This window comes from Polyangiaceae bacterium (assembly GCA_020633205.1).
GTDB lineage: Bacteria > Myxococcota_A > Polyangia > Polyangiales > Polyangiaceae > JAHBVY01.
Map to the genome: position 1 here is coordinate 1 of JACKEB010000020.1, position 57,671 is coordinate 57,671.

At 64.8% G+C, this 57,671-nt stretch carries 50 protein-coding genes and 1 pseudogene (1 of these 51 running past the window's edge); 33 read left to right on the plus strand and 18 right to left on the minus strand.

Translation table 11 applies throughout. The features are described from left to right. Positions 1 to 116: 116 nt before the first annotated feature. The 6 genes from sucC (at position 117) to H6718_31270 (ending at position 6,610) form a co-directional block, all read left to right on the plus strand. On the plus strand, positions 117 to 1,316 hold the full coding sequence (gene sucC, locus H6718_31245) for an ADP-forming succinate--CoA ligase subunit beta (GenBank protein ID MCB9589932.1): 1,200 nt from the start codon (positions 117 to 119) through the stop codon (positions 1,314 to 1,316). A gap of 20 nt (positions 1,317 to 1,336) precedes the next feature. Further along, entirely contained in the window at positions 1,337 to 2,230 is an 894-nt protein-coding gene (sucD, locus tag H6718_31250) for a succinate--CoA ligase subunit alpha (protein ID MCB9589933.1), read from the plus strand. Between the two features lie 568 nt (positions 2,231 to 2,798). Next, entirely contained in the window at positions 2,799 to 3,755 is a 957-nt protein-coding gene (locus tag H6718_31255; GenBank protein MCB9589934.1) for a sigma-70 family RNA polymerase sigma factor, read from the plus strand. 52 nt (positions 3,756 to 3,807) lie between these two features. Beyond that, positions 3,808 to 4,440 (plus strand): RNA polymerase sigma factor, encoded by a 633-nt coding sequence (locus H6718_31260; GenBank protein ID MCB9589935.1) that lies wholly within the window; start codon positions 3,808 to 3,810, stop codon positions 4,438 to 4,440. After that, positions 4,437 to 5,489 carry a tetratricopeptide repeat protein gene (locus H6718_31265; protein MCB9589936.1) on the plus strand — a complete coding sequence of 351 codons (1,053 nt, stop codon included), beginning with the start codon at positions 4,437 to 4,439 and terminating at the stop codon, positions 5,487 to 5,489. The genes H6718_31260 and H6718_31265 overlap by 4 nt, the downstream gene beginning before the upstream one ends. Next, positions 5,486 to 6,610, plus strand: coding sequence for a hypothetical protein (locus H6718_31270; GenBank protein ID MCB9589937.1), 1,125 nt, complete (start codon positions 5,486 to 5,488; stop codon positions 6,608 to 6,610). Before H6718_31265 ends, H6718_31270 begins: the two co-directional genes overlap by 4 nt. 28 nt (positions 6,611 to 6,638) lie before the next feature. On the opposite strand, the gene H6718_31275 is transcribed toward H6718_31270, so the two are convergent. Further along, a complete protein-coding gene (locus H6718_31275; GenBank protein MCB9589938.1) occupies positions 6,639 to 7,397 on the minus strand; it encodes an SDR family NAD(P)-dependent oxidoreductase in 759 nt (252 codons plus the stop codon). A 127-nt stretch (positions 7,398 to 7,524) separates the two neighbouring features. On the opposite strand from H6718_31275, the gene H6718_31280 reads away from it, so the two are divergent. After that, a complete protein-coding gene (locus H6718_31280; GenBank protein MCB9589939.1) occupies positions 7,525 to 8,529 on the plus strand; it encodes a serine/threonine protein kinase in 1,005 nt (334 codons plus the stop codon). A gap of 38 nt (positions 8,530 to 8,567) precedes the next feature. On the opposite strand, the gene H6718_31285 is transcribed toward H6718_31280, so the two are convergent. Genes H6718_31285 through H6718_31300 form a run of 4 tightly spaced genes read right to left on the minus strand, consistent with a single transcriptional unit; the run spans position 8,568 to position 13,411 of the window. Next, the gene (locus H6718_31285) at positions 8,568 to 9,440 is read right to left on the minus strand and encodes a hypothetical protein (protein MCB9589940.1); all 873 of its coding nucleotides are present in this window, start codon (positions 9,438 to 9,440) and stop codon (positions 8,568 to 8,570) included. After that, positions 9,437 to 10,492, minus strand: a complete 1,056-nt coding sequence (locus tag H6718_31290) for a hypothetical protein (GenBank protein ID MCB9589941.1) — start codon at positions 10,490 to 10,492, stop codon at positions 9,437 to 9,439. Before H6718_31290 ends, H6718_31285 begins: the two co-directional genes overlap by 4 nt. 59 nt (positions 10,493 to 10,551) lie before the next feature. Continuing rightward, positions 10,552 to 11,982 (minus strand): serine/threonine protein kinase, encoded by a 1,431-nt coding sequence (locus H6718_31295; GenBank protein MCB9589942.1) that lies wholly within the window; start codon positions 11,980 to 11,982, stop codon positions 10,552 to 10,554. A 52-nt stretch (positions 11,983 to 12,034) separates the two neighbouring features. Continuing rightward, on the minus strand, positions 12,035 to 13,411 hold the full coding sequence (locus H6718_31300) for a cystathionine beta-synthase (protein MCB9589943.1): 1,377 nt from the start codon (positions 13,409 to 13,411) through the stop codon (positions 12,035 to 12,037). 280 nt (positions 13,412 to 13,691) lie between these two features. Here H6718_31300 and H6718_31305 point away from each other — a divergent pair, with 280 nt between their 5' ends. The 4 genes from H6718_31305 to H6718_31320 all read left to right on the plus strand — a co-directional run bounded on the left by H6718_31305 (position 13,692) and on the right by H6718_31320 (position 17,546). Next, complete coding sequence (locus tag H6718_31305; protein MCB9589944.1) at positions 13,692 to 14,276, plus strand: CoA pyrophosphatase; 585 nt, start codon at positions 13,692 to 13,694, stop codon at positions 14,274 to 14,276. Positions 14,277 to 14,358: 82 nt separating this feature from the next. After that, a complete protein-coding gene (locus H6718_31310) occupies positions 14,359 to 15,348 on the plus strand; it encodes a quinone oxidoreductase (GenBank protein MCB9589945.1) in 990 nt (329 codons plus the stop codon). After that, positions 15,345 to 16,220, plus strand: coding sequence for a hypothetical protein (locus H6718_31315; protein MCB9589946.1), 876 nt, complete (start codon positions 15,345 to 15,347; stop codon positions 16,218 to 16,220). Before H6718_31310 ends, H6718_31315 begins: the two co-directional genes overlap by 4 nt. Before the next feature lie 102 nt (positions 16,221 to 16,322). Further along, on the plus strand, positions 16,323 to 17,546 hold the full coding sequence (locus tag H6718_31320) for a Stp1/IreP family PP2C-type Ser/Thr phosphatase (protein MCB9589947.1): 1,224 nt from the start codon (positions 16,323 to 16,325) through the stop codon (positions 17,544 to 17,546). Here H6718_31320 and H6718_31325 read toward each other — a convergent pair. Continuing rightward, positions 17,543 to 18,460, minus strand: coding sequence for a hypothetical protein (locus H6718_31325; protein ID MCB9589948.1), 918 nt, complete (start codon positions 18,458 to 18,460; stop codon positions 17,543 to 17,545). The two genes, H6718_31320 and H6718_31325, sit on opposite strands and share 4 nt — an antisense overlap. A 112-nt stretch (positions 18,461 to 18,572) precedes the next feature. Between H6718_31325 and H6718_31330 the strand changes: the two genes are divergently transcribed. Then, a complete protein-coding gene (locus H6718_31330; GenBank protein MCB9589949.1) occupies positions 18,573 to 19,361 on the plus strand; it encodes a class I SAM-dependent methyltransferase in 789 nt (262 codons plus the stop codon). On the opposite strand, the gene H6718_31335 is transcribed toward H6718_31330, so the two are convergent. Next, on the minus strand, positions 19,283 to 20,302 hold the full coding sequence (locus H6718_31335; GenBank protein ID MCB9589950.1) for a phosphotransferase: 1,020 nt from the start codon (positions 20,300 to 20,302) through the stop codon (positions 19,283 to 19,285). The genes H6718_31330 and H6718_31335 overlap by 79 nt on opposite strands. Before the next feature lie 339 nt (positions 20,303 to 20,641). Between H6718_31335 and ndk the strand changes: the two genes are divergently transcribed. The 9 genes from ndk to H6718_31380 all read left to right on the plus strand — a co-directional run bounded on the left by ndk (position 20,642) and on the right by H6718_31380 (position 30,095). Beyond that, a complete protein-coding gene (ndk, locus tag H6718_31340; GenBank protein ID MCB9589951.1) occupies positions 20,642 to 21,061 on the plus strand; it encodes a nucleoside-diphosphate kinase in 420 nt (139 codons plus the stop codon). 142 nt (positions 21,062 to 21,203) lie between these two features. Next, positions 21,204 to 22,049, plus strand: coding sequence for a hypothetical protein (locus H6718_31345; GenBank protein MCB9589952.1), 846 nt, complete (start codon positions 21,204 to 21,206; stop codon positions 22,047 to 22,049). Positions 22,050 to 22,102: 53 nt separating this feature from the next. Continuing rightward, positions 22,103 to 22,945, plus strand: a complete 843-nt coding sequence (locus H6718_31350; GenBank protein MCB9589953.1) for a 2,3,4,5-tetrahydropyridine-2,6-dicarboxylate N-succinyltransferase — start codon at positions 22,103 to 22,105, stop codon at positions 22,943 to 22,945. A gap of 118 nt (positions 22,946 to 23,063) precedes the next feature. After that, entirely contained in the window at positions 23,064 to 23,642 is a 579-nt protein-coding gene (locus H6718_31355; protein MCB9589954.1) for a hypothetical protein, read from the plus strand. Positions 23,643 to 23,749: 107 nt separating this feature from the next. Continuing rightward, complete coding sequence (locus tag H6718_31360) at positions 23,750 to 25,969, plus strand: FdhF/YdeP family oxidoreductase (protein ID MCB9589955.1); 2,220 nt, start codon at positions 23,750 to 23,752, stop codon at positions 25,967 to 25,969. A gap of 317 nt (positions 25,970 to 26,286) precedes the next feature. After that, positions 26,287 to 27,012, plus strand: coding sequence for a hypothetical protein (locus H6718_31365; GenBank protein MCB9589956.1), 726 nt, complete (start codon positions 26,287 to 26,289; stop codon positions 27,010 to 27,012). Positions 27,013 to 27,117: 105 nt separating this feature from the next. Further along, the gene (locus H6718_31370; protein ID MCB9589957.1) at positions 27,118 to 27,975 is read left to right on the plus strand and encodes a formate dehydrogenase accessory sulfurtransferase FdhD; all 858 of its coding nucleotides are present in this window, start codon (positions 27,118 to 27,120) and stop codon (positions 27,973 to 27,975) included. Positions 27,976 to 28,106: 131 nt separating this feature from the next. After that, the gene (locus H6718_31375; protein MCB9589958.1) at positions 28,107 to 29,048 is read left to right on the plus strand and encodes a hypothetical protein; all 942 of its coding nucleotides are present in this window, start codon (positions 28,107 to 28,109) and stop codon (positions 29,046 to 29,048) included. A gap of 150 nt (positions 29,049 to 29,198) precedes the next feature. After that, the gene (locus H6718_31380; protein MCB9589959.1) at positions 29,199 to 30,095 is read left to right on the plus strand and encodes a hypothetical protein; all 897 of its coding nucleotides are present in this window, start codon (positions 29,199 to 29,201) and stop codon (positions 30,093 to 30,095) included. Positions 30,096 to 30,280: 185 nt separating this feature from the next. Here the strand turns inward: H6718_31380 and H6718_31385 are convergent, their stop codons facing one another. Then, a complete protein-coding gene (locus tag H6718_31385; protein ID MCB9589960.1) occupies positions 30,281 to 30,862 on the minus strand; it encodes a DUF4202 domain-containing protein in 582 nt (193 codons plus the stop codon). Positions 30,863 to 30,908: 46 nt separating this feature from the next. Between H6718_31385 and H6718_31390 the strand changes: the two genes are divergently transcribed. Further along, on the plus strand, positions 30,909 to 32,408 hold the full coding sequence (locus H6718_31390; protein ID MCB9589961.1) for a hypothetical protein: 1,500 nt from the start codon (positions 30,909 to 30,911) through the stop codon (positions 32,406 to 32,408). Positions 32,409 to 32,410: 2 nt separating this feature from the next. Here the strand turns inward: H6718_31390 and H6718_31395 are convergent, their stop codons facing one another. Next, the gene (locus tag H6718_31395; GenBank protein ID MCB9589962.1) at positions 32,411 to 34,699 is read right to left on the minus strand and encodes a hypothetical protein; all 2,289 of its coding nucleotides are present in this window, start codon (positions 34,697 to 34,699) and stop codon (positions 32,411 to 32,413) included. A 159-nt stretch (positions 34,700 to 34,858) separates the two neighbouring features. Between H6718_31395 and cdd the strand changes: the two genes are divergently transcribed. After that, on the plus strand, positions 34,859 to 35,785 hold the full coding sequence (gene cdd, locus H6718_31400; GenBank protein ID MCB9589963.1) for a cytidine deaminase: 927 nt from the start codon (positions 34,859 to 34,861) through the stop codon (positions 35,783 to 35,785). 52 nt (positions 35,786 to 35,837) lie between these two features. On the opposite strand, the gene H6718_31405 is transcribed toward cdd, so the two are convergent. Genes H6718_31405 through H6718_31415 form a run of 3 tightly spaced genes read right to left on the minus strand, consistent with a single transcriptional unit; the run spans position 35,838 to position 39,071 of the window. Further along, positions 35,838 to 36,377 (minus strand): hypothetical protein, encoded by a 540-nt coding sequence (locus H6718_31405; GenBank protein ID MCB9589964.1) that lies wholly within the window; start codon positions 36,375 to 36,377, stop codon positions 35,838 to 35,840. Between the two features lie 7 nt (positions 36,378 to 36,384). Next, the gene (locus H6718_31410; GenBank protein MCB9589965.1) at positions 36,385 to 37,473 is read right to left on the minus strand and encodes a PilT/PilU family type 4a pilus ATPase; all 1,089 of its coding nucleotides are present in this window, start codon (positions 37,471 to 37,473) and stop codon (positions 36,385 to 36,387) included. Beyond that, entirely contained in the window at positions 37,473 to 39,071 is a 1,599-nt protein-coding gene (locus H6718_31415) for a PilT/PilU family type 4a pilus ATPase (protein ID MCB9589966.1), read from the minus strand. Before H6718_31415 ends, H6718_31410 begins: the two co-directional genes overlap by 1 nt. A gap of 115 nt (positions 39,072 to 39,186) precedes the next feature. Between H6718_31415 and H6718_31420 the strand changes: the two are divergent. The 3 genes and pseudogenes from H6718_31420 to H6718_31430 all read left to right on the plus strand — a co-directional run bounded on the left by H6718_31420 (position 39,187) and on the right by H6718_31430 (position 41,068). Next, positions 39,187 to 40,358, plus strand: a pseudogene (locus H6718_31420) (23S rRNA (adenine(2503)-C(2))-methyltransferase RlmN). A 3-nt stretch (positions 40,359 to 40,361) separates the two neighbouring features. Then, positions 40,362 to 40,628, plus strand: coding sequence for a hypothetical protein (locus tag H6718_31425; protein ID MCB9589967.1), 267 nt, complete (start codon positions 40,362 to 40,364; stop codon positions 40,626 to 40,628). A gap of 128 nt (positions 40,629 to 40,756) precedes the next feature. Next, complete coding sequence (locus H6718_31430; protein MCB9589968.1) at positions 40,757 to 41,068, plus strand: hypothetical protein; 312 nt, start codon at positions 40,757 to 40,759, stop codon at positions 41,066 to 41,068. A gap of 61 nt (positions 41,069 to 41,129) precedes the next feature. Here the strand turns inward: H6718_31430 and H6718_31435 are convergent, their stop codons facing one another. Then, positions 41,130 to 41,537 (minus strand): hypothetical protein, encoded by a 408-nt coding sequence (locus H6718_31435; GenBank protein ID MCB9589969.1) that lies wholly within the window; start codon positions 41,535 to 41,537, stop codon positions 41,130 to 41,132. 295 nt (positions 41,538 to 41,832) lie between these two features. Here H6718_31435 and H6718_31440 point away from each other — a divergent pair, with 295 nt between their 5' ends. Together H6718_31440 and H6718_31445 are read left to right on the plus strand one after the other, a co-directional pair. Further along, positions 41,833 to 42,168 carry a hypothetical protein gene (locus H6718_31440; GenBank protein MCB9589970.1) on the plus strand — a complete coding sequence of 112 codons (336 nt, stop codon included), beginning with the start codon at positions 41,833 to 41,835 and terminating at the stop codon, positions 42,166 to 42,168. A gap of 116 nt (positions 42,169 to 42,284) precedes the next feature. Further along, the gene (locus tag H6718_31445) at positions 42,285 to 44,051 is read left to right on the plus strand and encodes a sel1 repeat family protein (GenBank protein MCB9589971.1); all 1,767 of its coding nucleotides are present in this window, start codon (positions 42,285 to 42,287) and stop codon (positions 44,049 to 44,051) included. A 109-nt stretch (positions 44,052 to 44,160) separates the two neighbouring features. Here the strand turns inward: H6718_31445 and H6718_31450 are convergent, their stop codons facing one another. Next, entirely contained in the window at positions 44,161 to 46,353 is a 2,193-nt protein-coding gene (locus H6718_31450; GenBank protein MCB9589972.1) for a DUF4139 domain-containing protein, read from the minus strand. A 68-nt stretch (positions 46,354 to 46,421) separates the two neighbouring features. Continuing rightward, positions 46,422 to 48,158: an IgGFc-binding protein gene (locus H6718_31455; GenBank protein ID MCB9589973.1), complete on the minus strand. Its 1,737-nt coding sequence runs from the start codon at positions 48,156 to 48,158 to the stop codon at positions 46,422 to 46,424. Between the two features lie 345 nt (positions 48,159 to 48,503). Between H6718_31455 and H6718_31460 the strand changes: the two genes are divergently transcribed. Beyond that, positions 48,504 to 49,523 carry an AgmX/PglI C-terminal domain-containing protein gene (locus H6718_31460; protein MCB9589974.1) on the plus strand — a complete coding sequence of 340 codons (1,020 nt, stop codon included), beginning with the start codon at positions 48,504 to 48,506 and terminating at the stop codon, positions 49,521 to 49,523. 38 nt (positions 49,524 to 49,561) lie between these two features. On the opposite strand, the gene H6718_31465 is transcribed toward H6718_31460, so the two are convergent. Together H6718_31465 and H6718_31470 are read right to left on the minus strand one after the other, a co-directional pair. Further along, a complete protein-coding gene (locus tag H6718_31465; GenBank protein ID MCB9589975.1) occupies positions 49,562 to 50,359 on the minus strand; it encodes a hypothetical protein in 798 nt (265 codons plus the stop codon). A 107-nt stretch (positions 50,360 to 50,466) separates the two neighbouring features. Next, positions 50,467 to 51,165, minus strand: a complete 699-nt coding sequence (locus tag H6718_31470) for a hypothetical protein (GenBank protein ID MCB9589976.1) — start codon at positions 51,163 to 51,165, stop codon at positions 50,467 to 50,469. Between the two features lie 205 nt (positions 51,166 to 51,370). Between H6718_31470 and H6718_31475 the strand changes: the two genes are divergently transcribed. Then, a complete protein-coding gene (locus H6718_31475) occupies positions 51,371 to 53,137 on the plus strand; it encodes a proline--tRNA ligase (protein MCB9589977.1) in 1,767 nt (588 codons plus the stop codon). Between the two features lie 110 nt (positions 53,138 to 53,247). After that, on the plus strand, positions 53,248 to 54,405 hold the full coding sequence (locus tag H6718_31480; protein MCB9589978.1) for an aminotransferase class I/II-fold pyridoxal phosphate-dependent enzyme: 1,158 nt from the start codon (positions 53,248 to 53,250) through the stop codon (positions 54,403 to 54,405). A gap of 9 nt (positions 54,406 to 54,414) precedes the next feature. Here the strand turns inward: H6718_31480 and H6718_31485 are convergent, their stop codons facing one another. Beyond that, on the minus strand, positions 54,415 to 56,130 hold the full coding sequence (locus tag H6718_31485; GenBank protein ID MCB9589979.1) for a hypothetical protein: 1,716 nt from the start codon (positions 56,128 to 56,130) through the stop codon (positions 54,415 to 54,417). Positions 56,131 to 56,154: 24 nt separating this feature from the next. Between H6718_31485 and H6718_31490 the strand changes: the two genes are divergently transcribed. Together H6718_31490 and H6718_31495 are read left to right on the plus strand one after the other, a co-directional pair. Further along, positions 56,155 to 56,652 (plus strand): hypothetical protein, encoded by a 498-nt coding sequence (locus H6718_31490; GenBank protein MCB9589980.1) that lies wholly within the window; start codon positions 56,155 to 56,157, stop codon positions 56,650 to 56,652. Between the two features lie 122 nt (positions 56,653 to 56,774). Next, positions 56,775 to 57,671, plus strand: the start of a protein-coding gene (locus H6718_31495; protein MCB9589981.1) for a methylmalonyl-CoA mutase family protein. 2,616 nt of this gene lie beyond the right edge of the window; the window shows 897 of its 3,513 coding nt (coding positions 1-897); it begins with the start codon at positions 56,775 to 56,777; its stop codon lies off the right edge, out of view.

Sequence of the window (57,671 nt, forward strand, 5' to 3'; positions counted from 1 at the left end):
GCGGCGGCCCGGCCTCAGCCGTCTCCAAGAGTTTGGTTCCCGAGGGAAATATCCCCGGGACGCAGAGTGCAAAAGCCCCTGATTCGAAGGCAAGTGTCCCAGCGAAAGGCTGAGCGATGAAGATTCACGAGTATCAAGGCAAGCAGATTTTTGCGAAGTACGGCATCCCGATCCCCCAGGGCGTGCCCTGCTTCAGCGTCGACGAGGTCGAGGCGGCAGCGAAGAAGCTGATCGACGAGACCAAGATCCCGGTGGTGGTGGTCAAGGCGCAAATTCACGCCGGTGGCCGCGGCAAGGGTGGCGGCGTCAAGGTGGTCAAGGACGGCCCCGCTGCCGCACGGAAAGTCGGCGAGCAGCTGCTTGGCATGCAGCTGGTGACTCACCAGACAGGCCCCGAGGGCCAGAAGGTGCGCCGCCTGTACGTCGAGCAAGGCCTCGACATCAAGCGCGAGCTGTACCTGGCGCTCGTCGTCGACCGCGCCGCGCGTCGCATCGCGGTCATGGCGTCGACCGAAGGCGGCATGGACATCGAGGAGGTCGCTGCGCACACGCCGGAGAAGATCATCACCGTCCACGTCGATCCGCTGATCGGCCTCGGTGCCTTCCAGGCCCGCCAGATCGCTTACGGCCTGAAGATTGGCGAGGGCAGCCCCGACCCCAAGAAGACGGTCAAGCAGTTCTGCGCGATCGTGACGGCGATGGCCAAGCTGTTCGAGAAGGAAGACTGTTCGCTCTGCGAGGTGAACCCCCTCGTGGTCACCGGCACTGGCGACGTGGTCGCGCTCGACTCCAAGATCAACTTCGACTCCAACGCCGAGGCTCGCCACAAGGAGTGGGCGGAGCTCGAGGACAAGGACGAAGAGGATCCGGTCGAGCTCGAGGCCAAGGAAGCCGGCCTCTCCTACGTGTCCCTCGACGGCAACATCGGCTGCCTGGTGAACGGCGCCGGCCTCGCGATGAGCACGATGGACATCATCAAGTACTACGGCGGTGAGCCCGCGAACTTCCTGGACGTCGGTGGCGGCGCCAACAAGGAGCAGGTCACCAAGGCGTTCAAGATGATCCTCTCGAGCGACAAGGTGAAGGGGATCTTCGTCAACATCTTCGGCGGCATCATGAAGTGCGATGTGATCGCTGAAGGCGTCGTCGCGGCGACCAAGGAGCTCGGGCTCACCGTGCCCCTCGTCGTGCGCCTCGAAGGCACCAACGTCGACCAGGGCAAGAAAATCCTCAAGGAAAGTGGGCTGAAGATCGAACCCGCCGACAGCATGGCTGACGGCGCGCAGAAGATCGTCGAGCTCGCGAAGCAGGCCTGAAGGACCAAGGGAGAAACACCATGAGCGTTTTGATTGGTAAAGACACCAAGGTCCTGGTTCAGGGCATCACCGGCAGCGCCGGTTCCTTTCACTCTCGTCAGTGCATCGCCTACGGCACGCAAATCGTGGCCGGCTGCACCCCCGGTCGCGGTGGCGAGAAGTTCGAGGCTGAGGACGCCAACGGCAAGAAGGTCGACGTCCCCGTCTACGACACCGTGAGTGAAGCGGTGAAGGCAACGGGCGCGACCGTGAGCTGCATCTTCGTGCCGCCGCTCGGCGCCGCGGACGCAATCCTCGAGGCAATCGACGCGGGCTGCGAGCTGGTGATTCCGATCACCGAAGGCGTGCCCGTGATGGACATGATCCGCGTGCGTCGCAAGCTCGAGGGCTCCAAGACCGTGATGGTCGGCCCCAACTGCCCCGGCGTGATCACTCCGGGCGCTTGCAAGATCGGCATCATGCCTGGGCACATTCACATGCCCGGCAAGATCGGCGTGGTCAGCCGCTCCGGCACGCTGACCTACGAGGCCGTCGGGCAGCTCACCCACCTCGGCCTCGGGCAGAGCACGGCCATCGGCATCGGCGGTGACCCCGTCGGTGGCATGGACTTCATCGACTGCTTGAAGTTGTTCAACGACGACCCCGGCACCGAAGCGGTGATGATGATGGGCGAGATCGGTGGCAACGCCGAAGAGAACGCTGCCGCGTGGATCAAGGCCAACATGAAGAAGCCCGTCGCGGCCTTCATCGCGGGTACCTCGGCTCCTCCCGGAAAGCGCATGGGGCACGCCGGCGCGATCATCAGCGGTGGCAAGGGCACAGCCAGCGACAAGATCGCCGCGCTCGAGGCCGCCGGAGTGAAGGTCGCTCCCACCCCCGCGGAAATGGGTGTGACGCTCAAGAGCCTGCTCTGAGCTAGCGGCTAGCCGCGCCCTCTAATCCGCCTCGAGGCGTCGTCAATCCCCGCTCACGAACATTGTGAGCAAAAAAGGGAGGGACGGCGCCTCGCGACTTTTTGTAGTTCACGAGCGCCCGCGTGCGTTTCCGAGCTGTAACAAAGCTCGACTCACGAACAGCGAACTCAGCGAAGAAACGCGGGACTCGCGAAGTACTCCGCGTCCGGGTTTGGGGGTGAGGGCGCCCCGTATTCAGCTGAGGGTTCCAACGCAACACTACTTAATACTTCTACGAATAAGCCCTTCACAGCGCTTCCCGATGCTTCGCTGCATGAGCTCACGCGCCACCTCTGCAGCCCAAAACCCCTCACATTCTGCCAGCGCGCTCCCAGCTGTGGGCGAAGCAAGCAGCCCAGCCGCCAGCCGCAGCGCGTCCTCACGTGCACTCAAGAACTCGAGTCGCTTTGGAGGTCATTCACTGTGGAAAAAAGCGAGCACCCAGTCGCTTGGACAATCGACGCTGAGTGAGGAAAAAGCGTCGGGTCGTCGTGACCCGGATCCCGACGCTCAGCCTACTAGAGCGGGGATGGCAGCCTCCTTCCCCGCATCGCGAGCAATCGTGCGTTTCAGCGATGATTCTTGGTCGTCTGCAGAGTCGAACGACGACGTGCACGACCGCAATATCAAATCCGTTCGCTCGTTGAACACGAAGGGCTCCAGCGGGAACCAGGCAAGTACCGTGGACCGAATGGAAGAGCTCGAGCTGTGCCGCGCTTGGCGCGACCGTCAAGATGTCGCCGCTCGCAACCGACTGGTCGAGTCGCACCTGGATGCGGTGCGCGCGTTAGCGCACAAGTACGCTTCTGGCCGCGCTCCCCTCGACGACTTGGTGGCGGTGGGGCGCATCGGTCTCTTGCGTGCGTGCGAGACGTTCGATCCTGAGCGGGGCTTGCGCTTCATGACCTACGCGAGCTTCTGGGTCCGCGCGGAGATGCTCAGCTTCGTCTGGCACAATCGCTCGTTGGTTCCAGCCGGGCGCAGCAAGCTTCAACGGCGGTTGCATCCGCTGCGCCACGAGCGCGAGCGCATGATTCAGGAGTCTGGCGATCGCGACGCCGTGGATGAAGCACTGGCCGATCGGGCTGGCGTCAGCGTGGAGCAGTTCCGGCGTGGGATGTCCGAATGGAATCGTCGCGACGTCGCGCTCGATGAGCCGATCGCAACCGGTGGACAAACCACGCGTCTCGATGAGCTGTCTGACGACGCTCCCGACTCGGAGGTGCTGCTGCTGTCGCGGGAAGTCTGCGACGTACGTCGGGACGTGGTCGCCGCGGCCCTGGAGTCCCTCGACGAGCGCGAACGCTTCATCGTCGAGAGCCACCTGATGGCGGGACCAGAGGAAGAGCTCTCATTGAGCGAGCTCGGGCAGGCTCTCGGCGTCTCCCGGGAACGTGTCCGGCAGCTGGAGCTGCGCGCGAAGCGCAAGATCAAGAGCCAGCTGAAGCGCACTCCGTACGAGGTTGAGCTACTCTTGGTCTCCTGAGTCCACAGTGTCCTGAGTCCACAGTGTCCTGAGTCAACAGTCTCCTGATCCGATGCCCACTCCCCCCAAAGCCCGACAGCACTCAAGCAGCGAGGGTGCGCTGGCGCGCAGCACCCGCGAGCCTGAACTGGTTGAGCGCGCCGTTGCTGGCGAGCTCGACGCGATCACGGAGCTGTTGCGCGATCTGGGCCCGCTCGTGGCCCGCACGGTGCGCGTCATACTCGGCAATCAGCATGCGGACGCGGACGATGTCGTGCAGCAGTCTTTCGTCGCGCTGATCCGCAGCCTTCCACAATACCGCGCGGAATCAAACTTGGCGACGTACACGAGTCGCATCACCACGCGCACCGCGCTGGCTGCTCGACGCAGGGAGCGGCGTCGCGCCGAGGTCCACGAGAGCTACGCCCTGGCGCAGCCAGAGCAGCTGGTGTCGCCGCGGGAAGAGGTGGCCTCACACATCCACGCCCTGCTCGATGAGCTGGTCGAGGAACAGGCGGAGACGCTGGCGCTGCGCACGGTGCTGGGTTTCAGCATCGACGAGATAGCCGAGGCGATGGAGGTCCCGCGCAACACCGTGAAGAGCCGCCTGCGCCTGGCAAAGGCGGCGCTCCGAGAGCGACTCTGGGACCAACAGCGCGCTGACTCTGAGCAGCCGGGCGCCGCGGATGCTGGAGGTGAAGCATGAGCACCCCGCGCCGTTTTCCGCAGGACGGGTCTCTGCGCTGCCTGGGGCCCCAGGGCAACATCACGGAGCTGCATCCCGAAGAGCTCTTCGACAAGCGGGCCCAGAACCAGCTGAGCCGTGACGAGGAGCGCGTCCTCGAAGCTCACCTGGAGCGCTGCGCTGCTTGCCGCGCGGAACGAGAGGCGCGGGAGCACTTTCAGCAAGCTCTGACCGTCGACCACGGCGCGCTCGAGCTAGCGCTCGGTGGCGCGCTGGGGCGCATCGCCGAAGAGCGCGCGCGGGCGCCGGAGAGCCCGTCGCCGCCCGCTCCTTCCAAGCCCCCGGTCCGGCGTCCCACTGGTGGCAAGCGCAAGCGTGCCGGCGCAGTGTTGGCTGGAGTGCTGTTGATCGCCGGAGCCGCGGCGGCGCTTGGCAGTGTCGGTGGCTGGAGGCAAGCGGAGAGCGACGTGGAGCCAGCCAGGCCGGTCGTCGCCGCTTCCACCACGCAGGCACCCCCGCCCAAACAGCAGCGCGCGGAGCCCTCGGTGCTCGGAACGAGAGCCCTTGCGGTGGCAACCCCCCAGAGCCCAGCGGCGCCCGCTCCCATTGCCGCAGGGCAATCCAGCGGAGCAGGCCCGAAGCGCGCAGCGAGCAGCCTTCCTGTGCGTCCGGTGCCCGTGGGCGCTCCAAGCGCCGGCGCGCTCTTTCGCAAAGCCAACTCAGCGCGCAGCCAAGGGCGGTTGGAGCGGGCGGAAGCTCTCTACGGGGAATTGATCCAGCGCTACCCCCAGGCTCGGGAATCCGAGGCGGCGCGCGCCCTGCTCGCTCAGCTCGCGCTGGATCACGGCAGCCCTCAGCAGGCTCTGTCAGCCTACGACGCATACATGCGGCACGGTGATGAGCCGCCCGCGCTGCGTGAAGAGGCGCTGGTGGGGCGGGCGCGAGCGCTGCAAGCCATGTCCGACGCAAAGCGTGAGCGCCAGGCCTGGCGCGAGCTGCTGCGGCGCTTCCCGAAGTCTGCTGCTGCCGGTGAAGCCCGTCAGCGCTTGCGAGCGCTGAGCGATCCATGAGCCTGTCCGCACGGCTCGACGCCGCGTTCGCCCGACGCGGGTCGGAGTCGAGCGCCGAGCGGTTGCGACGCCGACTCATTCAGATCCTTACGGCAACGTTCTTTGCGATCATCACGTTGCCAGCCTGGGGAGCAGGCTCCATCGCTGTGCGCGTCGGTGGCAGCGCGGAGCAGGCATTGGCGCTGCATCGCACGTTGACAGCACAGCTGCGGCTTCAGGTGCGGAGCAAGCGCGTCAACGCGCAGGAACTCGCAGAGGCCGCTAGCAGCGGCGGGGGCGGCGAGCTCACGGTGTGGGTCGACCTCGGTGACGCGAAGTCCACTCGGGTGATTTTCACCAAGGGCGGAGAAGTAATCGCCGAGCGTGAAATCACGCGCAACGGCGCGACGGACGACGTCCATTTCGAGGAGCTCGCGCTGGCGATTCGGAGCAGCGTGGAAGCCTTGAACGCGCAAGAGCCAGCGCCAGCCCTGAGCGCTGACCCCGCGGAAACGCCTGCCGAGCCAAAGGCAGAGGTCGCGGTCGCCAGCGCTCAGGAGCCAAGGCTCACACCCGCCAGTGACGCCCGACGGACTGATCAGATCCGCGATAGCTCACCCTCCCCCCCAAGAAACACGCGAACGCCTTACAGGTTGGACTTCGAACCGACCTATGCCGCCACGACGTATGCCCGCGATCCGAACGTGTTGTTTGGGCTCGGACTAGGCTTCGAGGGTGTCGCGCAGAACCTCGCAGCAAACCCTGGCGTTCGCCTGTCGACGGACACCACGGTCGCCTTCGAATTCACTGACTCTCGCCCGCGAGTCGCTCACCTGAGGACCCTGTTTACCCTCGGCATCGAGCAGTGGCTGCCGGCGCGCTGGGGTCTTGGGATCACCGCAGAGCGCGTGATCCTCGACAGCGGCGACCGACGCACCGAGTCCCAGTCCCTGCTGGGGACGTTGATGGGAGAGTTCAGGTTGGTGCTTGGCGACCGCGTCGACGGGGTGCTCGGTACACTGCTCGACGTGCAGCTGGGGGAGCCTCGGGTGATCCGAGATGACGGGGTGGCCCTGGAGCGCCACCGCTTTCGGGTCAGCGCCTACCTCGGCGTCGCAATAACCGCCGCCGGCGAGCGCTAGCTCGCACTCAGATATTCCGCGCGGCAATTCATTGGTACTGTTCATCCATCGAGCGCCCCAACGTCTCCACTGCGCGGCGGCGCCCCAGCACCCGACTGAGCAACGAGACCACCATGCGGTTGCTTCTTCCCACGACGTGGCTCGGCCCACTGCCCAGCGCGTCGAGCGCCTCCTTCGCGACGTCTGCCGGTTCCATGACCGGGGGGGAGAGGACCCCTGCGTGCTTCGGCTTGGTCTTCTCGTAACCTGGGGTGCGCGTGGCCCCCGCGCACGCCGCCAATACGTCCACACCGTCGCGCTTCAGCTCGTGCCATAGCGACTCCGCGAGCACGAGGTCGAAGGCCTTGGTTGCGGCGTAGCTAGCGACTCGTGGTGTGCCTTGGAGGGCCGCGAGCGAGCTCATCAGGAGCAACCCACCTCGCCCACGGCGCGAGAGTCGCGGGGCCAACCAGTCGCAAAAGATCAGCGCTCCGCGGGCGTTCACGTCGACCGTCCGCAGCTTGGACTCCAAGCTCTGCTCATTGAACAACGTCACCTCGGAGAAGGCCGCGTTGTAGATCCCGAGCCCGACGTCGACGTCCGCCAGCTGTTCACTCAACTGAGCCTGGGCATCGACATCGGCGAGATCGACCACGTAGGGACGAACCTGTACGGGAAAGCGTTGCGCGAGCTGAGCGGCGACCTTCAGCAGCGGCTGCTCGCGCTCCGCGATGAGCACCAAGTTACAGCCACGCCGCGCAAGCTCGCTGGCGAACGCCGCGCCAATCCCTTCGGAACCTCCAGCCACGAGCGCCCACGGCCCGTATGTTTCCGAAAACCGCCTGTTCCTGTTGAGCATCGAGTGGATCAAATCTCTCGCGGCCATGGTCGGGATCTAGCGTTTTTTTGCCCTGCGCTCTAGGAAGCAGGATCTCGTGTCTGGTCCCCTCACAGGCTCTCCCCTCGACTCGAGCTACCACGTCGAAGCGTTGCTCGGTCGCGGGAGCATGGGCAACGTCTACCTGGCGCGGGAGATCAAGAGCGGGCTGGAAGTCGCAATCAAGGTCGCACGCCACGCGACAGGCGAAGCGCGCGAACGCTTCCGCCGGGAGGTCGACGTCTCTGCAAAAGTGACGCATCCAAACGTGGTCGAAATACTCGACTACGGCGAGGCCCGCCTGCACGAGGAAGATGGCGTGCCCTACCTCGTGATGGAACGCTTGCGCGGAGAGACGCTCGGCGAGCACTTCCAGCGACCTGAACTCTATCACGACGCGGCAGCCCACGTTCGCTACACCCTCGGCATCGTGCGCCAGGCCGCGCTGGGACTTGCAGCTGCCCACGCAGAGGGCATCGTTCACCGTGACGTGAAGCCCGACAATTTATTTCTGTGCGGCAATGCAGGCAGCCCAACCGTCAAGCTGTTCGACTTCGGACTCGCGAAGCTGGCTGACGAGCCACCGCTCTCGCGCGGCATGGTCGCGGGCACCATCGAGTACATGGCGCCGGAGCAGGTATTGACGGAAGATGCCGATGCGCGCGCTGACGTGTATGCACTCGGCGTGGTCATGTTCAGGCTGCTGACAAGAGAGCTGCCATTCGATGAGGCCCTCAAGACGGAGCTCTTGGCGCACCAGCTGTTGTCTCCCGCGCCGCCGCCTTCGTGGCTACTCGAGGCGATCCCACCGTCGATCGAGCGCATCGTGCTCTCGGCGCTGCGCAAGCACCCGGACAATCGTTACCCAAGCATGACCGCGCTGATCGCCGACATCGATCGCGCGCTCGAGGGCCGCGACGATGAAGTACGCGGCGTCGAGCTCAAGCATCGACCTGATGGCTACACCCCAGTCACCCCGCTCGGAGAGCGCGCCCTGGAGCGCTTGAGAGATATTCAGAGTCGCCCGTCCCATCCCCCACCGTCACGGCCTGATGCGACCTAGCTCCAGAGGGCGTGAAGCATATCCTCGAGGATACGCCTTCAGCTGCCGCAAGGGCCGTCGTGGTACCAGAGTTCGATGTTGTCGAAATCGGCCGTCGTCGTTTCGGCCATCGTGTCGGCAGTGATCGAGATCTGGACGAACGGCGAGGTCCCCAACGACTCGTTCAGTGAAAACTCCACGGAACCGCTCTCCCAGCCTGAGGTAATGGCGAGAGGTTGAACCTGGAACGCGCCGGAGCCAACATAGAGCGTAGCGCCCGCGCCCAGCAGGATGCCCGAAACGAGTCGACCATAGCCTCGTAAGGTCCAACACGAGGTCGTGCCCAGCGGAGGTGGCGTGAAGAAACCACGGGCGCCGTGGATCGCGCCGCCTGAGCTGCGATCACTCAAGCGCAGCGCGTTTGCACCGTGACACCCGGCAACCTTCTCGTAGCTACCGTTTGGCGGGTGATTGTCTCCGTTGTTCCACGACGCAGGAAGTGACGTGCTCCAATTCTCAAACGAGCCGTTGAACGAGATCCTAACCCAAGGAGCACTCAGAGCGGCGAACGTGCAGGTATCCGTAGTTCCGCCGGTCCCAGCGGCGCCCGCCGCAGCTCCAGTGCCAGCCGCCGCTCCGGTACCAGCAGCCGCTCCGACACCGCCAGCGCCGACCCCTGCTGCGCCACCGTTCGGGTTGCCGCCGCTGCTCATCCCCGCGGAACCGGCAGCTGCCCCTGAAGAGCCGCCTAGACCACCAGCGCCTCCGCCGGCGTTCCCCCCCGACGACATCGTTCCGCCGGCACCGCCTGAAACCGGACTCGAACGCTGCTCGGCTTCATCTAGACCGAACAGCTGGGTACACGCGACGCCTCCCAGCGCGACCACGCATGCGCACGCGCCGACGCGCAAGACGGCATCAGCCCGCCTCATAGCGCCCCCCCGATGCCAAGCCAGGCGCCTTGGGGCCCCACTGCCGCGCTCGGCCTCAGACGTGCCGTCTGACGCACCACTGAGGCGCTGGCGCTACCAGGCGTTATCAAATACAGCAGCACGCCGACGGCGGTCACCGCCATCCCACCCGCAAAGACGTAGGTCGCCACGTTACCCAAATTCCTCGCGGAATTTACATCGCCAGGTGAATCGCACACCAGGCTGCCGTCGATGGTCTCACAGTTTCCATCCTCGACGGCGGCGTCGTAGTTGCCCTTCGCGATCAGCCCAAGCACCCCGGAGGTCACGATCCCGGCGATACCCACGCCCCCGACGACATAGGCGAGGGTATGGTCTGGTGGAGCGGTGTGCCCGCCGTCCCGAGGCCCTGCGCCCTGGTCATGGGGCAGCCCCGCGGTCGGCGGGCCAGGCTCGGGTGCCGCTGGCTCGACGGCAGTCGCCGCAACCGGCGCGAGCGCAGGGATCTCAACCTCGACGAGCTCGCCTTCCGCTACCTCCACCACAGCAGAAAACGCCTCGAAGCCGGGCGCGGAAGCCTCGACGGTGACCTTGCCGGGATCGACGGGCACCACCTGGCTCATTAGCGTCAGCGGTAGCTCGACGCCATTTTTCCTCACGGATAATCCATCGACTTGCTTGAACCCAGCAGCGAAGCCCACCCGAAGCTTTGGTAGCCTGGGCTCGAGCTCAGCCACGCGCTGGCTCGCGGTGCGTTCGCGCTCCGCCTGACCTGCACGCTGAGCCTTGGCGATGACTTCCTTGTATGTGGCCCAAGCACTCGCGAGCCGACCCTGCTTGGCGTAGCAATCAGCCAGCATCAGGATCCCGCCAACGGCCTTGCGCTGCGACAACTCGGTCGCGCTCTCGAACTGCTTGCAGGCGGCCGCGAGATCGCCGGCCTGCATGAGCTTCACGCCTTCGGCGAACGCAGCCTCTGCGGCAGCACGCTCGGCAGCACCTTCAGCACGGGCACCAGAGGCACCCGCAAACAACGAAATGCCCAGTAGGCAGGCAAGCAGACGACTCTCCAACGTCCGTGTGGTGTAACCCAGGCAGCCCAGGTTGCCTAGAAACGGCGTTAGACCGCCGTTCAGTACAGCGTGGGCGGTTTCGCCTGCTCTGGGGGTTGCGGCTTCGCGCGGACGCTGGTCGCCGGCAAGGGATTCGCTGGGCGCTTCGCGGTCAACGCGGTGCTGGTGCTGGGCGAAGCGCTGGGCGCCGCAGAAACCGACGCTGCGGCCGAACTGCTCACGGGCGCCTCGACGGATGCGGCTTCGGTAGAGACCGAGAGGGAAGTTGGGGCGCCAGCGCTCGCGGGCGGCTCCGCAGCCACCTCGGGTTTCGAAAAGGCTCCGAGTCCCAAAGCCAGCCCCAGCCCTGAAACGGCGACCGCACCGAGAGCACCGATCCACCAGGTTTTCCGTGAGGTTTCTTTGGCGGGTGAGGGCGCGGCGCGCGTGGCCAGCTCCGTGGACTGACCAAGAGAAACCGCATCCCGTGAGATCGGCTGCTCCGTCTCGGTATCCCCAAGTACCCGTGGCTCGGCGGTCTCACCTGAGCGCAGGTCGAGCGTGTCTTGAAACGCGGCGCTGTGGACCCTGGCCCGGGGTTTCGTTTCTGCAGCCAAGCCTGCGTCAACAGCGCAAGCAAGCAGCGCCGTGAGCAACTCACCCGCGTCTCGGTAGCGGTCCTGGGGCTTGAGCGAGACCGCGCGCTCTAGCACCGGCGCGAAGGCACCAACATCGACTCCGTGTGCGGACGCGCTCGGGCGATTCCCATCGATCACCCGCATGCGGGGGTCTTCTCCGTCGTACGCAGGCATGCCCGTGACCAGCTCGATGAACAACAGGCCGAGGGCGTGTACGTCCGTCCACGGTCCCGTACGACCACCGACGACTTGCTCGGGTGCCGCGTAGGCGGGGGTGTACGGACTCGCTCCAGAGGTCGTCTGCGTGCGTCCTGTGCCGGGCTCGACGTCAACTTGAATTGCCTTGGCGACTCCAAAGTCGATGAGCTTCGGCACCCAGCTCCCATCCTCAGGGTGGGTGTCGAGCATCACGTTGCCCGGCTTGATGTCTCGGTGCACTACACCGAGCCGATGCGCGTGAGCCACGGCACGCACCAGCGGTTCGACGAGCTGCCAAGCTACGGCGAGCCCAACGCCGCCATGATCTTCGATGAAGTCCCGCAGGCTGAGCCCCTGGCAAAGCTCCATCACGAAGTAGGGGCGCAGCACACCATCGACCTCGACCACACCGAGGTCGATGGCCGTGACGATGTTGGGGTGACGCAGCCGAGTGAGCGTTCGCGCTTCCTCGAGGAAATCATCTAGGCGCCTCGCGTGCTGCTCTACACTCAAGTTGGCGGGCAGGTTCAGCACCTTCACCGCCACCTGCGACTCGAGGGCGATGTGGGTCGCCGCGAAGACCCTTCCGGAGCCTCCCTCCCCCAACTCTCGCTCCAAACGGTAACGACCGTCGAGCAACTTGTTGAGTAGGGAGGCGCCGGGATCTATCGCCACGCTGGCATCTTTAGCATGTGCGGGCCGTCGGGCCTACGATTTGGAAGCCTGGCTAGCGAGGCTGCTGCCGTGATTCCTGCAGCCGAGTCCGGTTCGCCAGGAAGTCGATCAGGTCCATCTTGGTCAACACAGCGAGCACGTGTCGCTCGTCGTCCACCACGATGGCCACCTCGCCGCGCTCGAAGATCTCCTGCAGCGTTGCAGCGGAGTCATGCGCGGAAACGGTGGAGACCCGCCGCACCATCACCTCGGCGATCGACGAATCCTGCTTCCGCCCCTGCACCAACTGCGAGAGCAAATCCGTTTCCGTGATGATCCCGGTTAGCACGCCGTCAGAGGTGCAGGGCATTTGCGAGATCCCGTGACGCTTGAACAGCTCCACCGCATCACCGAGGGAGCGGTCATCGGGCACCGTGATGACGGTCTGAGGCGGCCGACTCCTCACCATCTCGGCGATGGTACCCATCTCCCAGTCAGCGTGAGCAAAGCCGTGCTGGCGCATCCATCCGTCATCTACGAACTTGGTCAAGTAGTTGCGAATGCTGTCGGGGAGGATCACGCATACGCGGGAGCCTTCGGGTAACTCGCGACACACCTGCAGAGCGGCCCAAACCGCTGCTCCTGAAGAACCGCCGCACAATAGCCCTTCCGTGCGGATCAACTGACGCGCAACGCGGAAGGAGTCGCGATCGTTCGACTTGATCCAGCGATCGACCAGCGAGCGATCGAGCACATCGGGAATGAAGTCGTAGCCGATGCCCTCGACCTTGTAGGAGCGGATCTCGCCGGGGCCCGCCAGGATCGAGCCCTCGGGGTCGACACCGATGATCTTGCAGCCGGGGATCTCCTGCTTGATCACGCGAGCGATACCCGTGATCGTTCCTCCGGTGCCGGCCGTGGCGACCAGCGCGTCCAGCTTGCCCCCGCACTGCTCGATGATTTCCCGCCCGGTGCCTTCGACGTGAGCGAGCGGATTGTCCTCGTTGGAGTACTGATCAAGGATATGGGAGTTCGGGATCACCTCGCGCAGACGCTTGGCGACACCGATATGACTCTCGGGAGAGTCCCAGGCCGCTTCCGTGGGGGTACGAATGATTTCGGCCCCGAGCGCCTCGAGCACCACCTGCTTCTCCCGACTCATCTTCTCGGGCATGGTGATGATCATGCGATAGCCACGCACCGCAGCGGCCATCGCCAGGCCGATGCCGGTGTTGCCACTGGTTGGCTCGATCAAGGTGTCTCCGGGCTTGATGCGGCCGGATTTCTCAGCTTCGAGCAGCATGCGCACGCCGATGCGATCCTTGACGGAACCACCGGGATTCATGAACTCGAGTTTGCCCAAGAGCTCGCAAGGCAAGTTGTGGGCGATCCTCGAGAGCTTCACCATCGGGGTGCCCCCAACCGCATCCAGAATCGACTCGTGCACCATTTTGACTGTGTCTCCTACGCGCAGCGCGCGGCTCGGTTGCCGCCTGGGGAAGCCAACTCGTGGCAACCTGAGGCTCGCGTCGTAACTACTGCCCTGGGGAGGAAACGGCAATCCAACAACGCGCACGAGTGCAGGTCTGTGCTTCGCAGCCGCAACATCTTTCAGCTGAGCTTTTCGCCCCGCGTCATGCGCGCCCCCCAGCGTCGCAGCTGTGCAACACTCCTCAGCCTTGCCCGTGTCCCACCTCGTCGCCAACCGTGGAGCCCCGTGGCTCGACCCAATCCGTAGTCGTCTCCAGCGTTTCGAGCGCCACACGATCGAGAATCCCGAGCTGCGACCCGCAGCGGTCGCGTTCACCCTGGTCAAGGAGGCCGCCGGACCGGCCTTCATCTTGACCCAGCGGGCCCGCGAACTTTCACACCATCCCGGGCAGTTCGCCCTGCCCGGAGGTCGGATGGATCCTGGCGAAACTCCCATGCTCGCGGCGCGCCGAGAGCTCGCGGAAGAGGTGGGCCTGCAGCTCTCGGGTGAGCAGGTGCTCGGGTGTCTCGACGACTTCGAGACGCGCTCGGGCTTTCGCATGACCCCGGTCGTGCTGTGGGGGGGCGAGGCGCCCGCGTTGACTGCCGCGCCGGCGGAGGTCGGGGCGATCCATCGCATTCCGTTGGCGATGCTCGAACGCGACGATCTGATCGATCTGTGGCCGATCCCCGAGAGCGATCGGCCAGTGCTCTCGATGCGCCTAGGAGAATTGAGGATCTTTGCGCCGACCGCTGCGCTCATCTATCAATTTCGCGAGGTCGCGCTTTTCGACCGCGAGACGCGGGTGGCTCACTACGAGCAACCAGTGTTCGCCTGGAGCTAGTGTCCCGCCGCGTGATTCGTTCAGCGAATCACAGATTCGCCTCAGTAGTGTCCTTGGCCGCGCGAAGGAGTAGCCTCGCGGCATGAGCAGCGGAACACATCAGGTCGTGGTGGTACGCGAGACTGGCGGCATCGACAGCCTTCAGCTCGAGACTCAGGTCATACCGCTACCAGGCCCCGGCGAGGCTCAGATCCGTCACCGCGCGATCGGTCTCAACTTCATCGACACGTATTTCCGCACGGGTTTATACAAGGCTCCCAGCCTGCCGTTCACTCCAGGCGCCGAAGGCGCCGGGGTGGTGACAGCGGTCGGCGAAGGGGTGGACGACTTGCAGGTCGGTGATCGGGTTGCCTACGCGGGGGCAAGCCTCGGCGCCTACAGCGAGTATCGCCTGATCCCCGCGGATCGCCTCGTCCCCCTGCCTGACGACATCAGCGACGAAGTAGCTGCGGCAGCGCTCCTCAAGGGCCTGACCGCCGAATATCTTCTGCGACGCACCTTTCAGGTCAGGGGGGGAGAGACCATCTTGGTGCACGCCGGGGCAGGTGGCGTAGGCAGTCTGCTCTGCCAATGGGGAAAGCACCTGGGCGCGACGGTGATCGCGACGGTAGGCAGCGAGGCAAAGGCGCGGCTGGCACGCCAGTATGGGGCCAGCGAGGTCATCCTTTACCGCAAGGAATCGGTCTCCGCGCGAGTGCGTGAATTGACCGGAGGTGCCGGCGTGCCCGTGGTCTACGACTCGGTGGGCGCGGACACGTTCATGGACTCCCTCGACTGTTTGGCGCCCCGCGGGCTGATGGTGAGCTTTGGACAAGCGTCGGGCAAGGTGCCGGCTCTGGACATCGCATTGCTCAGTCAGAAGGGCTCGCTCTTCCTGACGCGCCCAACGTTGGGCACCTACACCCACGATCGCACCGAGCTACTTCAAGCCAGCGAAGCGCTATTTTCAGTGCTCCGCGCGGGCGTGCTCAGCGTTCACATCGGGCAGCGCTACCCGCTGGCCGACATACGCCTCGCTCACATGGACCTCGAGTCGCGCAAGACCGTCGGCTCTAGCGTTCTCATCCCGTGAACCCGCGTTTCGTTTTCCTGCTGCCGCTCACAGCGCTGACGCTCGCGCTCGCGTGTGGCTCACAGCGCACGCCGGTCTCCGAACCGCACCCGGTGCCAACGCAGGGCACTGCACCCTCCGGCTCCGCGGAGCACTCCACACCTGAGGCGTCACGCCCCGCCGGCTACAGCCTGCAGCAGGCAGTCGTGAGACTGCGAGAGAGGGGCGCGACGCCACGCCAACACTTGTCACCCGACTTCACGAGCATGGCTCCCCGCGCGCAGCAGCGACGGGTCGCGGCTTGGAGCGCAACTTCGCTGGGCACTGACACTTCCGGACGCGTGACGCTGCATGCTTCTGTTCGCATGCCCTCTCCCCCGGAAAAATCCGCACGGCAAGTATTGCTGACGTTCGAACTACCCGAAGCCGAGCAGCACCTCACCAGCAAGCTGCTCGGCGCGAGCTTCGAAGATCGCAGCGAGGCTCCGTTCTTGGGTTTTTCCCGGGCAATACTGCCGAGCGTTTTGATCGACATCGCACCGGAGGGCGAGCTCGGAGTCGGAGCGACCTGGAGCGTGGACCGGCGCTACCAAGATGGGTCCGGCGAGTTCTTCTCACGTCGCAACTACAAGCTGTTGCGCTGGGTCGCGCCCGACGCGTTTGGTATCCGGCAGACCGCCCGGATCGCAGAGCTCGAGTTGGTGTGGGTCGACGGCGCCGAACGCGGCTCCGAACAGGTGACGACAGGACGCATCTGGCACTCCGCCGCGTGGCTGTACCCGGTCGGCTACTTTCGCCAGAAAATCGAAGAGGGCGAGATCACCCTCGAGACGATGCTGCAACTAGACAACCCTGAATGGCCAAAACTTAGCCCGATCGTTGCCAGGGACTGAGGCTTTCGGGCGACTTTGACCCCACCCGCTGCGGAATGATGTAACAATGGACGCGGATAGCGCGGGCGCCCAGCGGTGCTGTCCATGGGGAAAGGACACAGGATGCGGTACATCGCGACAGGCCTGAGCGACGTCGGCAAGAAGCGAGAGAACAACGAAGACTCGTTTCTGATCGACCGGGACCTCGGGCTGTACGTGGTGTGCGACGGCATGGGCGGTCACCAAGGCGGCGAGGTCGCTTCGCGCCTCGCGGTGGATACGGCCGCCCGTATGCTCGAGGAGTCTCACGCAAGCTTCGCTGATCTGGTGAAGACCAAGGACGGGCGCAACGCGCTGGTGCAGCTGGTCGAGACGGCGGTCGAGGTCGCGTGTCGGGAAGTGTTTGGTCGCGCCGCGGCAGATCCACGCCTGCGAGGCATGGGCACTACCATCACGTTGCTGTTGCTGGTCGGTGACTTCGCGGTGATGGGCCACGTCGGAGACAGCCGACTGTATCTGTACCGTCAAGGTCAGGTGCATCAGCTGAGCTCGGATCACACGTTCGTCGCGAGCTTGATCAGCAGCGGTACCATCAGCCCAGAAGAGGCGAAACGTCACCCCTACGCTTCGGTGCTGACGCGATCTTTGGGCGTTCAGGAGACGGTGCTCGTCGACACACTGCTGTTCGACGTCTTGCCCGGAGACACCATGGTGCTGTGCTCCGACGGCTTGAGCGGCGCGCTGGAGAGTCCCGAGGAGCTGGGGATGATCCTCGAGGAAAACCAAATCCAGAACCTGCCGCAGACGTTGGTTGATCTGGCGAACGTGCGCGGGGGCAGCGACAACGTCACGGTCGTTTGTGTGCGCTCGGCTCGAGCGCCGGCTGACACGCTGCTCGAAACTGACTTCGAACTCAGCCCGGAGAACAAGGTCGAGCTGAAAGTGCTCGAGAGTTCCTTCCTGTGCCAAGAGCTGCGCATGGACGGCTTGCTCCGGGTGCTCAACCTGGCAGACGTGACGGCGCTCGCGATCGGTGAGCGCCCGTTGATCCGCGGGGATTCGTCTGACGGCATGTTGATGGTGATCCGGGGTCGCTTGCGTGAGACCGGCCCGAAGGGGGAGCGCGAACTGACCCGAGGACATCACGCCCAGGCAACCGCGCTGGTGAACCCACACATCTCGGAGGTCAGCCTGGAGGCGGTGGAGCCCACTTGGTTGATTCGCCTGGATGGGCCGCGCTTCCGCCGTTTGATCCAACGCCGCCCGACGCTTGGAGTTCGCTTGTTGCGCAACCTCGCGCGGCAGCTCTCACTAGAGCTCATCCAAACGGGCGATCCACAGGGCTAGAACAGAAGCCTCGCGAGGCAGTGGGGCTTTCCGCTGTCTGGCTCTGCGAGCACGCGAGCGCACGCGCCGACTCGCATGTTCCCTTCAACCGTCAGCTCGAAGAGCCGCAGCCACACGCGGTAGCTGCGGCCCGCGAAGCAAGGTCGGGCGAACGCCAGCTCGAGTTCACTGCCGAGCAGCGCGAAATCTCGGCCTAACGTCGCGAGCCGCCTGAGCGCCGCTTCTTCGATCACCCGTGGGTAGACGAGGCTGTTGACGTGCTGGTTGGAGTCCGTGTGCACCAAGCCAAAGTGCAGCGTCTGGGGGTCCGGCGACTCGCGCTCCTCCAACCAGCGCGCTCCTTCAGGGAGCTCCACGACTTCAGCCGGGTCGCGCCATGGGTAGACCTCCTCAGGCACTTCCGGGACGCCGAGGCCGGCGGGCAAACGCAACACGCGGCGCTCTCCGGCGGCCGCGAATGGCCGTGTCCACACCTGTTCGGAGAAGATGCGTCCGACGTGGATTCGTTCGCCCTTGTGCTGCGGCTGCGGGTCATACGTGCGCTCGGCTATCCCCCAGATGTCGGTATGGAAATTCAAGAGCAGCCGCGTGACCTCACCGTCGCGCTCGGCGCGTGCCAGCTGGTAGCGCGATGTCGCCTCGAGGTGGTTCCTTACGGATACCGGACCGCCGAAGGTCTGAATGAAGAAGCGGCTCGGGATGGCCGCGATGTGCGCACGCTTCGCTAGCTCGGGAAGCGGCGTGTCGCGGAGCAACTTACGCCACGCGCTGAAGCCTACGCCCTGCGGGATAGCTTCGAGGCGGACGCGGCCATCCTGAGCGATGTCTTCGTAGCGCACGGCGTAGTTTGCCGTGCCTTCGCTGCGGGGCTCACCGGTCCGGGGATCTTCGAGAGAAAGCGTCGGGAAAAACATGGTCTTGATGCGTCCCCCAGCGCAGCCAGGATCTAGTGCAACGCGGGGGCCAGCGCCACTCCGAGCACAACCGCGCTCTCCCTCGCGGCCCGCTCCTGCTAGCTTTCGGCTCATGTTCGGGGCACGCGGTCCGCGCTTCTGGGAACTGGCAGAGCAGGCGCTCAGCTCCACGGAGCGTGGCTACGACCTCCTGGCGCCGAAGTTCGACTGGACTCCGTTTCGCACGCCGGACGCGATCCTCCAGGGTTGCCAGGCGTACCTTGGAGCTGGCGAAGCGCCGCGCGCGAGTGTCGACCTCTGCTGTGGGACAGGCGTCGGCCTGGAGATGCTGGCGCGAGTGACCCGCGAAGAGGTAGTCGGCGTCGATTTCAGTCGCAACATGTTGGAGCAAGCCCGACGCCGTATCGAGGAGAGTGCGCAGCGAGTTCCAGACGCACCTCACCCCCAAATTCGGCTGATTCGGGCGGATGTGATGGCGCTCGGGGAGCACGCAGAGCTCCACGGCCGGTTTGATTGCGCCACCTGCTTTGGCGCCCTGGGTCATATCCGCGAGGAAGAGGCAGTGAGCTTCTTTTCCGGCGTGCTCGAGTGCCTCTCGCCTGGCGGTCGCTTCGTCCTCGTGACCTTCGACCACCCCCCGCCCTGGCACCCGGCGTGGCTGCTCTCTCGAGCGTACAATGGCCTGACGCACGTGCGGAACTACCTCGTGCGGCCGCAGTTCCACATGTACTACCTGACCCACACCTGGCCTAAGCTTGGCTCGAACCTGCGGGCAGCAGGCTTTGACGTGAGCACACCGGAGCAAGCGTTCTTTGCGCCGTTTCAGTCGGCGCGCTTGATCGTCGCAAAGCGTCCGACGGCTGCAAGCCAGTCCGCCAACGGCGCTAGCTCACCAGATTGACGCATCCAGCGCTGCCCCCGGTTGACCAGGCGCAAAATCGCTTCCGCGCGGACAAACGGCAGGTCCCGCGCTAGAGCTGCATCGCTGTCCCACCAGTCGTCGTCTCCCTTGTAGCTCAGGATCATCACCATCCGACGCACGACGTACAGCGACCCCAGGATGTAGGCCGCTTGGGCGCGCTCCGCGCCGCCGAAATCCGGCAGGTGTACGCTGAGCAATCGCGCCTCTACTTCGGGCACATCGGGCAGTGACTCGTCACTGAGCAGGGTCATCAAGTCTTCGAGCGGATCTCCGGGTCCCGCGGCCTGCCAGTCGATCAGCACAACGGGACGTTGCGGCTCATCCATCAACACCATGTAGGCGGGGCTCGCCGTGTGCTTGATGAAGTTTGTTTCCGTGAGGTTTATGATTGCGTGTATTGCAGCTTCGTCGAGCCGGGGCGTATCGAGTGCCGCAAGGCTCCCCAGCACAGGCACCATCTGCAGCAACTCATCGAGCCGCCCTTCCCGCAGCGGGTCAAATACCGCATCCAGTCGCGCCACGCGCCCAGCTGCGTGGGCGGCGGAGAGCCCTGACAGACAGGCTCCCACCCATTTTTCCACGGGTAAATTCTCGCCCTGGTTCAGCTCCCGTGACATGCGACGGCTTCCGACGTCCTCGACGATGATCCAGTCTTCAGACTCGGCCAGCAGCTTAGGCACGGGCACACCGCGGTCGCCGAGCTCACGCAGGGCGCGAGCTTCGAGGGCAAGCGCCCGGGAGTTAGGCCGAGACGTCGCGATCACCGACCGACGCCCGAAGATACAACGGAAGGACTCCGGCAGGCCCACGGGCGCACGGCGGGGTGGTTGCACCTCCGTAGGGGTGATGCCGAGCAGCCTCGAACACGCGTCAGCCGCCTGCGCCATCAGCTCTGGGTGCTCTTCGCGCACGCCTGCCATGCTCGTCGAAGCGTACGCGATCGAGGCTCCCCGCGTGAGCGTCAGTTGCGCGTTTGCGGATAAAAGCGAAGGCAAGTGGCGCTGCTGCGGTGGCCCGCCGCGCCCGCCCGAGCCGCGTGCGACGGGCCGGTGACGCTCGAACGCCGTCGATCCTCGCGGTGAGTTGGTTTCCTGAGTCAGAGGATGGTGCTAAGAGGGCCGCGCCGAACGCACGGAGCGGTCCCCTCAGCTTGCGCCAACCAGGCGCGAACGAGCTTCGAGGGCGCTGATGCCAGCTGCGAAAGGCCGCAAACCCTTGTTGCCCGCTCCGGTGCAACCCGACGAAATCAGGAGTACTCAATGCCTACCCAGCGCACCCTTTGCATCATCAAGCCCGACGCCGTGGAGAAGAAGGTCCAAGGCAGCATCATCCAGCGGGTGCTGGACGAAGGCTTTCGCATCGTCGCCATGCAGCAGACTCAGCTGAGCCGCGCACAGGCGGAAGGCTTCTACGCCGTACACCGCGAGCGCCCGTTCTTCGACGAGCTCTGCACGTTCATGACCCGTGGCCCGGTGGTGATCGCCGCGCTGGAGCGGGATGAAGCCGTCGCCCACTGGCGCAAGGTGATTGGCGCCACGGACCCGGCCAAGGCGGACGAAGGCACCATCCGCAAGCTTTTTGGCGCCAATGTGGGTGAGAACGCCACTCACGGCTCGGACTCCCCGGAAAACGGCCTGATCGAGACCGCGTATTTCTTCCCTGGACACGAGTTGCTATAGGCCCCATCTGACGCCTGCAGCGAGGCGGGAAGATGATTCGCTCGCGTCTGCGATGCGACATGCGGCACGCTGGGTACGCTCCGTTGGGCGCGTACCCAACGTTCAAGCGCCGCCTAGCTCATACCAAGCACACTGATCGGGAATGCTCACTTCGGGAACCTCTCAGCTGCGGTCATCGGATGCTTCACTCGAAGCCGCTCGGGGCTCGTTGCGCGAGACGCTAAGCGCGCTCCGCAACCTGGAGCAGCTGTTGAAATCGATCCGCGTGGGACCGAGAGCGCTGTCTTCGGTGATCCCCGACGTGCATGCTTCCTGTCAGAGCCTCGCTCCGACCGTCAGCGCACTGCTGACGGCCGTGGCGGGACAGCTCTCGGATCCCGCGCCGACTCAGGAACTCGAAGCCTTCGCCGTACCCCGTGCGAAAGAGCTGGTAGACGCGCTAGGCAAGGCCCGTCGTAAGACGCTCACCGCCAAGAAGCGCCTCGACCTCGAGCAGCTGGTTGCCGTGAAGACCAATGAGCTGGACGCGGTGCGCGCTCTCGCTGAGTGCTTGGACGAAGCCTCCAGCGGGCGCCAGGTGCACATCGACTTGACCCAGCTCGCCCAGCAAGCCTTGGCGGCCGGCGGGGAAACCGCCGGGCCACGAGCGCACATTGGACTGACCGCAGAGCGCCTTGGAGAGGAGCTGCTGGTCAACCCCAAGGTCGCGACCCAGCTGATCGTGCTCGGTGCTTCGGCAGTCACCGATGGGGGTCAGCGACCGGCCCAGCTCACCATCTCCCCCGCGGCGGGGGGCGGTTGTCAGCTGAGGCTACGCGCCCTCGACGTAGCGCCCGAGGGCGCTTTCACCGTTGGGCTGCCAGCAAAAATCCAGCCTGCGGCGACTTGCCTGAACGCCGTCGCAGCACTCAGCGGCGCCAAGCTCGGAGATGCTTCAGGGGAGTTGGTCCTCACCTGGGGCCCCGACGCAACCCGCGCCAGCGGCTGAGGCAAGCTTGGGGGCTTGCCCAGGCAAGAGGGGGTCGGTACATCCATGCCCTCATGCCCACGACCGACGCAAATAGGCTCGAAGACTTGAAGGCACTCGTCAGCGCGGCGTTCGAAGATCGAGCGCTCCTCAACGACGACAAGCACAAGCAGGCGGTATTGGACACGCTCGGCCTGCTCGATTCGGGCCAGATCCGCGTCGCGACCCAAGACGGCCCCGGAAAGTGGACGACCCACGCGTGGATCAAGCAAGCCGTGCTGCTCTACTTCGGTGTGGCCCAGATGGAGACCTGGCACGCGGGCCCAATCGAGTTCTTCGACAAGGTGCCACTCAAGCACAACCTGCAAGAAGCCGGCGTCCGCGTAGTTCCGCCCGGAACCGTGCGTTTCGGCTCCTTCATCGAAAAGGGTGCGATCGTGATGCCGGGCTACGTCAACATCGGCGCCTACGTCGGCTCGGGTACGATGGTCGACACCTGGGCAACCGTCGGGTCCTGCGCGCAGATAGGCAAGGACTGTCACCTGTCTGGTGGTGTGGGGATCGGTGGCGTGCTCGAGCCCCCGGGCGCCCAACCCGTCATCATCGAGGACGGCTGCTTCATCGGCTCGCGCTGCATCGTCGTGGAGGGCATGCTGATCGAGCGCGAGTCGGTGATCGGAGCTGGCGTGACCCTCACCTCCTCCACCCAGGTAATCGATGTGACCGGCAGTGAGCCGGTCGAGCTGAAGGGTCGCATCCCGCCACGCAGCGTGGTGATCCCAGGAACTCGCACAAAGCGCTTCCCGGCGGGAGAATACCAAGTGCCCTGCGCGTTGATCATCGGTCAGCGCAAAGAAAGCACCGACAAGAAGACCAGCCTCAACACCGCACTCCGGGAGTTCAACGTCTCCGTCTGAACGTCGACGTACCAACCCGCGAGGAGGTTTTTTCGCCATCGTGCTCCACCCCCGAGCCACAAGCAGACTACCGGCGCGCAACAGCGTACCGCGCGCCAGACGGCGCGGGCGCGCGCGTGTGAGCGCCGTAGCAATCGCGGCTCTGGCTGTCCTCGGAGCCAATGGGTGTAAGAGCCGTGTGTCGTCGGATCCAGTTCCTACCGTCGCAAGCACCAACCCCGAAAAGGGACCGTCTCTCCTCACGGAAAAGCCCCTGAGCGGCGCCCTGGAGGCTCTCAAGGAAGCGGTGGGTGGCGACGTGCAAGCCATTGAGCTGCGCATCTACCCGACGCGCGTCGTGCTCCAGGCACAAGACCCCAAGCGTCCGTCCAACGTCGACCAGTACATCTATAAGGACGGCAAGGTGGGCAAGGCGGTGCCCGTGAAGCTCCAAGGCACTGGCAAGCTGGAAGACAATCTCTTCCCGCTCTCGGACATCAAGCTGGAGCGTATCCCGCCACTCGCGGGGCGGGCGCTGTCGGAGCTTCGTCTTGAGAACGCACACGTCGGCTTCGTGAGCGTGAAGCGCGATCTGCCACGCAGCATGGCGATCCGCCTGCGCGTGAAGGTGCAGAGCCCGCGCAAGGACGCTTACTGGGACACCGACGTGGACGGCAATCCGATCGCGAGCGACGCAGGCGCCGACGCCGCGCCTTGAACAGTCTGCAACGTAGTGCGTCTCGCCTGCGGGAGGCCGCAATGAAACCCGGCGCTCCCAACCTCATTTACTAGCGACCGGCAGATCGGGCGCACTAGCCTTGGCGGATGGGAGTGCTCAAGACCCTCTGGCGCTGGCTGAGCCTCGCGATCCCGTTCGGGCTCCTGAGCAGCAACAAGCCACGGCACTACCGCGAGATGTTGCGCGTCCTCTGGGACAACCGGGGACGCTGGGGTTACGCCCTCCGCATCCTGCGTCACGGTGTGTGCGACGGATGCTCCTTGGGCCCTCGCGGACTCAAGGACGACGTCATCCCGGGAACGCACCTGTGCCTCTCACGCCTGAAGCTCCTCAAGCTGAACACGATGGGAGCCATCGACGCGAGCTGGTACGCAGACGTGGACCGCCTCGACGCGCTCACCAACGAAGAACTGCATCGCCTCGGACGTCTCCCCTACCCCTTGTTGCGTAGGGCCGGCGAGGGCGCGTTCACCCGCATCAGCTGGGACGAAGCCTCCACGCTCATCGCAGACAAGCTGCGGGTGGCCGATCCGGATCGGGTTGGCATGTTCGTCACGAGTCGCGGGCTCACCAACGAGACCTACTACACGCTGCAGAAGCTCGCGCGCATCGCCGGCACGCCCCACATCGATGCCTGCGCGCGGCTTTGCCACGCGGCATCGAGCGTCGGACTCAAGCAGACGACTGGCTTCGCTGCACCCTTGATTTCGCTCTCCGACTGGATCGGTACTGACCTCTTGTTGATCATCGGCAGCAACCTGCCGAACAACCAACCCGTCAGCACCAAGTATCTGCACGCCGCGCGCAAGGCAGGCACTCGCGTGGTCGTCATCAACCCATTCAAGGAGCCCGCCCTCGAGCGCTACTGGATCCCTAGCATCGCTTCATCGGCGCTATTCGGCAGCAAGCTGATGGACGACTACTACGACGTGCGTCCAGGTGGCGACATCGCGCTCATGACGGGCCTACTCAAGGCGCTCGACGAGATCAGCGGCTGGGACGACGAGTACGTCGCGGCGCACACCGTCGGCAGCGAGGAGTTGCGCGCCCAGCTGAAGCGCACGAGCTGGGCAGAAATCGTGCAGGATTCCGGAATCAGCGAGGAGCGTATCCGCGAGCTAGCGGAGCTCTACAAGCAGAGCAAGAGCGCGGTCATCGTCTACTCGATGGGCCTCACACAGTACGAGTTCGGGGTCGAGAACGTGAAGATGGTCGTCAACCTCGCATTGTCGCGCGGAAACATTGGCCGACCCAAGTGCGGCATCATGCCCATCCGCGGCCACTCGGGGGTGCAGGGCTCGGCGGAGTGTGGCGCTGACAGCGACAAGCTCCCCGGCGCCCAGGACATCACCCCGGAGAACTGCAAACCCTTCGAGGCAGCCTGGAACCATCCCATCCCCCACCGCTCGGGCATGCGCGCCACGGAGCTCCTCGAGCACGCCGGCAAGCAAGGCCTCGACCTGCTCTACCTGGTTGGCGGCAATCACCTCGAGACGATGCCTGACCGCAAGCACGCGCGCGAGGCCCTGAGCAACGTCGGGCTGAGGGTCCACCAGGACATCGTGTTCAACACCTCGACGCTACTCCCCGCCAAGGAGGCGGTGTTGCTTTTGCCAGCCCAGACTCGCTACGAGCAGAAGAGCGGCGGCACCAGTACCTCCACCGAGCGGCGCATCCGCTTCACTCCGGAAATCCCCGGCCCACGCGTGGGAGAAGCACGCGCGGAGTGGGAGATCCCGTGCCTGATCGGCAAGAAGTTGCTGCCCGAGCGCGAGGACCTGTTCGACTATCGCGACAGCAAACAAATCCGCCAGGAAATGGCCAAGTTGATTCCCCTGTATGCGGGCATCGAGAAGCTAGAGCAGGAAGGCGACTCACTGCAGTGGGGTGGCCCACAGCTGGGCGCTGACGGTTTCCCTGGGATGCCCGACGGCAAAGCGCGTTTCTCCGCGGTGAAGATCCCGCGCGTCGATGTACCTGAGGGCACGTTCTTGCTGCGTATGCGACGCGGCAAGCAGTTCAACTCGATGACCTACGGCAACACGGATCCGCTGACGAAGCAGGCAACCCGCTCGACGCTGTTCCTCGACCCGCGTGACCTTCAGAGCGTCGGAGTCGAGGACGGCGAGACCATCCTGGTGCGCTCCGAGGCGGGTCAGATGCAGGCGGTCGCAAGACAGGGTCCCTGCCGCCAACAACACGTCCAGGGCTTTTGGCCCGAGTGCAACGTGCTGTTACCGCGGAAATACGACCCTCAGTCTGGGGAACCCGACTACGGGACTGTGGTCACCATCGAACGGCAATAGGCCGCAGGCTGTGGTGTGATTCTCAGCCCACACCCCCGTGACACCGGGATCAGCTCTCAGCTGCGCATGTGGTGAACCTGACGGAGCAGCGGATCCCGGGCGGAAAAGCCACAAACGCCGCATCTCCCGGGCACGCGACCCGATTGGAGACACTCGGCCGACCTCACAGAGCTCGTGGCACGAACCTTGATAACCTGAGCCACCGGGATGGCAGCATTGACGGCAAGGCAAAGCCGTCGGACCGTTTGCAGATCTTTTTCACGAGATTGCGCGCGTCCAGCGCGAACAAGCCGGTAAGGCAAGGAGAGACCACACACATGCACACCACGCTTCGCTTCTTGGCAGGCGCGCTCTTGGCTTCGACGGCTCTGATGGGCTGCTCCGAGGAGACCGTGTCTTCAACCAACATCAAGACCAAGGGGATCGCCGGACTGTTCGAGGTCACTGCAAGCAGTGAGACCTCGTCCACCGTGAACGCCAAGCTGGTCGTTGGTGGCGACGAGAGCAACACCTACGTCACCCTGGACAACGGCGACAAGCTCACCGCAACCGCTGGCACCGAGACGAAGACCATGACGACCGGAGACGGCGCGGGTCGCTATGAGGCGAGCTTCGGTACCGGCGCCGGAGGGACCGAGTTCAAGATCGCCCTCGAGCGCCCAGATGACGACGACGCGCCGAACAACGTTGGGACGCTGCCTGCTCCGTTCAGCGTCACCGAGGTGCCGAGCACCACGCCTTCGCGGGCCAACGACGCGATCACCATCAAGTGGGACGACGGCAGCGGCGACATGAAGATCGAGGTCGAAGGCGACTGCATCTTCAGCAACAGCTTCACCGCGGCGAGCGGGAGCACCGAGTACACCATTGACGCTGGAGAGATCGACTCCACCGGTGTGAACGCAGAAGATCAAGAGACCTGCGATCTGACGGTCACCCTCACTCGCACGAACAAAGGTACGGCAGACACCCTGAACCTCGATGATGAGAGCTACTTCAAGCTCTATCAGGTACGCAAGACGAGCTTCGCCTCGGCTCCCTGAGCTACCGATCCATGTCGACCAAGGCCGCGAGTCCTTTCAAGGGCGTCGCGGCCTTCGCGTGTTTGTAACTCGCAACCTGCTGCTGCTGTGGCAGCTTGAGCGCCGATGGCTGAGCGCTTCACCCCTCACCCCCGCTTCGCAGGACTCGTGGAGACGGACATCGTTCGACGGCGCGACGGCGCGAACGAAGCGACGCGCGACTTCATCAGCGTCGAGGAGCCGCTCTCCATCTCCGTGGATGGCGACGTGCTGGCCACCACGATGCGCACGCCGGGGCAAGACCGCGAGCTAGCGCTGGGCCTGCTGTTCGCAGAGTCCGTAGTGAGTTGCCGTGGGGATATAGGCAGCCTCACCCACTGCGGCAAGCCAGGCGACGAAGGCTACGGGAATCTGATCGAGGCGCGCGGGGCACCAGGCGTGCGCCTCGACATCGAGGACGGTTCACCAGCGCGCCGGGGGACGCTGGCGACTTCAGCTTGCGGCGTGTGCGGTCGACGCACCGTGGATGACTTGATGGCGCGTTGCACGCCGGTGCCACCTGTTGAGTTCCGGAGCCCAGCCATCGCGAGCGCCGTCGCTGCTCTTACCGCGGGGCAACAACAGCATCGGCTGTCTGGAGGGCTGCACGCAGCGGGCGCGGCCGATGTGAGCGGCGACTTGCAGATCGCATTCGAAGACGTGGGGCGGCACAACGCGGTGGACAAGCTGGTTGGGCACCTGTTGCTCAAGAGCGCCGACGATGAGCTGCTGCCGGCTCGGGGCATGCTGCTCGTGGTGAGCGGGCGCACCAGCTTCGAGATCGTGCAGAAGGCCGCGCGCGCGGGCTTCGCGGCGGTGGCTGGTGTTTCCGCGCCGTCGAGCTTGGCGATCCAGACGGCAGAGCGCGCGAGCATCTTGCTCTGCGGCTTCGTGCGTGAAGGGCGCCTCAACGCCTACACCTTCGCCGAGCGGCTGTTGCCTTAGCAGAGCTGGCCCAGCTGATACGGGCGCTGGGAGGCGCACCTCCCCCCCAAAAAGCTGGGAGTGTTCGCTGGCCATTCAACAAAACTTGGAGAGCGCAGATCCTTTCGCGTCGGGTCGCGTAGGACCTGCTCATGCAGCTGTCCTGGAAAGTGAAGGCGGGGGTTCTGATTGGCGCGGGCATCGCCCTGGGCGTCGCGATGAGCAGCCTGGGCGAGGCCGCGAAGCCCCTCGGGGGAGACGCGTTCAACGGCGGAGCGGAAGTCAATCGGGACGTCGTGATGCAGATCGAGGACGGCGACGGCCGCGTGCTCTCCACGTTTGCCCACGAGGGCCAGCGCTTCGTGCTGGGTGAATCAGGTCAGCGCTACGCGATCCGCGTGTTCAATCACAGCGATCGTCGCGTGGAAGCCGTGGTGACCGTCGACGGTCGCGATGTGGTCAGCGGCGAGCTCGGAGATTTCACCAAGCGCGGCTACATCGTCCCCGCTCATGGCTCGGTGCTGATCGACGGCTTCCGACGCAGCCTGGACACCGTCGCGGCGTTCCGCTTTTCCACACCGGAACGGTCGTACAGTGCGCTCAAGGGCTCCGGCTCCCACGTCGGCGTGATTGGGCTAGCTGTCTTCTCCGAGGACAACTCGAAGCGCCCTCAAGCCATCGCCGAGCTGCCGGCGAACGAGTTCGAGCAGAAGGCCAAGCGAGACTTCGACTCTCCCGCGGATCGTGGAGCCGCGCCGGAACCCCAGGCAGAAGCAGCTCCGAAATCCGCAGCCGCAGCGCCCGCTCCGCCACCAGGGCAAGCCGGCGGCGGCTGGCGAGGTCGGCGTCCTTCCCCCACCGAAGGTCGCGCCGAGGAGAAGCCCGGCTTGGGCACCGGCTGGGGCGAGAACCGGGTGTCCCAGGTCTCGCGCCAGGATTTCGAGCGCGCAAACCCCGATCGCCCCGACTTCGTCTCGAGCTTCCGCTACGACAATCGCGCCGGACTCGAGGCCCGCGGCATCCGGCTACTTGGCAACGACGACGGCTTCGCCAAGCCGCCGGGGCCTCAAGCGTTCCCGCTGAGTCAACGTTGATTCGACCCAATCGCTCCTTCCGCGGGTGCCCCAAACGGCGCCCGCGCGGCGCTTTGTAGGCGCTTTTCCCTTGTTTTCGGGGGAGAGGGACGGCGCAAAGAAAATCGAGCCGTCGCTGTAAGAGCCGCTCGGGCTTCGCGTTTCGAGGACATGCGACCCCAACTACTTCTCCTCGGAACCGCCTTCATCACCATGGCCTGCGCCGGTGGCTCTGCTCCTGGCACCAGCAAAGCGCCGGAGTCTCCCGGCGCGCAAGGCTACGGCCAACCCGCCCAACCCGGCTACGCCCCAAGCGAAGCCGAAGCCAGCGCCGACATGGCGCCCCCCAGCCCAGAGTCCGCCTCACGCTCCGCTTCCGGCGGCGCTGAGTTCGACGAGGCGCCTGCCAAGCAGCGTCCCGGCCTCGGCACCACCTGGGGTGAGACCCGCACGAGCCGCATCTCGACGTCGCCCTTCTTCCGCGATGACCCGACCTCGCCCACCGCGGTGACGTCGTTCTTCTACAACGACATGGACGGCGTGCGCGCCATGGGCGGCAGCGGCTTCGTCAGCGCCGAGCAAGGCGTGGTGTCCGTCGCCGGCGGCGCCCTCCTCGTGCGCCTGATCGACGAGAACGGCCGCCCCCTGCCGGGCATGGCGAGCGGCGGAAAGAACTTCATCGTTGGCAGCAACGGCCAGCGCTACATCATCCAGATCAAGAACAACACTGGCTCACGCGTCGAAGCCGTGGCGACGGTGGACGGCCTGGACGTCATCGATGGCCGCGACGGGTCCTTCTCGAAGCGCGGCTACATCGTCAGCCCGTTTTCCACAGTGGAAATCGACGGATTCCGCCAGAGCACCGAGACGGTCGCTTCGTTCCGCTTCGGCAGCGTCGGTGGCTCATACGCCGCCCGCAAGGGCAAGGCGCGGAACGTCGGTGTGATCGGCATCGCCTTCTTCCACGAGCGTGGTTCGAGCTGGGGCTGGAGCGCCGACGAGACGCGCCGCCGCCAGTCAGCAGATCCCTTCCCGGGGCAGTTCGCAGAACCTCCCCCCGGGTGGTGAGTCCAATAGTCAGTCAGTCGGGTCGCAAAGCGGCGTCGACGTAACCAAGCAGCGCGTCGACGTCACCGAGAGCCGCATCCTTTGCAGAGGGGGTGCGGCTCTCACCTATTTGGGGCTGCTGCAAGGCAGGCAGCTCGACGCACGGCAGCTCGAAGCAGGCAGACCAGATATTTTCCCTGAGGCTTTTACTCAGCCAGTGCAGCCTGCACCAGCTCCGACAGCTCCGGTGTCAGCTGTAGCTGCGAGGCCTGCTGGTGTCCCGCGTCGCTCATCTTGCGCCACGTCTTCCGGATGATGTCGAGCAGCTTCTCTCGCGGGTGCTTCGCCGCGAACTCTGGCAGGTCGAACTCCAGAAACGTCAGGCACAGCGCGTCTTCCATCACCTGGGCGTCGGAAGCTTGGCCGAGGCCCTTCTTCATGTTGATGCGCTTCACCTCCTCGATGACGGACTCGTCGAACCCCAGCGCAGCCAGCGCTTGACCGGCTTTTTCGGCATGGGATTTCGCAAGACTGGTGCGCCACGCGATGTAGCCCTTGCGCCCCTCAGGAAAGTGGGCGCGAGGGACTGTCCAACGCTCCAGGTGCTGGCAATACGGGGCAATTCTCAGAGCGACGCTCGCCCCTGGAGCCAGCTGGAGGACCCAAGCTGCAAGGCGCTCGGCCTCCACCAGCGCCTTTGGGCGTTGCTCCCCAGCGACCTCGACCCGAGTCGGATCTTGAGCCTGTCGTTCACGAAACACTGCGATCGCCTGTTCGGTAGTCGCCATGACAACGCGAGCCTACTCGGTTCCGCCGCGGGCTACACTGGCGCTCATGGGGAGGATCAGGCGGGTGACGAACTGCAGCAAACGGGGGGTGCGTAACTCGGCGCCAATTGCAGCGGTCGCCACGCTGCTCGCGCTGAGCGGCTGCGGAGACTCAGGGACCTCCGATGGAGCCGGCGGCAGTGCTGGCAGCGGAGCCTCCGCCTCGGGCGGATCCGCCGGTGCGGCTGGCAGCGCCGGGAGCAGCACGGGGGGTAGCGCCGGAAGTACCGGAGGCAGTGGCGGCGCGGCTGGTGCTGGCAGCTGGAGCTTCGAACAGATCGGCAGCGACAGCGCCGATGCCCTGGAGCAGACCTGGCAGGTCGAGCTGTGGGCGGCGCGGCGCCCCGACGGAAGAACCAGCTACCTGATGTATATCCCCGCGAAAACGCCAAACGCGCGCCCGGTGGTGCTGACGCAGCCCTACGCAGGCATCGACTGGACCGGTGAAGAGGTCGACCAGCGCTGGGCACAGCTCGGAGGCGGCATTCACCCCGACGTGGACGGCCCGAACTACGATGGAGACGACCAGATCGTGTACACGCCCCAGAGCGTTCAGGACGCGGTCAATGACGCGGCGATCTGGCTCTTGAACGGGCGCGCCGCGGTCCACGCCTATGCGCGCTTTTACGCCGGCGGCGACCTGGAGGATGACATCCTGGACGCCACCGCCCCCTATTACTTCCTCGAGGAAAAGGCGTCCGAGCTCGATACGCAGCGCGTCACCACGTTTGGCGGCTCATGGGGCGGCATGATGGCGCTGTTCGGAGCGGCGCGCGCTCCGCATGGCGTCAACGTGAGCGCCATCGCTGCGGTGGCGCCGCCCAGCGACTTCGCTGACTTGGCCGCCTGGGCCACGACGGATCTGCCAGCTGCGTATCCCCGACCTGCGGACGCCGAGGCGTTCTTCTCGCCATACTTGCGGCGTATGCGCGCGAGCGTCGGTGAAGGGCCAGGCGCGGACTACTCGAGATACGGCCTGACCGCGCTGTGCTCGAACTTGAAGCACGCCGCCTACGTGCCCCACGACCGCTGGGACACCCTGATCCCAATTCGCCAAACGGAGGTGTTCGAGGCAGCCTGCCCGAGCCTCGTACGGCCCGTGTATTGGTACCGCGGGGATCCAATCGACTACGACGCGGTGAACCTGGATCATGGGCTATTTGGCAAGGAGACGGGCTACCCCACGGCATACACCTTCGCCGCAGTGTACCTGGGCCTCGCGACGAGCGAGGCGAACGAGCCGGTGATCGCAGTCGGGCACCCTCAGGCGTTCGTCGAGTTCCTGACGACCACACGCGCCGCGCAGCTTGCCTCGGCATCCAGCGGAGAGGCGCTGGATGCCGTCTTGCAGCTCGCCGATCCTCGCGTGCAGATCTTCGACTTGAGCACCAACACGGGCGGCTCCGGTGCTGCGTACGTCGCCGCGGGCGTGAACCAAGTGTGGGGCACTGGCTACACTGCCAGCGATGTTGCAAGCGCCCTGAGCAGCGGCTTTCCTCCACCTTGAGTTCAGCCGCGACGGCGGCGGCGCACCAGCGCTCCCAGCGCCATCAGCATGGCCGCGGCGCCGATCTGCCTGGTGCTTCGCGACGGTGACCCGTTATTTCCTCCGGGTATCGCACAGGCGCAGCTCGACGAGCGCCGATCCACCTCCTGCCAGTCGATGGGGTGGCCGCCCGAGTCACCGTAGTCTCCACCGCTGGCGTAGCCACCTGAGGCCGCCACGCCGCCGGTCCCCCCGGTGGATCCGGAGCCGCCGCCGCTCCCGCCAGCACCCCCGACCGACTCGCTCCAGGTGTACTCGACGCTCACCTCTGCCGGCGTGGTGATGCAGTTCTGGTGCTCGATGGTGAAGTAGTACTCCTCTTTCGGGTCAAACTCGGGGAGCCGGGTCGCGTCGATCACGAGCTCGGCACCACGCGTCGTAATATTCCGCACGGAATGATGAAACACCTCCACCCGGGGCAAGAACCCGTCGTCATTCATGCCGATGGGTGCACCACGCCGCGCGAAGACACTCCAGCTCAGGTGGGACGGGGAACCATCAAGCAACTCGACACGAATCGTCATCCCCGTCGAGCCTGCCGGTGGAGTCGCGCGAAACTGGAACATCGACTGCTGGAAGAAGCCCTGATTCTTCAGCTCACCACACTCGAAGCCGACGCCGTCGGTTCCCGTGGCAAGCAGGATGTTGCGCGGCTCAGCTGGGCTTACGTCGAGCACGGCGTCACAATCGTCGAGGCCGCGCTGCATGATGAGCATATCGATCAGTGCCCGATCACTCGCAGAAAGCTCACCCAACCCTTCCAGGTAATCCGCAGCCAACTCCAAGCCACGCCCGAAGTCACCGAGGGTCGCGTTAGGACTGAGCAAGGTGGTGGCGCTCCACATCAAGCGGTCCGCGCGAGCGCGCCCGAATTGCTCGCGCAGTGTCCAGCCGAGACTGGCGATCAATTCTCCGTCGGCGTGCGGCTCGCCCCCAACCTCGCTGGGGCAGCGCTTCGAGGTGTCGTCGAGGCGCCGAGTCAAACCATAGGCTTCGAGGACGACGTCGCCCAGCACCGGGTCGTCGCTCTCGGAGCACGCAAAGTAGTCCGCGACCCCCTCATCGATCGCGCTCGCCCAGGGGGAGAGCCCGTACTGATTGGTCCAATACCAGCCCTGATTGAAGTTGATCGCGTTGTGGTTCACGTAGTGGGTGAACTCGTGCATGGCGACGTCTGGGTCGACCGCGAAGTCACCCAGGCTGCCCTGACCGATGCCGATGAAGTTCGGCGCGGACAGGCTACCGCCCATATCGAGCGGCGCGAAGTAGGCGTTGTCGAGCGGCTTACCGTGCTCGAGCATGTTGGCAACGACGAGCAAACGCCAGGACGGCGCGCTGAAGTCGACGCCGAGCGCCTCGTACGAGTGGCGCATGCGCGTGACCTGCTCATACAGACTCACCTGCGCGAAGCCGTCGGTGGCATCCAGGGGATCGCTCGGAGGGGAGTAGAGAAAATTCCCATCGAGGAACGGCGTGAGTGTCTGTCGGTAGTCCACGTGGCCTTGAAGAAAGCCACCATCCATGTAGTTGGCGACATTGACTTGCCCGTTCCAACCGCTCAGGTGCTGCGGTGCACCGGCGTCGAGGGCCTCGAGCTCGACGTCTTCGTAGCTCGGGCTGGTCAGGCTCCCCCCACGGCTCACGCGGCCAAGGACGTCGACCGCGAGCGGCCAACGCTTGCTCCACTGGACGCCAGTCGCATCCACAAGGAAACGTTCGGCCCCCGCTCTGGTCTGCGCATCCACGCGCCAAACCAAGCGCGGAACATCACTCGCGCCACGCCACCAAACGAGCTCCGGGTTCTGACCGGAGGCGCCACCACTCAGCTGCTTGACTCGCGCGAGCGCTGCGTCGCGAGACACCACCACGGTCACAGCGGTATCCAGGGGACGCACGTCGCCAATCACCGCCCGCACCGCACCGTCGTGATCCACCCAAAGCGCGAGCTGACCTCCGTAGACGGGGATCCCGACGGCAAGCTGCTGATAGCGCACGATGTGGGCGCCTTGCGCACGGATTACACCGATCCGCTCGAGAGCCACCCGCTCCAGCTTCAGCGAGCTTCGCTGCGCGGAAAGAAAACGCTCAGCGATTTCGGCGACAGACGCCGCGCTCGGCGCGCCCGTGGCACGTTGCCACTTGGTAGTCGTTGGCGCTGCGTTCACCGTCGCGGCACACAGCAGACTCCCGATGATGGACCTTACCGGCAGCGCCAGGGCCCGTGTGAAGCGAGCGAAGGCACTGCGAGTCATCAGCCGTTCCCCCAGCGTGACGCCATGGGTTCATTGTCGCTCACAACGAAGCTTATCGAAAGTCCAGCTGCGTGTTCCGTTCTCACTGCCTCACCTCTGGATACGGTCAGGTCACATGACGATTAAGCGCCAACACTCCAAGTTCGCTATGCTCGTGCCATGCCCGATTTGAGCTTGCTATCCGCTGCGCTGGACGCTTTCCCCGTCGATTCACGTGCGAAAATTAACGCTGCATTGGCTGATCGCGCGGTGATTCCCCACGACACCGTTAGGTTCTTGATGGATGAAAGCGAGCTGACGGTCGACCACGTGATGCTGCGTTTGCTGCCCGTCGCAGCCGCGTTCGCGGTGGTGCCAATCTCGAACTACCGGGTTGGTGTAGTCGCCGAGGTAACGACTGCGCACGGAACCACATTGTACCTAGGCGCGAATTGCGAATTCGACGGTGGTGCGCTGCCGTTCAGTGTTCATGGGGAGCAATCGGCAATCGTCAACGCCTGGGTCAACGGAGAGCGCGGCGTCAACAGCTTGGCGATCTCCGCCGCGCCTTGCGGCTACTGTCGCCAGTTCCTGAACGAGCTCGGTTGCGCAAAACAGCTTGACCTGTTGCTCGCAAACTCGCCCAAGCGCCGTCTCTTCAGCGACTTCTTGCCTCAAGCTTTCGGCCCCAGCGACCTCGGTGTTTCCGCAGGGTTACTTTCGACACCGGATCAGCCGCTTGAGCTCGAGGTGCCCAGCGACGACCCGTTGGTGCGCGCCGCGTTAGCCGCGGCTCAGCGTTCCTACGCGCCGTACTCTCACGACGCTGCGGGTGTGGCGCTCATGACCAAGGATGATCACGTCGTCGCGGCACCCTATGCAGAGAACGCCGCCTACAACCCAAGCATGTCCCCCATGTGTGCCGCGCGGACGGCTCTGGAGATGAATCGCCCCGTCGACGCGAGTCGCGCAATCCGCCGCGCGGTGCTCGTCGAGTCGGAGGCACGAGCCAGCCAACGCCGCTTCGCGGAGAGCATCCTCGCGACGTTCGCACCAGACGTCGAGCTCGAGTGCTTCCGCGCCATCAATCCGGAAGCCGAAGCGTAGCGACCGCGCTAGGGGGCGGTCGAGCTTTGCAGCGAACTACGGAGACAGGGCACTAGTCGGGGACGTCGGCGACGACCAGAACGGACGTGATCTGGATCAACAGGCTGTTGTCCTCGGCGTCTTCGAAATAGAGAAAACGTCCGGCCTCGTTGAGCAGATCTTGTGTGCGCGTATGCCCCAGCGGACCCGCGACGACGATGTGCCCCGAGACTTCTCGCTCGTCGGTCAACACGAGGCGCACCCGGCGACGCTTGCCCTCCGGCCGACGCGAGATCGGCGGATACTCGTCGTCCAGCCCGTCGACGCTCACTTCGAGCGCGACCGCTCCACCGAGTTCCAGGGGATCCGGGGGTTGGGTGAGGCGGACCAGCGTCAGGTGATCCCGGTTGATGAGCACCGACGCCTGTCCGTCACCCTCAGGGAAAAACGGCAGGAAGCGCTCGTGGGCATCAAGGAAGCCCTGAACCTCCTCGGCGAGCACCGCGCCAACCTGCTTTGGGCACAGCACATGTCCCTTGAGGGTACCGGTCTTCTGGAGTTCGAACTCCACGTTGATCCGCCGCAGGCGAATGCGAAAGCTCTCGAGCGTCATCGGTCTTTCACCCCGTCATTACCTGCCCGAGCTGTTTTGCTACCTCGGGGATACGAGCGAAATATTCCTTGTCGTTTGCCTTCTCCAGGGCATCGTGAGCCGTCACCAGGCCTGAAGCGAACAGTCGCTCGAGGGCGGAGTCCATGCTCTGCATACCCTGCTGCGCGCCACCCTGGATGAGGTTCACGATCATCGCAGTCTTCGCCTCACGAATCGACGAAGCCACACCTGGGTTCGCGATCAAGATCTCGTGAGCGGCGACCCGACCGGTATTGTCCGCGCGCTTGAGCAGCTGTTGCGCGACGATGCCAGCCAGCGCGTCGCCCAGCATCCCACGTATTTGCCCCTGTTGGCTGTTGGGGAAGGCGTTGATGAAGCGGTCGATGGTCGCTGGGGCCGAGTTCGTGTGCACCGTTGCGAACACCAGGCAACCGAAGCTGGCCAGCTGAAGCGCGAGGCGCATGGTCTCCGGACCGCGAAGCTCGCCCACCAGAATGACATCGGCGTTTTCTCGACCCGCGCTGCGGATCGCATCGGCGAAGCTTGGTGTATCGAGGCCCACCTCACGGTGCGTGATCTGGCACTTGATGGGCTGGTGCACGAACTCGACGGGGTCCTCCACGGTGAGAATGTGGCCCGGACGCGAAGCGTTGATGTGGTTGATCATCGCCGCGAGCGTGGTGCTCTTGCCGCTGCCCGTTGGTCCGGTCACGAGCACCAAGCCAGCGCGCAGGGTCGCGAGCTTGACCACCGCAGCCGGCAGGTCGAGCTGTTCTGCGGTCAGGATCTTGCTCGGAATGGTGCGGAAAACAGCGCCGGCGCCGGTGGTCTTGCGCAGGTAGTTGGCGCGAAACCGCGCCTTATTTCCGTACGCATAAGCAAAGTCGAGGTCACCGGTCTCCTGAAAGGTCTTGAAGCGTTCCGGGTCGCAGATCTCCCCGAGCAGCTGCTCCATGAGTTCCTTGCCGATGGGCGTCTGGCTGATGCGCACCAAGTCTCCCTTGGAGCGGATCATCGGAGGGTAGCCCACCGACAGGTGCAGGTCGGAGCCCCCTCGGTCGAGCAGCACATCGAACAAGCGATCGATCTGGGCCATCAGTCGTCTTTCCTGCGGAACAGGTTCTTTAGGCCACCGCCCAGCCGCTCTCTGAGATCGGTGTCGCTCTGCATCGGAGGCCGAACGGGCGGAGCCTCGGCGTCCGACCCTTGCGCCGGCGCGCGCGACGCACCTTCTAGCCCACGCGGATCGTCAGCGTTCGCCATCGCGACCTCCATGCTGATGCGCTTCTTGCGCACCAGGTCGCTCAGTGTGTCCTCGACGCGCAACATCCCGTAGGCACGACCGCGCTGGAGCAGGCTCGGCAGCTGGTACAGCTTGTTGTCACGAATCAATTTCCACAAGGGAATATTTCCGGTAATCATCTCGACCGCCGCGGTCATGCCACCATCGAGCGTCGGCACCAGTCGCTGACTGACCACGAACTTCAGTGCGCCGGCCATGGTCGCGCGCACCTGCGCCTGGTCGTCAGGGGGGAAGAGTTCGATCAAGCGGTCGATGGTCTTCGCGCCGCTAGGCGTACTCATCGTGGCAAGCACCAAGTGGCCCGTCTCTGCAGCGCTCAAGGCCATCTCGACGGTGTCGCGGTCACGCAACTCACCAATCGCGAGCACGTCGGGATCCTCTCGCAGGCTGCCTTTGAGGGCAGCGGCAAAGCTCTTCGTATGCGAGCCGACCTCGCGCTGACTGATCACGGCCTTCTTCACCGGGTGCACGATCTCCACCGGATCTTCTACGGTGATGATGTGAATCGCCTTGTTGGTGTTGAACCAGTCAACGAGCGCACCGAGCGTGGTCGTTTTGCCGGAGCCGTTAGGGCCAGCGATCACCACCAACCCCTGATGCTGGTTCGTGATGCGCATCAGGTCCTCGGGCAACCCGAGTTCCTCGAAGGTCGGCGGATGGGGTGATACCAGGCGGAAACACCCTTTGAGCCCCATCCGGTGGCGGTTCACGTTCACGCGCATGCGCCCGGCGCGCGGCAGGTCCAACGAGAAGTCCGCATAGCCGAGCTCATCGAGCTGGGTCTGGTTGCGCCCCAGCAAAGGCAACAACAGCTTCTCGACAGCCTCGTGGGACAGAGCGTCCGTCAACGGCTGGAGGTAGCCAGTCACACGCATCTGGGCCGGGCGCTCCGAGGTGATGTGGACGTCACTCGCGCGCACCGAGCGCGCAGCGCTCAGGAGCTCATCCAGGTCTCCGCCCCCGACCGACACTCGGGGCGGTCCAGGCGCGGCGACCTGTGCCGGTTCTGGACGCGCTCGCTCCGGCGCGCTCGCTGGGCGAGCCGCCTCCTCGACAGGCCCCTCATCGAGTTCGAGCCCAGCCGCCGGCGCGGGATTTCCACGAGCGATTTTCACGCGCAGGAGATCGCCACGTCGTGCGACCTCCGCTCGGTAGCTGCCTCCGAAGAGCTCCACCGGCGTTAGGCTTCCATTCGAGTCCTGGGTGGGGACCAGGTCGATGATTGGAGTTCCGTTGATGAGACCGGCCATCTGCTCAGCGGTCAGCGGCTCACGCGTGAGGCGACGCAGCTGGCCGTTGTGCTCCACGCTGATGGTACTGCCGGTTTGGAGCACCACCATGGCTACATCGTCGCGTTCCAGGTAGCGCAACAGATCTTGGAGATCCGCCATGGTCACACGGTAGGCGGGCCGGGGTGACGATCCAAGCGCCCAGAAGGCTCCTCACAAAACTACCCATACATCGCCGTACAGGCGCCGTTGCTAGAGCACCTGTGTGTGACTGCGCATGCTCGGAAGCGCATGGCTGGGGCGAAGCGGGGTCGCTGCGAAGCCTGGCCTTTGCTCGGCGGGGGCGGAGCGCTTTCGCATTTGGTTCCCCGCGGGTGAGTGCTATCCGCTGAGCGTGCTGGCCCTCCAAGCAGTGACACCCGAGTTTCTCGCGCGTGAGCTCGAAGACGTCAGCTTGGCGGATGCCCGACGCATCCTGGCGCAAGTGCACCGTTCGGGGCACCTCGAGACACCACTCGCGAATGTCCGACGGGCGGCGCTCGCGAGCGCTCGACGCGCGGGCCACGTTCCGCGCCTCGAGGTCGTGCGTCAGCTGCATAGTTCCCTCGATCCCTTCGTCAAACTGGCGTTCCGAGTGCCAAGCGGAGAGGTCGTCGAGTCAGTGCGCATTCCCCTGGAGAAGCCCGGTCGCTTCTCGGTGTGCGTCAGCTCCCAGGTGGGCTGCGCGCTTGGCTGCCGCTTTTGTGCAACAGGGCGCATGGGCCTGAAGCGCAATCTGGAAGTGTGGGAGATCGTCGAGCAGGTGCGAGAGCTCAGGAGCACCCTGAATCGCGGGAGCGGAGAGCGGGTACACGGGGTCGTGTTTCAGGGCATGGGTGAACCGCTCGCAAACCTCGATCGCGTGCTGCAAGCCATCGCGGTTCTCAGCGACCCGAGCACCCTCGCCATCGACATGCGCAACATGACGGTGTGCACCTCGGGGCTGCCAACTGGCATTCGGCGTCTCGCTCGGGAAGCCCCCAAAGTGCGCCTCGGTTGGTCGCTGGGCGCCCCGCTCCGGGAGACCCGTCGTCGGCTGATGCCGATTGACGACGCGCATCCTTTCCCCGAGGTAATGGACGCCGTCGTGGAGCACACGCGCATCACGCGCCGCTCACCGATGTGGGCGCTGACATTGCTGGCGGACGTCAACGACAGCGAAGCTGATGCCCACGCCCTGGCCGATCTGATTGAAGACTTCAGCGAGCGTGCTGGGCACCGCCCGCGGCTCACGCTGATCCCGTACAACTCCATCGACCTCGGCGGCGAGGACCCGTTCAAGCGCACCCCTCGGAGCGCGAGAATCGTTTCCGCGACGTCCTCCGCGAGCGCGGCATCGGCAGCCACCGACGCTACAGCGGCGGCGGCGATGTGGGCGCAGCCTGTGGTCAGCTCGCCGCGCGTGCATAAGACATGAAGTCCATCGCACCGCAACCCACTGCGCCTACGAGCGACGCCCGCCTGCTGAGGCGCTGGGGCAGACTCGAGGTTCGCGCCGCGCGCGGGCAGCTCGAGGTCTACGGCAACCTGGACGCACTCGAGGAGCTATCCCGCATCGAGCGCTGCCATGCGGTCGACCACCCGTTACTGCCCAAGGTTGCTTCGCGGGTAGACAGCGAGCTCGGCGTATCCCTGCTGTTCGAAGCCGAGGTCTACTGCGACTTCGAGCTTCGTCTCTGACCTGGAGCAGACCCCCGGAGGCAAAGATCCCCTACTGCGGCGCGCTCTCCCTCGGCGAGCAGCTGGCGGAAGGTCTGCACGCTCTCGCTGAAGCCAACCTGTGCCAGGGTGCCCTGGGATGGTGCAATGTGCTCTTATCTCCCCACGGCAATATGCTTCTGCTTGGTCCTGGAGCGACGCCGGACCTGGAGTCGCCGATCCCCGTGCAACGCGCCCCGGAGCTGAGCGGTGGTGCGCCTGCGTCGGCGTGCGCAGACGTCTACGTGCTGTTGATGCTGCTGGAACGACTGCGCGCGGTCTCCGAGGTGCCCGAGGTTCAGAACCGCGTGCTGCGTGGCGATATCGATGCAGCGCTCGAGCCCTACGCGCGCGCGTTCGCCGAAGCGCACCTGAAGGGCATGAGCATGGTGCCGCTCACGTCGCCACGCCAATATGCGTGAAGCGCTCAACGACTTTCACGAGCTTTGGCGCATGACGGGGCACTGGTCGGCCCCGAATGAGCTACAGGCGTTCTTGGCGACCTGCGTGGAGCGCATGCGCGCGGGCAGCCATCCGCGCTTCGGAAATCGGCCCGGATTGCGCTTGGCTCGTGCTGCCATCTGGCCAGCGCGTGGACCTGGCGCGGAGCCCAGTACTCAGGCGCATCGCGCGCCAGCTGATCGACACCCACTGTACGCTGCCGGGACGGTTCGTATCCTTGCGGAACATCATCCGCGCCGGCTGGCCAGAGCAAGAGTTGGCGAGCGGAGCGCCGCGAGCAATCGCGCTTACGTCACGCTGTCCAAGCTGAGAAGTCGAGTATTCGGCGATCTGCTCGAGACGGGCGAGGTCGGGTGGCGGCTGTTGCCGCAGGTGGTGGTGGACCGCGCTGAATCCAGCTGGCGCTTCGCCGCGCAGACCGTCGCGCACCAAGGCTCCCTCCCCCAATCATCCACGTGTGGAAACGCTAAGGAGCGTGTTGGGCGATGAGGACCATCAGTGCGAACGCGACCGCAGGTTGGTCGTGGCCTCCTCGAAGCAACGGCCTGGCAAAGTGTTGCACTGGATGTCACGTCGACGGCTTCGTTGAGGTCGCCCCAGCTGGCTGAGTCGACGGGCAGGGGTCCGTGCTCCCAGGCTCGGCATCGCTAGAGTTAAGGAGCCTTAAGTCTGGTTTTGGGGGTGAGGTGTTCTGGTTACCCGCGACAGCGTAACTTCCTGCGCTATGCGTGCTTTTGTAATCCGCCCCTCGACGTTACTCACCGCGTGCGCCGTGATCGGTGCCGCCTTCACTCCGCTTGCCTGCGGCACTTCCAACGTAGCCAGCCAGGTGAAGCCAAACGCACCTACCGCCAATGAGGCGATGGGTGGCGCGGATCTCAACTGCAAGCAAGGCAGCTACGCCGAGCCGCTCGTCATCGATCTCCCCGCGGATAAGCGCGTGGACCTCGAGAGTCAGATGAACGCAGGCGTCGCCATCGTACGCTACGACTGCAACCAGATGCAGGTGCTCAAGGACTGCAACCTGGCGGCAACTACGCCTTCGCTGGTGTCAGCCTGAAAGAGCAGGTCATTTCCCTGCAGAATGAAGACGAACTCAAGGCCAACCTGCCGTTTTCCTCCGGGTCCGTCGGCGGCGAGATCCAGACGGGAAGCCAGCTCGACCTGGCGCTGATCATGATCGGCAAGCGCTCCACGGCTGCCAAGGTCGCGCGCCCCGTGCTCGAAGGCAGCCAGTGCGGTGACGCGACTCACTTCGTGCGCGCCGCGACGATCGGTGCCTTCGCGATGAAGACGGGTACCAAGGGCCGCGTCGCTGCGGCGGTCGAGCTGTTCGGAGCAGGCACGAGCGGCGAGAGCTCCGCAGACGAGAAGCGAGCGAACAAGGACGGCGACATCAGCTCCTGCAAGAGCTCCAAGCCCTCGTCGGACGCGCCCCCCGAGCAGTGCCAGTCGGCCATCCGCGTGGAGCTGGTGCCGATCGCCGCAGAGCTGCCGGCCGCGACGAAGGACGGCGAAAAGAAGGACGGCGAAAAGCAGGAAGACACCGCAAAGAAGGACGCGAAGCCGATCGAGAACCCCTGTGGCGCGGAAGGCTTCGTGATGGTCGGCGGCAAGTGTAGCCGCGCGGATTCAGGCGCAGCTCACCTGTGTAACCCCTCGGACTCAGACGACTGCAAGGCCCAGTGCGACAAGGGCGACATGGGCAGCTGCCACAACTACGCCGAGGCCGTGTTCTCGAACTTCTGCAACGACCCCTCGAAGAAGCAGGTCTGCGACGAGACGAACGGCGCCGAGAACGACAAGCGCGAGGCGGAGGCGATCGGCTACTGGCGTCAGGCGTGCGACAAGGGCGACATCGCGGACGCTTGCGACCAAATCGGCAACTACATGTTGACGGGCTTCAAGCTAGTCAAGGCCGACAAGCCGATGGCCCTCACGGCCCTCGACAAGGGCTGTCAGCTCGGCAAAGCCGACTCTTGCTACTTGCTCGGGGACTCGCACCTCAAGGGCGACGAGGGCCTGAAGAAGGACACGATGAAGGGCCTCGGGCTGCTCGATCGCGCCTGCAAGCTCGGCGATCAGTACTCCTGCCAGAAGCTCGGCGAATACTACTTCAAGGGCGAGTACCTCTCGAAGGATCCAGCGCGTGGCTACGAGTTCCTGAGCCAGTTTTGCGCTCAAGGCGAGTGGGAGACCTGCCAGGAGCTTGGTGAGCACCTGCTTGGTATCTTCGACAAGTACGACGCCAAGATGACCGGCGCAAACCCCGTGAAGGAGGTTCCGCGCGCAAACGAGCTCGGGCGTGAACTCCTCGATCGCGCCTGCAGCAAGGGCAAGCGGGACGACGCCTGTGCGCGCCTCGGCCACGTCTACTACGTCGAGCAGAAGTGGGAGATGGCTCGCAAGTACATGCCGACGGGTTGCAAGGGCGACGGCGACACCTGCCTACGCATGGCGGACATGGAGCTCAACGGCAAGGGTGGCCCGAAGGACAAAGCCTCCGCGGTGGAGTTCTGGATCGCCAGCGTCGACGACAAGTACATGGCGCAGGCGGCTGAAGCCCTGGAGAAGGGCGATGGCCTGCCGAAGAACGTAGAACGCGCTGCCGAACTCTGGGGCAAGCTCTGCAACAGCGAGAACAAGCCCGCATGCAGCAACGCAAAGCGCCTCGACAAGAAGGTGTGGCTCGAGGCGATCGCCGACGACTGCAGCCGCGAAGACGAGTGGAGCTGCAGCGAGCTGAAGAGCGCTGACAAGACGCGTCACCGCACGGAAATCGACAAGCTGTGCGGCGGAGCCTCGGAGTTCGGCTGCAAGGAGCTGAAGAAGCTGGACGGCGCCGCAGCCAAGAAGATGGTGGAAGCCAACTGCAGCAAAGAGAAGGCTGACAAGTCCGACGACGACAAGGACAGCTGCAAGATGCTCGAGTCGATGTTCTGAGGCTCGGGTCCACACAGCCAAACGAAAAGGCGAACGCCGCGAGTAGCCCCCGTGCTCCTCGCGGCGTTCTTCATTGTGGCGGCGGCCTTGAAGGAGGCCGCGCCCCAACTCACTTCACGGCGACGCGCTCATTCGCGGGCTTCAGCTTCAGCTCCGCGAGCTTGTCCTGGAGCTCTACGCGGCGGGTCATCTGCTCGCCTTCCACCGTCGCGACATCGAGCGTCGCCTTCTGCAGGCGGTCCGAGATTTCTTCCATCTTCTTCGCGAGGCCACGGCTCAAGGTCTGCGCCTGGGGGACCTTCTTCAGGGTGACCAGCTGGATGTGGATCTCGTCGATGCGGTTCCGATACTCAGCCATCTGGCGGTGTAGCGTGTCGACCTTGTCTTGCGCGTCGGACATCGCGCGGTGCAGCGCGAGCACCTCTTGCAGGCCCTTCCGCAAATCGGGATCGAGCGTCTTCGAGGTCTTGAGGTAGAGCGAGATGGCTTTGGCGCCGCTCGGCGTGGCCATGTCGAGACTTGCGGTGATTGGCGTCGCCTCCTCGATCTCCACGTCAACGCTGCCCCCAGCAGGGATGGTCACTGGGAACAGGTAGGCGCCGTTCAGCTTCTGTTGCTTGGAGCCCTTCGCGGCGACCAGCTCATAGCCAGGCTTGGTCGCGTGACGAATGAACACGTGGACCGGCTCTTGCCCCTTGTTGGCTAGTTCCAGCTTGGTCCGCCGAATGCGCTGACTCTGCGCCGTCACGATGCCGCGTTGAATGGTGACGAGCTGGTCGATTTCCTCGCGGGCGTCTTCCTTCGTCTCGACCACGACTTGACGGTCGAGGGCGTACGGGATGAAGGCTTCGCTCTTCGGCGGAATAGCCTCCGAGAGTCCTTCCCCGAGGAACTGACCCTTGGCGTAGACCGTGAACGGTCCTTGATCGAGGGTGTACTGGGTGGGGTTCTTGATGCGCACCGCCTTGAACGCGAACTGCTGAGATCCGCGCGCGCTCACCGGATCGTAGTAGTAGACCGGCTCCACCTCGGTCTTGGCCTTGACCAAGCTGATCATCGCGGAATGGTCGCGCTCGATGCTCATCGGCGTCTTGGCCATGAAGTAAGCCGATCCGGTGGGCTCCTCCGCTGTGCCCTTGCTGTGTTTCGGTTGCTCCGGGGCGACAGGTTGGTCCACCGCGATGACGCGCACGCCTTCGGTGTTGGTCTTGCCCGTAGCGACGACTTCGATGTTGTCCGCGTCAACGCCGTTGGCGATCAACAGGTCACGCGCCTTGTTCGCGCGGTCGAGGGACGCGCGCGCGCCATCGTCGTCACCCGGCTTGGCGTAGCCTTCCACGCGGATACGGCCATGTTGCTGTGCGCGCGCGGCGATGTTGCCGGCGGCGTTGGCGGCTTTACGCCTGTAGTCTTTGCCCTTCTTGCCCTCACCCGCGCCTGCGTAGTCCCCGCGGGGTTTCGCAGGCGACTTGGTGGCAGGCCGAGGCTCTGCTGAAGGTCTGCTGCGTCCGCTCGCCGGTACACCGCCATAGCCTGACTGCTCCAGCACCTTGGCGGTGTCTGCGGCTTCAGCCATCGCGACCTTGTCGTCCTCGTTGCGCTCGAGCTCCTCATCGGAGATCCCGCCGAGTACTTGCACTTCCTTCTTCGCCACGGTGTAGGAGGAGCCACCGGTGGGCGGTGCGAGCGCGAGCGCTGCGTTGTCCGACAGCGTTTCGCGCTCGATAAGGCGCACGCTGGCGAGATCGTAGCGGAAGCTCAACGCAGACGAGCTGCCCACTCCGACGTGGACGCGCTTCCAGTCTTCGCCGCTCACGTTGTCCACTACAGCCCAGGCCTCGAGCTGACCGGAGCCGGTCTTGTCCAATTCCACGCGATAACTCGGCTTCCAAGCCGGGCTTTCGGTCACATAGCTGATGGCTAGGTCATGGGGCCCCTTGCCAGGTAGCTGGATGGTGAGTTCCGTGTCATCACCGCTCTCATCGACCGTCGGGTAAGCGACTGGGAGGCTCTCTCCGGTTTTCGCGTTGACGATGGTCAGGCTCTTGAGGAAGTCGTCGATCTTCCCGGAAGGCACGGTCAATGTGAGCTTGTCGCCGCGTACCAGCGCCCGTCGCTCGAAGTAGGCGACGCCGTTGCGATAGATGACGACCTTGCCCAGAGCCGCGTCAGTTCGAATTGGCTCGCTGACTGGCAGGTTCTTGGTGCAACCCGTGGTGGCGGCGCTGAGACCCAACGCGGCAAATAACGCGAGGCCCCCCATACGGCCTGCGATGGTGTTCTTCAGTGTGCGTCGAAACATGCAAAAGCCTCCCGAGCGGCTCTAACGCCGCCCGTGGAGGCTCCTTACGCTTCGACTCGAAAAAAGGTCTAACGCGGCACGATCTCGACCTTCTCGAGGTTCAAACCGCCCGGGTACATATAGCTCGTGTACGACGCATAGCCGTACACCACGATGCCGAAGTTCTTGTCGCCCTTCATCGCATGGGCTCCGCCGGGCACCTGAACACGCGCTACGTTGAAGCCAGAATTGCCGATCGCCGTGAACTGACCTTGATCGACCGGATTGCCGTCGATGGTGATGTTCGCACCGGGCGGCGCGACGATGTTGACGAAGTTGTACGTGTAGGTCGTTGGAGCCAGGAAGGTGTACTCGAGGCGGTACTGCTCCACCGGAATCGCGATGGATAGAGCTGGATCACCCGCACCGACGCTCTGTCCGGAGAAGTTCTCTCCGACCATGTACTGACTCACCATGATGCGATCGTCAGACTGGATGCGGAAGTCGGAAGTGATGGGCCCTATCTCGATCCACTCTCCAGCGTTCAACGTGACGCTGCCATTCACGGCCGGATCGAAATCAATGTTGTTGCCGTCAGCGGCCGACATCACGCGCACGAACATGTTGTCCGGCTGTCCTGGATTGCTCTGGATGCCTGCCACGGACTGAGGAGCAGTTACGACCAGGTCCTGCCCGAGAGTTTCCGTCGGGAACATGCTCTCTTCCAGATGGTCGCAAGCGAAGCGACTGTAAGGCACGAACGTGCAGTCGTGCCCACCAATGACGCTGACCGGCTTGGTGGATGTGATTCGACTACCCGTGAGGTCATACTCCTTGGGGGAAGGACACAACGTCGCCTCCTGCCCAAGCGAGACCAGCTCGGTGCCACAAGGCTTGTTCGGCTGAGGCGTTGCTTGGGCGGGCATGGTCCCGCTCGAGAGGATGAGCACGTCTCCTCGATTCATCGAGTAGGAGCCCTGTTGCCCCGGGGATAGTGCGCTGACGCCCGAACCGGAGCGTACGTACGCTGCTGTGTTCACCGTTACCTGCGTACCGTCTTCGGTAGCTGTTACCGCAAGGAAACCAGGCGCGTCGTTCCAGCTCGATGGGCCGAAACCCGTCGGTCCGATGCCGACGTGATGGGTGGGGTAGGACATCACGTAGTAGTCGGACCCCAACGCCGTCGTCGGGATCAGGATCGAGGCGTCATTCGTGAAGGAGTTGCACGGCGCCGGGCAGTTCGCGTCGCCCGGACGTTCGAACTCCAACGGATTGAACTGATAAAGCGTGATCGGGACGGAACTCGTTACGTGGAACGCTCCGGCTTGGACCAGCGCCGAGGTGAAGTTCGGGAAGGTCTGTTTCAGGGCCGTGACCCAAGGCAAGCGAATCGTATCCAGACCGCCGGGGGCGATGGTGGTGGACGCCAGCATCTGTCCCTGGAACTCGACCGTCACCACGGCGTCCGACTTCGTCGGGTTGGCAGCAACCACGGCGAACTCGAAGCCTTCATCCAGACCGGCGTTGTTGGTCACCGTTGGCCAGTACTCGCAGCCCAAGTAGCTCTTCTGAGCTTGGGCCTGGGCGCAAGTCTCCGGAATGCCACCGGCGTTCCCGCCGCCGCTGCCACCGCCGCCGTCAATTTGACCGCCCGAGCCACCAAAAGCACCGAAGCCGCCCTCGGCCCCGGAGCCTCCGCTGTTGCCGCTTCCGCTGTTGCCGCCGTTGCTCACACCCGAGCCACCACCCGAGCTCGCCGAGCAACCACCTGCAAACAACCCACCGGCAGCCGCCAAGAAAGCGACTCGAGAAACCCACTTTGTCATGCCCACCATCCGCATGGCCGACCCTCCACTAAGCGTTCGCCATCAGCGAACTGAAAACTCCAGCCGCGCCGGCTCTCCAGCGCTCACCGAACAAGACCCATCCAGGTTTTGGCAGCCTTGTGACGCCGCGTCAAAGCCAGCGTGCGGATCCGAACACTTTCTGGCGCCGGGCGGCCAGGATCGCGGAAAAATTCGTTGAAACCTGAAGTTTCTGAGCGGTTTTTCCGGTCGGAGTCCGGACTAGCGCCCGCAGCGCGGAGTGGACCCTCGGCGGAACCCGCACGGAAACAATTCTTGGTGGCCAGCCCCTTGAGGCCCAGTGCGCGGAGAGCTAAGTGCCGCCGCATGGCCCGGCGCTTCCCTGCAGTCTTGTTGACTTGGCTGCTCGTCGCTTGTGGCTCAGCGAGCCCAGAGCCTACGGCGCCCGCAGAGCCAACCGCGGCACCTCCCCCCCAAAAACCGCAGCGTCCAGCGGGGCCTCTGCGGGTGCGCCTCGAAGCGAAGCGCGTGTTCCTCGGCAGCGAGGAGCACCTGCTGCGCACCCCCTTCGACTTCCCGCAGCAACCGACACCTCGGTCGCCTGAGGCGTTTCAACTGGTGTTGGGTGAGGACGCGACGGGTGCGTCGCTGAACGCTTTGCTCGAGGCAAGCTCCGAAGCGGGCTGGCCTATCGCGGAGCTAGCGAATCAAGGGCCGGCCATCCGCTTGCGCTTGGCGAGCACGAGTTCAGTACCCGCGAGCACGGAGCTCACCACGATCTTGCTCTGGCCACAGCTGCTCCACGCCGGGCGGCTCAGCTTGCCGGAAGGCAACGATCCGATAGACGGCGTGTCTAGCACAACGTTTCCCTACGGCATCAATGTCCGCGGTACTTCGCAATGCAGCGGAGGCAGCTGCGACCAGGTGCGGCTACAAGTCAGCCCAGTGACGCCGCTCAGCGAAGTACGCGACGTCCTGAACCAAGTGGCGCTCGCGAACGCTGGTCCAGTGGAGGCGCTGCTGATCGGCGGAGAAATGCGACCGCCTGGAGCGACCCTGGTTGGCGTCGGGCACACCACGGTGGCTGGTCGCCTACCGCCTGCCGAGATCCAGCGAGTCGTACGCGCCGCCTACGGCGATTTTCGCAAGTGCTACGAAGACGGCTTGAGACGGGACGCATCACTCACGGGCAAGGTCACCGTGCGCTTCGTGATCGGTCGCGATGGCAAAGCATCCCACGCGTCCGTCGATCCCCAAGCGACGAACATCCCGGACACGGAGGTCGTGGACTGCATACTCCGTCACTACGACGCGCTACAGTTCCCGAAGCCTGAGGGCGGCATCGTCACGGTCGTGTACCCCATATTCTTCTCGCCAGGAGAATAGAAGGCACTTCCTTTTTTGGGGGTGAGGTCCGCCGTCGGTCAGCAAGAACCGCCAGGCGGTCCACCGAAGTCTTGCGGATCGACACAACCGAGCCCCAGGAACTGGTCGTAGTAGCCGCAAGTATGATCCGCGCGGCAACATCCCTGGATGTTCTGCCCGTAGATGTTCGTGCCCGGGCAGTCGTTGGTGGGTGAGCCAGCTTGATTGCTCTCCACGCAGCCCAAGCCCCCGAAGAGCGTGCTCAAGTCGAGCCCACATTTGCCACTGTCCGCGCAGCAGCCACGCACATAGCCACCCTGGGCGTTCGGGCACTGCGCGGCGTCGCAGCTGCTGGTAGTGCCACCCTGGGCGCCGGAACCTCCGGCACCGCTGCCGCCTTGAGCACCGCTGCCGCCCTGAGCACCGCTGCCGCCCTGAGCACCGCTGCCGCCTTGGGCGCCGCTGCCGCCTTGGGCACCGCTGCCGCCCTGAGCGCCGCTGCCGCCTTGGGCACCGCTGCCGCCCTGAGCACCGCTGCCGCCTTGGGCGCCGCTGCCGCCTTGGGCGCCGCTGCCGCCCTGGCCGCCACTGCCGCCCGCGGTCGCGCACTGATCCAGACACGGCCCCGGCTCGCCGCCGAGGCACAGGCAGCCTTCGTAGCAGACCAGGCCGTCACAGCTGCTGCCGCCGCTCCCAGCGTTGCCACTGCTCGCGCCGGACCCTTCCCCGTTCAGCCCAGCGTCATCGGCGCTCCCGCACGCGGCGACCCCGAAGCCAAACACAACCGCCAGGGCCCCCACTAGTCGCAGCGTTCCAGTCCGTGGTGAGTTCCCTACGCGCGCGCCAAGTCCAATCATAGTCTGCCTCAAGCCTCAGGATGACCGGTCGACCTGCCGTTTCGCAAGCATCACAGCGGTTTTTTCCCAGGTTTGCGGGTGCGGCGGAAGATTCTCAGACCTCAGCCTCAACAGGGACCACCCGGAGGGTCGCCGAGGTCCTCTGGCCGCACGCACCCGAGGCCGAGCCCGCCTTCCATATAACCGCAGGTATGATCCGCACGGCAACATCCGGAGAAGAGGTTGCCCTGGAAGTAGGTATTGGGGCAGTTGCCGTTGATGTTCCCAGGCTGGTTCGACTCGACGCAGGAGAGCGATGGATCTACGCCGCTCAGGTCCAAGCCGCACTTGCCGGACTCCGCACAGCACCCCACGAAAGTGAAACGGTTCGGGCATTGCGATGGCACGCACGCAGCCGTGGACCCGCCTTGGGCGCCTGACCCACCTTGGGCTGACCCGCCCTGAGCACCCGAGCCGCCTTGTGCTCCTTGTGCTCCGGCGCCGCCCTGTGCACCCGAGCCGCCTTGTGCTCCGGCGCCGCCCTGTGCACTCGAGCCACCTTGTGCTCCGGCGCCGCCCTGTGCACTCGAGCCACCTTGTGCTCCGGCGCCGTCACTGCCGCCTTGAGCGGCCCGACAGCTCTCGATACACGGACCAGGCGTGCCGCCCTCACAGACGCAGGCGTCGTAGCACTCGAGGTTGGCGCACGAGCTACCGTTTAGCCCCTCGTCGTCAGCACTACCGCATGCAGCCGCCATCCAGACCACTGCAGCGACAAGTCCCAGGCGCCCGCTTGTGCGTGAACTCCGTACGTGTGCAGCAGCCATCGCTTTAGAATGCCCGGACGACCCGTCGGGCCGCAAGCCCGCCCGCAGCAGCCTCCCCGAGAGCTCAAAGAACCCCAGAACGCGCCATTCTCCCTCGAGAGAGGCCCCGGAGCAGGGTCCATTTCTTCGCCTTCGGCCGGTGACTACAGCAGGTCGACGCGGCCGGCTTCGCCGACCGGCCCGGCCGTGCTAAACGCGCGGTCCCATGCGGTATTCACGCGCTCTACTGCCCACGGTCAAGGAGGCTCCCGCCGACGCGACCACCACGAGTCACATCTTGCTGCTCCGCGCTGGCTACGTCCGGCGAGTGGGCGCGGGGATCTACTCGTTCCTCCCGCTGGGCGTGCGGGTGCTCCGCAAGATCGAAGCGATTGTCCGCGAGGAAATGAACAAGGCGGGCGCCGAAGAGGTCCTGCTGCCCGCGCTGCTTCCCGCTGAGTACTTCCAAGAGACCAATCGCTGGACGCTGTTCGGCGACACCTTGATGCGCCTCAAGGATCGCAAAGGCGGGGACTACCACCTCGGGCCCACTCACGAAGAGATCATCACCGACCTCGCGCGTCGGGAGATCCACAGCTACCGCGACGTTCCGAAGAACCTCTACCAAATCCAGACCAAGTTCCGCGACGAGCCACGTCCTCGCGCGGGGCTCCTGCGCTGCCGTGAGTTCTTGATGAAGGATGCATACTCCTTCGACGTCAGCGAAGACGCGGCGAAGCAGAGCTACGAGGCGATGCGCATCGCCTACCGCAACATCTTCGACCGCTGCGGCTTCGAGTACCGCATGGTCGGTGCGGACTCGGGAGCCATGGGAGGCTCGACCAGCGCTGAGTTCCAGGTGCTCGTTCACAGCGGTGAGGACATCATCGCGGCCTGTTCCAGCTGCGAGTACGCGGCAAACGCCGAGGTCGCTGGCTCGACACCTGCTGCGCCGCGAGGGCCAGAAGCCTCGAGCGTGCCCGCGCTGGAGAAAGTGATCACGCCCAAGCAGAAGACCATCGAAGAGGTCTCCAAGTTCCTCAAGCGTGAGCCGGCCGACTTCCTGAAGAGCCTGCTCTACGTCGCGGACAACGAGGTGGTGATGGCGGTGGTGCGGGGCAACCACGAGCTGAACGAGATCAAGCTCGCGCGCGTGCTCGGCGTAGACGAGGTGTTCCTGGCGAGCCCTGAAGACATCCGCAAGGCGACTGGCGCTGAGGTGGGCTTCGCGGGCCCCGTCGGCTTCAAGGGCAAGCTCATCATCGATCGGGACGCAGCCAGCGTGAGCGACGCCGTGACCGGCGCCAATGAGACAGACCACCACTTGCTGCACGTGCAGTACGGCCGCGACTTCGAGGGTCAGGTCGCGGACATCCGCATGGTTGCCGAGGGCGACCCCTGCCCCAACTGCGGCGAGCAGCTCAAGCTGTATCGCGGCATCGAGGCGGGCCACATCTTCATCCTGGGCACCCACTACTCGGCGCAGATGGGCGCGACGTACCTGGACGAGAAGCAGGAGAAAAAGCCGCTGGTCATGGGTTGCTACGGCATCGGCGTCTCCCGCTTGGTGGCCGCGGCGATCGAGCAGCACAACGACAAGGACGGCATTCGCTGGCCGATGAGCATCGCGCCCTACCAGGTGCACATCGTGCAACTCGGTATGGAACCCGAGGTCGCGGCAGCGGTGGGCGAGCTCGAGGCGCAGCTCGAGAGCGCCGGCCTCGAGGTACTGGTAGACGACCGCGAGGGACGCCCAGGCGGCAAGTTCAAGGACGCCGACCTGATCGGCATCCCGCTGCGCGTGACGATTGGCGCCCGCTCGCTGCAGAACGGCGGCGTCGAACTTAAGCTCCGCACGGAAACGGATCCGAAGAAGGCCGAGCTGGTTCCCACCGCCGACGCCGCCAAAAAGATCGTGGGCATGGTCAAGGAGTTGCTCGCGAACCCTCGGCAGGGGATCACGGGAGCTCAGCCTCCCAAGGAAGCGCAGTGAGCAACGGGGGCAAAGACGCAAACCCCGACAGCCGGCTGGTACAGTCGCCGGATAGCGGCAGTCGGGACACCCTCCCGGGGCACTCCCGAGGCGTCGGTTCGACGCAGGCTGTGCATGCCGGTGTTCCAAGCGCTCGCCCCCATCACACCCTCGCGCCGAGCATCGCGCAGACCGCGACCTACAAGTTTCAGAGCACCGCAGACCTCGTGCAGTACATGCGGGGTGAGGACGCGGACGCTGGGCGCGAAGAGTACGGCCGCTACGGGAACCCGACGGTACATGAGCTGGAGCAGCGCATGGCCGCGCTCGAGGGCACCGCTGATTGCGTAGCGTTCAGTAGCGGGATGGCCGCGGTGACCACGATGCTGCTGAGCCTGACCAAGGCGGGCGACCACGTGGTGCTGTTTCGTGATTGCTACCGCCGCACCCGGCAGTTCGTGACCCAGATGCTCTCACGCTTTGGTGTCGAGCACACCTTGGTCGAGCCGGGAGATCTGGAGGCACTCGACCGCGCCATCACGAAGCAAACGCGCGTGGTGGTGAGCGAGTCCCCCACCAATCCGTACAATTTCTGCGTGGATTTTGGCGAGATGGCGGCCATCTGCAAGCGCCATGGCAGGGTGCGCACCGTCGTGGACGCGACCTTCGCGACCCCATACAACTGCCGGCCCGCAGAGTTCGGCGTCGATCTCGTGCTCCACAGCGCCACTAAGTACCTGGGCGGTCACAACGACGTGATGGGCGGCGTCGTATCTGGACCGGGGCACCTGATTTCCCTGCTGCGAGAGACCCGCGGTGTGCTCGGTGGCATCCTGGATCCCCACGCGGCATTCCTGATCTTGCGCGGCCTGAGAAGCTTGGGCATCCGCATGCAGCGCCAAAATCAGACGGCGCTCGCCGTCGCTCAGGCTCTTGAAGCGCACCCCAAGATTGAGCGCGTGTTCTACACGGGGCTCGAGAGTCACCCGTCCCACGCCATCGCCCGGCGCCAGCTGAAGGGCGGCGGCGGCATCGTGAGCTTCGTCGTCAAAGGCGGGCAAGACGCCGCGAGTCGCCTGATCGACGCCTGTCAGCTCGCGACCATCGCTTCGTCACTCGGTGGGGTCGAGACGCTGATCGAGCAGCCGCGCTACATGAGCTTCTTCGAACTCGATGAAGCTGGCCTTGCTCAAGTTGGCATCGATCCAGCGCTGGTGCGGCTAGCGGTGGGTGTGGAAGAGACCGACGACGTGGTCAGCGACCTGCTCCAGGCGCTAGACCAGGTCTGAACTCTTCAGCTACGGTTCAGCGTCGCTTCCTCGCGGTACCACCTGGTGCCCCGCTTCGACCCACATCAGCGGTCCGCTGACCAGCTCCGCGTCTCCCCCTTCCGGAGACACGGGCACCAGCGCTCGGCCGTCGTCACTCAGCGCTAGCACGCGCGGCTGGGTGCCAAGCACTCGCCCTTCCTCAAGATCGATCCATTGCGGCGAGACCCAGGAGTAACGCCCATGGTGCAGCTCTTCGGCGACTTCGTCCACGGACGCGTGAAGGTCGGTCCATGGCTCCTTCGCCTCGGCGTCGTAGAGCCAGAGCGCGTTGCGCCGCCGCACCAGCGCATGGGCCTCGAACGTGTGCACCACGATGTCACCCACCTTGAGCGGGAGCACGCGCCCGTCCTGCATGTCGAGGAGCCGAGTCTCGCTCCCAGGGTAAAAATCGAGAAGCCGTGGGCCGGTCACGGTGTCGCCCCAGGTGTCACTGCGGATTGGCGCCAGGTCGAAGCCGAGGGGTGTGCGCTGCAGTTGCCCCGAACCGAGGAGGCGCACGAGCTCCACCGCGTGGCGGTAGTTGTGCGTCTTCTTGATGTCTTCGGCGCTCGGCTCGCAGGCCACCACCAGGCTATTCCGCGCGGCATCGGCATACAGTACGTGCGCTTCACAGCCATCGAGTTCGACCGCATCCGTGTGGGGTCGCCCGAGACGATAGCCGCGGGTGTAGAGCCGTGCGCCAGCTTGGCGAAACACCAGGCGGCTCCCCAGGGGCGTCACCAAACCATCGCGCCGCTCGAGCTTTGGGCTGCGTCCTGGGCCGAGTTTTCCGAGGTAGAGGCTCCGCGTGTAGAGTTTGTCTCCCCGTCCCGGATAGACGCTGTACGTCGCTCGGGGAGGAACACAGCGCTTGCTCACCCCCTGCCCTTGCTCGGGCAACGGCCAATCGAAGCGCCCGTTACCGTTGGTGTCATCGATCAGCACCTGGAGCAGCAGCCAGTTGCCGGTCGGATCGAGCCGCAGACGATACACGCTGCCTCGACCGGGATCGAAAACGCGCTCTTGCCCGCTCTCCAGGTCGCGTACCACGAGCTCTTCTTTGCGCTGACCAGGCAGCATGCCCGACTGGTGCTGCCCGAGCCGCAGGTAGGCAAGTTTCCCCGCGGCATCAAACGAGAGCACGCGATGGGGCAAATCGCGGCTCACGTCGTCGCGAACATCGGCGCCGAGCGCGGACAAATCGACAGACTTTGCGCTGTAGTCATCGAACAGCTCGAGCTTGCCGTCGCGCCGAAAGAGCAACCAACGCCCACTGGGGTCCGCGTCGATGAACTCCTCGAGGGGGAGGCCCTCACCGGCGCCGCGCACCAAGTAGCTCGCCAACGCGTCGCCATTGATTTCGCCGCGCGGCCCGACGCGAAAGCCGACCTCGCCATCTCCGTCGCTGTCCGTTCGAGCCTGACACAGCGCGACCCAGCGATGATTGCCACTCGCACGTTGCAGCAACAGCGGCCCCGCCGCCCCGATGCTGCCCTCAGGGAGGGGCTCTGGCGCTGGGGGTTCAAGCGGCGCTTCCACGCTGGGCGCCGCGCTCGGCGTTGGCGGCGCACTGGGAGCTGGCGCAGGCAGCGGCTCTTGGGGAGTGACCGCTGAGCCGCCACAGCCAACGCAAACCAAGCCGGCAAGCAGCCACCACGCGGCGCGCGCAGGTAGCGCCCAGAGCACGGCGTCGCTGACTCCCATCGCTGTCCTGCTATCATCTGCGCCATGCTTCGTCGATCCTTGCGTCTCGCGTTGGCTCTCCTCGTTCCTGCACTCGCGCTCTCGAGCGGCTCTGGTTGCGGGAGCAAGGACTCCGTGGCGCTCAGCGCTTGGATCAGCGACGCGCAACTGGGTGTGCAGTCGGGCACGCTGGGCGACCGGCTCTCGGGTTCCTTCGTGCTGAACCTCGAGCTTGGTCCAGAGGCGTCCGGGAGCACGACCGTGACGCTCGAGGACTTCGCGCTGGCCCCTGCTGGCGGCACGGAAGATTTGGTCCCCGCCTTCGCCCCCGAACCTTCGGAGAGCTTCCCGCTCACCCTCAGCGCTGGGGATAAAAAGCAGATCACCATGACCATCCCCGATGGCGACACCTTGAGCGATACCCAAACGGGTGCGCTTTGCGCGGGTGACATCGAGATCCGCGCGTCGGTGCGGGATAGCTTGGGCGACGACGCCATCACCTCGGTGCGCAGCGCTGCGCTGAGCGTCGCTGGCTGCCCGTGACAGCCCCAACGACGCCGCGCGTTGCTTCCAATCCAGCGGGTGCTGAACACCTGATCTGAACATGGCCGCCTTGGGGTGCTTCACGGCTTTTTGAGCGCTGCACATCGCGCTATGAAGCCCTCGTGGACCAGACTCAAAGCGTGGAGTCTCAAGACTCTCAGCCCAGCAAACAGCCCGTCGCCCAATCTGGCAACGGACATGTGTCGCCCTACAAGCCCACGCACCACGTGCGCTTGGTGACGGCAGCTTCGCTCTTCGACGGTCACGACGCGGCGATCAACATCATGCGTCGCATCCTCCAAGCCTCGGGCGCCGAAGTGATCCACCTCGGACACAACCGCTCCGTCGCGGAGATCGTCGACTGCGCCATCCAAGAAGACGCTCAAGGGATCTGCCTCACGAGCTACCAAGGCGGCCACGTCGAGTACCTGAAGTACATGCACGACCTGCTGAAAGAGCGCGGGGCCAGGATCAAGATTTTCGGGGGGGGAGGGGGAACCATCCTGCCCAGCGAAATCGAAGAGCTCCATGCCTACGGCATCGACCGCATCTACTCACCGGACGACGGACGCTCGCTAGGGCTGCAAGGCATGATCGACGACGTCATGCGCCAGTGCGATTTCGCCGTCGGCAAGCCGAGCGACGCGGAGCCGCTCCTCGGTCAGGTGAAGAGCGACAAACCAGCCGTGCTGGCTCGATTGATCTCCTTGGTCGAGAATTACCCCGAGGAAACACAGGCACTCCAGGACTCGCTCAGCGCCAAGAGCGAGGCGATCAAGACTCCAGTCCTGGGCATCACCGGCACCGGCGGCGCCGGCAAATCGAGCCTGGTGGACGAGCTGGTGCGACGCTTCTTGCTGGATCAACCGGACAAGCGCCTGGCGATCATCAGCGTCGACCCCTCCAAGCGGAAGAGCGGCGGCGCCCTGCTTGGCGACCGCATCCGCATGAACTCGATCCACGACGATCGCATCTACATGCGCTCTCTAGCAACTCGTCAGAGCAACCTGGCCCTCAGC

Coding starts and splice junctions, on each gene's coding strand:
- sucC (MCB9589932.1), top strand. CDS start 117: ATGAAGATTCACGAGTATCAAGGCAAGCAGATTTTTGCGAAGTACGGC.
- sucD (MCB9589933.1), top strand. CDS start 1,337: ATGAGCGTTTTGATTGGTAAAGACACCAAGGTCCTGGTTCAGGGCATC.
- H6718_31255 (MCB9589934.1), top strand. CDS start 2,799: ATGGCAGCCTCCTTCCCCGCATCGCGAGCAATCGTGCGTTTCAGCGAT.
- H6718_31260 (MCB9589935.1), top strand. CDS start 3,808: ATGCCCACTCCCCCCAAAGCCCGACAGCACTCAAGCAGCGAGGGTGCG.
- H6718_31265 (MCB9589936.1), top strand. CDS start 4,437: ATGAGCACCCCGCGCCGTTTTCCGCAGGACGGGTCTCTGCGCTGCCTG.
- H6718_31270 (MCB9589937.1), top strand. CDS start 5,486: ATGAGCCTGTCCGCACGGCTCGACGCCGCGTTCGCCCGACGCGGGTCG.
- H6718_31285 (MCB9589940.1), bottom strand. CDS start 9,440: ATGAGGCGGGCTGATGCCGTCTTGCGCGTCGGCGCGTGCGCATGCGTG.
- H6718_31300 (MCB9589943.1), bottom strand. CDS start 13,411: ATGGTGCACGAGTCGATTCTGGATGCGGTTGGGGGCACCCCGATGGTG.
- H6718_31310 (MCB9589945.1), top strand. CDS start 14,359: ATGAGCAGCGGAACACATCAGGTCGTGGTGGTACGCGAGACTGGCGGC.
- H6718_31320 (MCB9589947.1), top strand. CDS start 16,323: ATGCGGTACATCGCGACAGGCCTGAGCGACGTCGGCAAGAAGCGAGAG.
- H6718_31325 (MCB9589948.1), bottom strand. CDS start 18,460: ATGTTTTTCCCGACGCTTTCTCTCGAAGATCCCCGGACCGGTGAGCCC.
- H6718_31330 (MCB9589949.1), top strand. CDS start 18,573: ATGTTCGGGGCACGCGGTCCGCGCTTCTGGGAACTGGCAGAGCAGGCG.
- H6718_31335 (MCB9589950.1), bottom strand. CDS start 20,302: ATGGCAGGCGTGCGCGAAGAGCACCCAGAGCTGATGGCGCAGGCGGCT.
- ndk (MCB9589951.1), top strand. CDS start 20,642: ATGCCTACCCAGCGCACCCTTTGCATCATCAAGCCCGACGCCGTGGAG.
- H6718_31345 (MCB9589952.1), top strand. CDS start 21,204: ATGCTCACTTCGGGAACCTCTCAGCTGCGGTCATCGGATGCTTCACTC.
- H6718_31350 (MCB9589953.1), top strand. CDS start 22,103: ATGCCCACGACCGACGCAAATAGGCTCGAAGACTTGAAGGCACTCGTC.
- H6718_31360 (MCB9589955.1), top strand. CDS start 23,750: ATGGGAGTGCTCAAGACCCTCTGGCGCTGGCTGAGCCTCGCGATCCCG.
- H6718_31365 (MCB9589956.1), top strand. CDS start 26,287: ATGCACACCACGCTTCGCTTCTTGGCAGGCGCGCTCTTGGCTTCGACG.
- H6718_31370 (MCB9589957.1), top strand. CDS start 27,118: ATGGCTGAGCGCTTCACCCCTCACCCCCGCTTCGCAGGACTCGTGGAG.
- H6718_31375 (MCB9589958.1), top strand. CDS start 28,107: ATGCAGCTGTCCTGGAAAGTGAAGGCGGGGGTTCTGATTGGCGCGGGC.
- H6718_31380 (MCB9589959.1), top strand. CDS start 29,199: ATGCGACCCCAACTACTTCTCCTCGGAACCGCCTTCATCACCATGGCC.
- H6718_31385 (MCB9589960.1), bottom strand. CDS start 30,862: ATGGCGACTACCGAACAGGCGATCGCAGTGTTTCGTGAACGACAGGCT.
- H6718_31390 (MCB9589961.1), top strand. CDS start 30,909: ATGGGGAGGATCAGGCGGGTGACGAACTGCAGCAAACGGGGGGTGCGT.
- H6718_31395 (MCB9589962.1), bottom strand. CDS start 34,699: ATGACTCGCAGTGCCTTCGCTCGCTTCACACGGGCCCTGGCGCTGCCG.
- cdd (MCB9589963.1), top strand. CDS start 34,859: ATGCCCGATTTGAGCTTGCTATCCGCTGCGCTGGACGCTTTCCCCGTC.
- H6718_31405 (MCB9589964.1), bottom strand. CDS start 36,377: ATGACGCTCGAGAGCTTTCGCATTCGCCTGCGGCGGATCAACGTGGAG.
- H6718_31410 (MCB9589965.1), bottom strand. CDS start 37,473: ATGGCCCAGATCGATCGCTTGTTCGATGTGCTGCTCGACCGAGGGGGC.
- H6718_31415 (MCB9589966.1), bottom strand. CDS start 39,071: ATGGCGGATCTCCAAGATCTGTTGCGCTACCTGGAACGCGACGATGTA.
- H6718_31425 (MCB9589967.1), top strand. CDS start 40,362: ATGAAGTCCATCGCACCGCAACCCACTGCGCCTACGAGCGACGCCCGC.
- H6718_31440 (MCB9589970.1), top strand. CDS start 41,833: ATGCGTGCTTTTGTAATCCGCCCCTCGACGTTACTCACCGCGTGCGCC.
- H6718_31445 (MCB9589971.1), top strand. CDS start 42,285: ATGATCGGCAAGCGCTCCACGGCTGCCAAGGTCGCGCGCCCCGTGCTC.
- H6718_31450 (MCB9589972.1), bottom strand. CDS start 46,353: ATGTTTCGACGCACACTGAAGAACACCATCGCAGGCCGTATGGGGGGC.
- H6718_31455 (MCB9589973.1), bottom strand. CDS start 48,158: ATGACAAAGTGGGTTTCTCGAGTCGCTTTCTTGGCGGCTGCCGGTGGG.
- H6718_31460 (MCB9589974.1), top strand. CDS start 48,504: ATGGCCCGGCGCTTCCCTGCAGTCTTGTTGACTTGGCTGCTCGTCGCT.
- H6718_31465 (MCB9589975.1), bottom strand. CDS start 50,359: ATGATTGGACTTGGCGCGCGCGTAGGGAACTCACCACGGACTGGAACG.
- H6718_31470 (MCB9589976.1), bottom strand. CDS start 51,165: ATGGCTGCTGCACACGTACGGAGTTCACGCACAAGCGGGCGCCTGGGA.
- H6718_31475 (MCB9589977.1), top strand. CDS start 51,371: ATGCGGTATTCACGCGCTCTACTGCCCACGGTCAAGGAGGCTCCCGCC.
- H6718_31485 (MCB9589979.1), bottom strand. CDS start 56,130: ATGGGAGTCAGCGACGCCGTGCTCTGGGCGCTACCTGCGCGCGCCGCG.
- H6718_31490 (MCB9589980.1), top strand. CDS start 56,155: ATGCTTCGTCGATCCTTGCGTCTCGCGTTGGCTCTCCTCGTTCCTGCA.